This is a genomic window from Nonomuraea maheshkhaliensis, assembly GCF_039529435.1.
Lineage (GTDB): Bacteria > Actinomycetota > Actinomycetes > Streptosporangiales > Streptosporangiaceae > Nonomuraea > Nonomuraea maheshkhaliensis.
Genome location: NZ_BAAAMU010000063.1, coordinates 1 through 55,587, shown reverse-complemented (window position 1 = coordinate 55,587; position 55,587 = coordinate 1). Strand labels below are relative to the sequence as shown.

54 protein-coding genes and 2 pseudogenes (1 of these 56 only partly in view) are annotated in these 55,587 nt (G+C 72.0%); 21 read left to right on the top strand and 35 right to left on the bottom strand.

The window, feature by feature from the left end; genetic code table 11:
* A protein-coding gene (locus tag ABFX54_RS33920) for a nucleoside deaminase (RefSeq protein WP_346110680.1) crosses the window boundary here: on the bottom strand, window positions 1-401 show its 5' portion. The gene continues 73 nt to the left of window position 1, outside the view; the window shows 401 of its 474 coding nt (coding positions 1-401); its start codon is at window positions 399-401; the stop codon falls past the left edge of the window.
* A gap of 213 nt (window positions 402-614) precedes the next feature.
* Here ABFX54_RS33920 and ABFX54_RS33915 point away from each other — a divergent pair, with 213 nt between their 5' ends.
* The gene (locus tag ABFX54_RS33915) at window positions 615-2,339 is read left to right on the top strand and encodes an ABC transporter ATP-binding protein (RefSeq protein WP_346110679.1); all 1,725 of its coding nucleotides are present in this window, start codon (window positions 615-617) and stop codon (window positions 2,337-2,339) included.
* Window positions 2,336-4,177: an ABC transporter ATP-binding protein gene (locus ABFX54_RS33910; RefSeq protein ID WP_346110678.1), complete on the top strand. Its 1,842-nt coding sequence runs from the start codon at window positions 2,336-2,338 to the stop codon at window positions 4,175-4,177. Before ABFX54_RS33915 ends, ABFX54_RS33910 begins: the two co-directional genes overlap by 4 nt.
* Before the next feature lie 84 nt (window positions 4,178-4,261).
* On the opposite strand, the gene ABFX54_RS33905 is transcribed toward ABFX54_RS33910, so the two are convergent.
* The 5 genes from ABFX54_RS33905 to ABFX54_RS33885 all read right to left on the bottom strand — a co-directional run bounded on the left by ABFX54_RS33905 (window position 4,262) and on the right by ABFX54_RS33885 (window position 6,785).
* On the bottom strand, window positions 4,262-4,543 hold the full coding sequence (locus tag ABFX54_RS33905; RefSeq protein ID WP_346110677.1) for a hypothetical protein: 282 nt from the start codon (window positions 4,541-4,543) through the stop codon (window positions 4,262-4,264).
* Window positions 4,544-4,665: 122 nt separating this feature from the next.
* The gene (locus ABFX54_RS33900; protein WP_346110676.1) at window positions 4,666-5,001 is read right to left on the bottom strand and encodes a DUF202 domain-containing protein; all 336 of its coding nucleotides are present in this window, start codon (window positions 4,999-5,001) and stop codon (window positions 4,666-4,668) included.
* 3 nt (window positions 5,002-5,004) lie between these two features.
* Window positions 5,005-5,331 carry a YidH family protein gene (locus tag ABFX54_RS33895; RefSeq protein ID WP_346110675.1) on the bottom strand — a complete coding sequence of 109 codons (327 nt, stop codon included), beginning with the start codon at window positions 5,329-5,331 and terminating at the stop codon, window positions 5,005-5,007.
* A 66-nt stretch (window positions 5,332-5,397) separates the two neighbouring features.
* Window positions 5,398-5,784, bottom strand: a complete 387-nt coding sequence (locus ABFX54_RS33890) for a hypothetical protein (RefSeq protein WP_346110674.1) — start codon at window positions 5,782-5,784, stop codon at window positions 5,398-5,400.
* Window positions 5,785-5,831: 47 nt separating this feature from the next.
* Window positions 5,832-6,785, bottom strand: coding sequence for an alpha/beta fold hydrolase (locus ABFX54_RS33885; protein WP_346110673.1), 954 nt, complete (start codon window positions 6,783-6,785; stop codon window positions 5,832-5,834).
* 227 nt (window positions 6,786-7,012) lie between these two features.
* On the opposite strand from ABFX54_RS33885, the gene bla reads away from it, so the two are divergent.
* From bla to ABFX54_RS33860, 5 genes are all read left to right on the top strand, one after another.
* The gene (bla, locus tag ABFX54_RS33880; RefSeq protein ID WP_346110672.1) at window positions 7,013-7,987 is read left to right on the top strand and encodes a class A beta-lactamase; all 975 of its coding nucleotides are present in this window, start codon (window positions 7,013-7,015) and stop codon (window positions 7,985-7,987) included.
* Entirely contained in the window at window positions 7,987-10,197 is a 2,211-nt protein-coding gene (locus tag ABFX54_RS33875) for a transglycosylase domain-containing protein (RefSeq protein ID WP_346110671.1), read from the top strand. Before bla ends, ABFX54_RS33875 begins: the two co-directional genes overlap by 1 nt.
* Before the next feature lie 76 nt (window positions 10,198-10,273).
* Window positions 10,274-10,969, top strand: coding sequence for a two-component system response regulator CseB (gene cseB / locus ABFX54_RS33870; RefSeq protein WP_346110668.1), 696 nt, complete (start codon window positions 10,274-10,276; stop codon window positions 10,967-10,969).
* A 95-nt stretch (window positions 10,970-11,064) separates the two neighbouring features.
* Complete coding sequence (locus ABFX54_RS33865) at window positions 11,065-12,507, top strand: ATP-binding protein (RefSeq protein WP_346110666.1); 1,443 nt, start codon at window positions 11,065-11,067, stop codon at window positions 12,505-12,507.
* 81 nt (window positions 12,508-12,588) lie between these two features.
* Window positions 12,589-13,569: a D-alanyl-D-alanine carboxypeptidase family protein gene (locus ABFX54_RS33860; protein ID WP_346110665.1), complete on the top strand. Its 981-nt coding sequence runs from the start codon at window positions 12,589-12,591 to the stop codon at window positions 13,567-13,569.
* Window positions 13,570-13,631: 62 nt separating this feature from the next.
* Here the strand turns inward: ABFX54_RS33860 and ABFX54_RS33855 are convergent, their stop codons facing one another.
* Genes ABFX54_RS33855 through ABFX54_RS33830 form a run of 6 tightly spaced genes read right to left on the bottom strand, consistent with a single transcriptional unit; the run spans window position 13,632 to window position 20,345 of the window.
* Entirely contained in the window at window positions 13,632-14,921 is a 1,290-nt protein-coding gene (locus ABFX54_RS33855; RefSeq protein ID WP_346110664.1) for an ABC transporter substrate-binding protein, read from the bottom strand.
* A gap of 16 nt (window positions 14,922-14,937) precedes the next feature.
* Entirely contained in the window at window positions 14,938-16,104 is a 1,167-nt protein-coding gene (locus ABFX54_RS33850; protein WP_346110663.1) for a branched-chain amino acid ABC transporter permease, read from the bottom strand.
* Window positions 16,101-16,988 carry a branched-chain amino acid ABC transporter permease gene (locus tag ABFX54_RS33845; RefSeq protein ID WP_346110662.1) on the bottom strand — a complete coding sequence of 296 codons (888 nt, stop codon included), beginning with the start codon at window positions 16,986-16,988 and terminating at the stop codon, window positions 16,101-16,103. Before ABFX54_RS33845 ends, ABFX54_RS33850 begins: the two co-directional genes overlap by 4 nt.
* Window positions 16,985-18,835 (bottom strand): AMP-dependent synthetase/ligase, encoded by a 1,851-nt coding sequence (locus ABFX54_RS33840; protein ID WP_346110661.1) that lies wholly within the window; start codon window positions 18,833-18,835, stop codon window positions 16,985-16,987. Before ABFX54_RS33840 ends, ABFX54_RS33845 begins: the two co-directional genes overlap by 4 nt.
* A complete protein-coding gene (locus tag ABFX54_RS33835; protein WP_346110660.1) occupies window positions 18,832-19,596 on the bottom strand; it encodes an ABC transporter ATP-binding protein in 765 nt (254 codons plus the stop codon). The genes ABFX54_RS33840 and ABFX54_RS33835 overlap by 4 nt, the downstream gene beginning before the upstream one ends.
* Window positions 19,584-20,345 (bottom strand): ABC transporter ATP-binding protein, encoded by a 762-nt coding sequence (locus tag ABFX54_RS33830; RefSeq protein WP_346110659.1) that lies wholly within the window; start codon window positions 20,343-20,345, stop codon window positions 19,584-19,586. Before ABFX54_RS33830 ends, ABFX54_RS33835 begins: the two co-directional genes overlap by 13 nt.
* A gap of 127 nt (window positions 20,346-20,472) precedes the next feature.
* Between ABFX54_RS33830 and ABFX54_RS33825 the strand changes: the two genes are divergently transcribed.
* Window positions 20,473-20,730 (top strand): UBP-type zinc finger domain-containing protein, encoded by a 258-nt coding sequence (locus tag ABFX54_RS33825; protein ID WP_346110658.1) that lies wholly within the window; start codon window positions 20,473-20,475, stop codon window positions 20,728-20,730.
* 37 nt (window positions 20,731-20,767) lie between these two features.
* On the opposite strand, the gene ABFX54_RS33820 is transcribed toward ABFX54_RS33825, so the two are convergent.
* Both ABFX54_RS33820 and ABFX54_RS33815 read right to left on the bottom strand, forming a co-directional pair.
* Window positions 20,768-22,342, bottom strand: a complete 1,575-nt coding sequence (locus ABFX54_RS33820) for a Na+/H+ antiporter (RefSeq protein WP_346110657.1) — start codon at window positions 22,340-22,342, stop codon at window positions 20,768-20,770.
* 160 nt (window positions 22,343-22,502) lie between these two features.
* Entirely contained in the window at window positions 22,503-23,792 is a 1,290-nt protein-coding gene (locus ABFX54_RS33815) for a hypothetical protein (RefSeq protein ID WP_346110656.1), read from the bottom strand.
* A gap of 230 nt (window positions 23,793-24,022) precedes the next feature.
* Here ABFX54_RS33815 and ABFX54_RS33810 point away from each other — a divergent pair, with 230 nt between their 5' ends.
* The gene (locus ABFX54_RS33810; RefSeq protein ID WP_346110655.1) at window positions 24,023-26,020 is read left to right on the top strand and encodes an ATP-dependent DNA helicase; all 1,998 of its coding nucleotides are present in this window, start codon (window positions 24,023-24,025) and stop codon (window positions 26,018-26,020) included.
* A gap of 184 nt (window positions 26,021-26,204) precedes the next feature.
* Here the strand turns inward: ABFX54_RS33810 and ABFX54_RS33805 are convergent, their stop codons facing one another.
* The 8 genes from ABFX54_RS33805 to bar form a co-directional block, all read right to left on the bottom strand.
* Entirely contained in the window at window positions 26,205-26,960 is a 756-nt protein-coding gene (locus ABFX54_RS33805) for an SGNH/GDSL hydrolase family protein (protein WP_346110654.1), read from the bottom strand.
* Window positions 26,957-27,391 (bottom strand): type II 3-dehydroquinate dehydratase, encoded by a 435-nt coding sequence (aroQ, locus tag ABFX54_RS33800; protein ID WP_346110653.1) that lies wholly within the window; start codon window positions 27,389-27,391, stop codon window positions 26,957-26,959. The genes ABFX54_RS33805 and aroQ overlap by 4 nt, the downstream gene beginning before the upstream one ends.
* Window positions 27,388-28,458, bottom strand: coding sequence for a 3-dehydroquinate synthase (gene aroB, locus ABFX54_RS33795; protein ID WP_346110652.1), 1,071 nt, complete (start codon window positions 28,456-28,458; stop codon window positions 27,388-27,390). The genes aroQ and aroB overlap by 4 nt, the downstream gene beginning before the upstream one ends.
* A gap of 64 nt (window positions 28,459-28,522) precedes the next feature.
* The gene (locus ABFX54_RS33790; protein ID WP_346110651.1) at window positions 28,523-29,023 is read right to left on the bottom strand and encodes a shikimate kinase; all 501 of its coding nucleotides are present in this window, start codon (window positions 29,021-29,023) and stop codon (window positions 28,523-28,525) included.
* Window positions 29,024-29,102: 79 nt separating this feature from the next.
* Window positions 29,103-30,284, bottom strand: a complete 1,182-nt coding sequence (gene aroC, locus ABFX54_RS33785) for a chorismate synthase (RefSeq protein WP_346110650.1) — start codon at window positions 30,282-30,284, stop codon at window positions 29,103-29,105.
* A gap of 44 nt (window positions 30,285-30,328) precedes the next feature.
* Window positions 30,329-30,910 carry a prepilin peptidase gene (locus ABFX54_RS33780; RefSeq protein WP_346110649.1) on the bottom strand — a complete coding sequence of 194 codons (582 nt, stop codon included), beginning with the start codon at window positions 30,908-30,910 and terminating at the stop codon, window positions 30,329-30,331.
* A 78-nt stretch (window positions 30,911-30,988) separates the two neighbouring features.
* On the bottom strand, window positions 30,989-31,528 hold the full coding sequence (locus ABFX54_RS33775) for an SseB family protein (RefSeq protein WP_346110648.1): 540 nt from the start codon (window positions 31,526-31,528) through the stop codon (window positions 30,989-30,991).
* A gap of 11 nt (window positions 31,529-31,539) precedes the next feature.
* Entirely contained in the window at window positions 31,540-32,637 is a 1,098-nt protein-coding gene (gene bar / locus ABFX54_RS33770; protein WP_346110647.1) for a barbiturase, read from the bottom strand.
* Window positions 32,638-32,803: 166 nt separating this feature from the next.
* Here bar and ABFX54_RS33765 point away from each other — a divergent pair, with 166 nt between their 5' ends.
* Both ABFX54_RS33765 and ABFX54_RS33760 read left to right on the top strand, forming a co-directional pair.
* Window positions 32,804-33,466: an alpha/beta fold hydrolase gene (locus tag ABFX54_RS33765; RefSeq protein ID WP_346110646.1), complete on the top strand. Its 663-nt coding sequence runs from the start codon at window positions 32,804-32,806 to the stop codon at window positions 33,464-33,466.
* 71 nt (window positions 33,467-33,537) lie between these two features.
* Window positions 33,538-34,650 (top strand): FUSC family protein, encoded by a 1,113-nt coding sequence (locus ABFX54_RS33760; RefSeq protein WP_346110645.1) that lies wholly within the window; start codon window positions 33,538-33,540, stop codon window positions 34,648-34,650.
* Between the two features lie 256 nt (window positions 34,651-34,906).
* Here ABFX54_RS33760 and ABFX54_RS57140 read toward each other — a convergent pair.
* From ABFX54_RS57140 to ABFX54_RS33750, 3 genes and pseudogenes are all read right to left on the bottom strand, one after another.
* Window positions 34,907-35,059 (bottom strand): annotated as a pseudogene (locus tag ABFX54_RS57140) (type II toxin-antitoxin system death-on-curing family toxin); the annotation flags it as partial.
* A gap of 32 nt (window positions 35,060-35,091) precedes the next feature.
* Window positions 35,092-35,295 (bottom strand): CopG family transcriptional regulator, encoded by a 204-nt coding sequence (locus ABFX54_RS33755; protein ID WP_346110644.1) that lies wholly within the window; start codon window positions 35,293-35,295, stop codon window positions 35,092-35,094.
* Window positions 35,296-35,385: 90 nt separating this feature from the next.
* Window positions 35,386-36,552, bottom strand: coding sequence for a pyridoxal phosphate-dependent aminotransferase (locus tag ABFX54_RS33750; protein ID WP_346110643.1), 1,167 nt, complete (start codon window positions 36,550-36,552; stop codon window positions 35,386-35,388).
* Between the two features lie 25 nt (window positions 36,553-36,577).
* Here ABFX54_RS33750 and ABFX54_RS33745 point away from each other — a divergent pair, with 25 nt between their 5' ends.
* Genes ABFX54_RS33745 through ABFX54_RS33715 form a run of 7 tightly spaced genes read left to right on the top strand, consistent with a single transcriptional unit; the run spans window position 36,578 to window position 43,292 of the window.
* Complete coding sequence (locus tag ABFX54_RS33745) at window positions 36,578-38,284, top strand: alpha/beta fold hydrolase (protein ID WP_346110642.1); 1,707 nt, start codon at window positions 36,578-36,580, stop codon at window positions 38,282-38,284.
* Window positions 38,281-39,207 carry a DUF418 domain-containing protein gene (locus ABFX54_RS33740; RefSeq protein ID WP_346110641.1) on the top strand — a complete coding sequence of 309 codons (927 nt, stop codon included), beginning with the start codon at window positions 38,281-38,283 and terminating at the stop codon, window positions 39,205-39,207. Before ABFX54_RS33745 ends, ABFX54_RS33740 begins: the two co-directional genes overlap by 4 nt.
* Window positions 39,167-39,943, top strand: a complete 777-nt coding sequence (locus tag ABFX54_RS33735; RefSeq protein WP_346110640.1) for a carbon-nitrogen hydrolase family protein — start codon at window positions 39,167-39,169, stop codon at window positions 39,941-39,943. The genes ABFX54_RS33740 and ABFX54_RS33735 overlap by 41 nt, the downstream gene beginning before the upstream one ends.
* A 45-nt stretch (window positions 39,944-39,988) precedes the next feature.
* A complete protein-coding gene (locus ABFX54_RS33730) occupies window positions 39,989-40,435 on the top strand; it encodes a hypothetical protein (RefSeq protein ID WP_346110639.1) in 447 nt (148 codons plus the stop codon).
* A complete protein-coding gene (locus tag ABFX54_RS33725; protein ID WP_346110638.1) occupies window positions 40,432-40,824 on the top strand; it encodes a hypothetical protein in 393 nt (130 codons plus the stop codon). The genes ABFX54_RS33730 and ABFX54_RS33725 overlap by 4 nt, the downstream gene beginning before the upstream one ends.
* 51 nt (window positions 40,825-40,875) lie before the next feature.
* Window positions 40,876-41,355: a sigma-70 family RNA polymerase sigma factor gene (locus tag ABFX54_RS33720; protein ID WP_346110637.1), complete on the top strand. Its 480-nt coding sequence runs from the start codon at window positions 40,876-40,878 to the stop codon at window positions 41,353-41,355.
* Window positions 41,352-43,292 carry a hypothetical protein gene (locus ABFX54_RS33715; protein WP_346110636.1) on the top strand — a complete coding sequence of 647 codons (1,941 nt, stop codon included), beginning with the start codon at window positions 41,352-41,354 and terminating at the stop codon, window positions 43,290-43,292. Before ABFX54_RS33720 ends, ABFX54_RS33715 begins: the two co-directional genes overlap by 4 nt.
* A gap of 65 nt (window positions 43,293-43,357) precedes the next feature.
* Here ABFX54_RS33715 and ABFX54_RS33710 read toward each other — a convergent pair whose 3' ends face one another.
* Window positions 43,358-44,842 (bottom strand): carboxyl transferase domain-containing protein, encoded by a 1,485-nt coding sequence (locus ABFX54_RS33710; protein WP_346110635.1) that lies wholly within the window; start codon window positions 44,840-44,842, stop codon window positions 43,358-43,360.
* Window positions 44,843-44,916: 74 nt separating this feature from the next.
* Complete coding sequence (locus tag ABFX54_RS33705) at window positions 44,917-46,074, bottom strand: CaiB/BaiF CoA transferase family protein (protein WP_346110634.1); 1,158 nt, start codon at window positions 46,072-46,074, stop codon at window positions 44,917-44,919.
* A 77-nt stretch (window positions 46,075-46,151) separates the two neighbouring features.
* Here ABFX54_RS33705 and ABFX54_RS33700 point away from each other — a divergent pair, with 77 nt between their 5' ends.
* On the top strand, window positions 46,152-46,682 hold the full coding sequence (locus tag ABFX54_RS33700) for a uridine kinase family protein (protein WP_346110633.1): 531 nt from the start codon (window positions 46,152-46,154) through the stop codon (window positions 46,680-46,682).
* A gap of 7 nt (window positions 46,683-46,689) precedes the next feature.
* Here ABFX54_RS33700 and ABFX54_RS33695 read toward each other — a convergent pair whose 3' ends face one another.
* A complete protein-coding gene (locus ABFX54_RS33695; RefSeq protein ID WP_346110632.1) occupies window positions 46,690-47,373 on the bottom strand; it encodes a histidine phosphatase family protein in 684 nt (227 codons plus the stop codon).
* Between the two features lie 70 nt (window positions 47,374-47,443).
* Between ABFX54_RS33695 and ABFX54_RS33690 the strand changes: the two genes are divergently transcribed.
* Window positions 47,444-48,325 (top strand): NAD(P)-dependent oxidoreductase, encoded by an 882-nt coding sequence (locus tag ABFX54_RS33690; RefSeq protein ID WP_346110631.1) that lies wholly within the window; start codon window positions 47,444-47,446, stop codon window positions 48,323-48,325.
* On the opposite strand, the gene ABFX54_RS33685 is transcribed toward ABFX54_RS33690, so the two are convergent.
* The 3 genes from ABFX54_RS33685 to ABFX54_RS33675 are packed head-to-tail and all read right to left on the bottom strand — an operon-like array spanning window position 48,322 to window position 52,558.
* Window positions 48,322-50,130 (bottom strand): hydantoinase B/oxoprolinase family protein, encoded by a 1,809-nt coding sequence (locus tag ABFX54_RS33685; protein ID WP_346110630.1) that lies wholly within the window; start codon window positions 50,128-50,130, stop codon window positions 48,322-48,324. The two genes, ABFX54_RS33690 and ABFX54_RS33685, sit on opposite strands and share 4 nt — an antisense overlap.
* The gene (locus ABFX54_RS33680; RefSeq protein WP_346110629.1) at window positions 50,123-52,123 is read right to left on the bottom strand and encodes a hydantoinase/oxoprolinase family protein; all 2,001 of its coding nucleotides are present in this window, start codon (window positions 52,121-52,123) and stop codon (window positions 50,123-50,125) included. The genes ABFX54_RS33685 and ABFX54_RS33680 overlap by 8 nt, the downstream gene beginning before the upstream one ends.
* A gap of 6 nt (window positions 52,124-52,129) precedes the next feature.
* Window positions 52,130-52,558: a hypothetical protein gene (locus tag ABFX54_RS33675; RefSeq protein ID WP_346110628.1), complete on the bottom strand. Its 429-nt coding sequence runs from the start codon at window positions 52,556-52,558 to the stop codon at window positions 52,130-52,132.
* Window positions 52,559-52,589: 31 nt separating this feature from the next.
* On the opposite strand from ABFX54_RS33675, the gene ABFX54_RS33670 reads away from it, so the two are divergent.
* Window positions 52,590-53,264 (top strand): thymidine kinase, encoded by a 675-nt coding sequence (locus tag ABFX54_RS33670; RefSeq protein ID WP_346110627.1) that lies wholly within the window; start codon window positions 52,590-52,592, stop codon window positions 53,262-53,264.
* Here the strand turns inward: ABFX54_RS33670 and ABFX54_RS33665 are convergent.
* The 4 genes and pseudogenes from ABFX54_RS33665 to ABFX54_RS33650 form a co-directional block, all read right to left on the bottom strand.
* Window positions 53,221-53,640: a MarR family winged helix-turn-helix transcriptional regulator gene (locus ABFX54_RS33665; protein ID WP_346110626.1), complete on the bottom strand. Its 420-nt coding sequence runs from the start codon at window positions 53,638-53,640 to the stop codon at window positions 53,221-53,223. The genes ABFX54_RS33670 and ABFX54_RS33665 overlap by 44 nt on opposite strands.
* Before the next feature lie 49 nt (window positions 53,641-53,689).
* Complete coding sequence (locus ABFX54_RS33660; protein WP_346110625.1) at window positions 53,690-54,361, bottom strand: DsbA family oxidoreductase; 672 nt, start codon at window positions 54,359-54,361, stop codon at window positions 53,690-53,692.
* A gap of 48 nt (window positions 54,362-54,409) precedes the next feature.
* Window positions 54,410-55,306: a hypothetical protein gene (locus ABFX54_RS33655; protein ID WP_346110624.1), complete on the bottom strand. Its 897-nt coding sequence runs from the start codon at window positions 55,304-55,306 to the stop codon at window positions 54,410-54,412.
* 56 nt (window positions 55,307-55,362) lie between these two features.
* Window positions 55,363-55,587 (bottom strand): annotated as a pseudogene (locus tag ABFX54_RS33650) (carbon monoxide dehydrogenase); the annotation flags it as partial.

Here is a 55,587-nt window from a genome sequence, read left to right as displayed (position 1 = left end):
TCCGGGGCGATCTCGTTGACCGGCAGCGGGCGGACAGGCGCGGCGGGCACGCCCAGCTCGCGCAGCCAGCCGTCGAGCTGGGCGGAGGAGGCGACGTAGACGATGCGGCCGAGACCGACCCAGGCGTGCGCGGCGGCGCACATCGGGCAGTGCTCGCCCGAGGTGTAGACGGTGGCCGCGGCCCGCTGCTCGGGCGTCAGGTGCTCGGCCGCCCAGCGGGCGAGAGCGAACTCCGGATGCCGGGTGCGGTCTCCGGTCGCCACCCGGTTGTGATCCTCGGCCAGCGCGGCGCCGTCGCCGGCGACCAGCACCGAGCCGAACGGCTCGTCGCCCAGTTCCAGGGCCCTGGTGGCCAGCTCGACGCAGCGGCGCAGGTGCGGCAGCTCGGATTGCTCGATCATGGATTCACCATCTCAGACGTCGTGCGACCGCCGCGCGAGCGGGAAACGGTCCGCCGGAAGTGCACGATCTTTCACGTTTGTGCACGTCACATACGGAAACCCCACCGTGGGGCCACAGAAAATCGGTTGATCCCACGTATTAGCCTAGAAGGGATGCCTCCCGATACGCACAAACCTCGCCGTCCCCTGCTCTCCTCCAACTCACTGTGGCGGATGAAGTCCTACCTCCGCCCCTACGTCACCAGATTGATCGTCATCTGGCTGACGGCGATCGCCGGAATCGCCACCGTCATCGCGTTCCCTCTCATCATCGAGAGAGTCATCGACGGGCCCGTGCAACACGGTGACCCAGACGGGCTGTTCCCCCTCGGGCTGCTCGCGATCGGCGTCGGCGCCCTGGAGGCGCTGCTGATCCTGTTCCGGCGCTACATGCAGGTCCGTCCGGTGCTCGGCCTGGAGACCGCGCTCCGCGACGATCTGTACGAGCACCTGCAGCGCCTGCCCATGGGCTTCCACGGAGACTGGCAGTCAGGGCAGCTGTTATCACGGGCGACCACCGACCTGTCGACGATCCGCCGCTTCCTCGGCTTCGGCATGCTCTTCCTGGTCATGAACGTGCTGCAGGTCGGCGCGGTCACCGTGCTGCTGCTGAACAAGTACTGGCCGCTCGGGCTGCTGGTGCTGGCCTCGGTCGTGCCGATCGTGTGGACCTCGCTGCGCTTCGAGAAGCGCTACATCAGGATCTCCCGCCAGGTCCAGGACGAGCAGGGCGACCTCGCCACGCTCGTCGAGGAGTCCGCGATCGGCATCCGCACGATCAAGGCGTTCGGCCGCCGCCACCACGTCTACGACCAGTACGACGACGCCGCGCTCAAGGTGTACGGCACGTCGATGGACAAGGTGCGCCTGTCGGCCAAGTTCTTCTCCTTCCTGGAGATCATCCCCAACATCACGCTGGCCCTGGTGGTGCTGCTCGGCGCGCTGGCGGTCGGCCAGGGCGCGCTGACGCTGGGCGCGCTGGTCGCCTTCACCACGCTGATGCTGCAGCTCGTCTGGCCCGTGGCCAGCCTGGGCTACCTGCTGGCCATGGCCCAGGAGGCGATGACCTCCGCCGACCGGCTCATGGAGGTCATGGACACCGTCCCGGCCATCGAGGGCGGCACCGGCACCATCGAGGAGCCGCGCGGCCACCTGCGCTTCGAGGGCGTCGGCTTCCGCTTCGCCGACTCCGAGAAGCCGGTGCTGCGTGACGTCTGGCTGGAGGTGCGGCCGGGTGAGACCGTGGCCATCGTGGGCGCGACCGGGGCGGGCAAGACCACCCTGACCGCGCTGGTGCCGCGCCTGCTCGACCCCACCTCGGGCCGGGTCACGATCGACGGCCACGACGTGCGCGACCTCGACCTGAAGACGCTGCGCTCGGTGGTGGCGACGGCGTTCGAGGAGCCCACGCTGTTCTCGATGAGCGTGCGCGAGAACCTCATGCTCGGCCGGCTCGACGCGACCGAGGAGGAGCTGGCGCAGGCCATCCAGACCGCGCAGGCCATGTTCGTCTACGACCTGCCGTGGGGCCTCGACACCCGGATCGGCGAGCAGGGGCTGTCGCTGTCCGGCGGCCAGCGGCAGCGGCTCGCCCTGGCCAGGGCGGTGCTGAGCAAGCCGCGCGTCCTCGTGCTGGACGACACGCTGTCGGCGCTCGACGCCGAGACCGAGGCCCTGGTGGAGGAGGCGCTGCGGCACGTGCTGCGCGAGGCGACCGGCATCGTGGTCGCCCACCGCGCCTCCACCGTGCTGCTGGCCGACAAGGTCGCGCTGCTGCGTGACGGCACGATCACCCACGTCGGGCAGCACCGCGAGCTGCTGGCCCGGGTGCCCGAATACCGGGAGCTGCTGGCCCAGGACGCCGACTTCGACGACGCCTCGGAAGGAGCACTGCGATGACCACGACAGCTCCGGAGAAGGGCGGCGACTGGCGCGGCGTCGCCTCCGAGGATCAGGACGAGCTGCCGCAGAAGGTGTCCGTGCTGCTGCGGTCGCGGTCGCGGCGGCTGCTCGGCGACCTGCTGCGGCCGTACCGGAAGAAGATCGCGCTGCTCGTCCTGATCATCGTGACCTCCAACGCGGCCGGGCTGTCGATCCCGTTCCTGGTCTCGGTGGGGATCGACGAGGGCATCCCGCCGATCGTGTCCGGCTCGGGCACGACGGTCCTGGTGACGGTGGTCGGGGTGATCCTGGCCGCCGCGATCATCCAGGCGTTCACCCGGCAGGCGTTCCTCGGGCTGATGGGCTCGATCGGCCAGAACATCCTGCTGGAGCTGCGCCGCAGGGTGTTCGACCACTTCCAGCGGCTGTCGCTGAGCTTCCACGAGGGCTACACCTCCGGCCGGGTCATCTCCCGGCTGACCTCCGACATCGAGGCCATCGCCGAGCTGGTGCAGTCGGGGTTCGACGCGCTGGTCAAGGCGGTGCTGACGCTGGTCGGCACGGCGGTGCTGCTGCTCATCCTGGACGTGCACCTGGGCCTGGTGGCGCTGGTCCCGCTGCCGCTGCTGCTGCTGTTCACCAAGTGGTTCCAGCGGCAGTCGGCCATCGTCTACCGGCGCACCCGCGAGGCGGTCGCCCTGGTGATCGTGCACTTCGTGGAGTCGATGATCGGCATCCGCGCTGTGCAGGCGTTCCGCAGGGAGCCGCGCAACCAGGAGATCTTCAAGCAGCTCAACGACGACTACCGGGCCGCGAACGCGCGCAGCATGTACCTCGGCGCGACGTTCATGACCGGCGTCAGGCTGATCGGCAACATGACGATCGGCGCCGTGCTGCTCTACGGCGGCTACCTGGCCCTGCGCGGCGAGGTCAACATCGGCGTGCTGGCCGCGTTCCTGCTGTACCTGCGCCAGTTCTACGAGCCGATGCAGGAGATCAGCCAGTTCTACAACACGCTGCAGTCGGCCGGCGCGGCGCTGGAGAAGCTCTCCGGCGTGCTGGAGGAGGAGCCCTCGGTGCCCGAGCCGCGCGAGCCGGCGTCGCTGCCGCAGGGCAGGGCGCGCGGCAAGGTGCGCTTCGACGGCGTCGAGTTCGCCTATGTCAAGGAGATGCCGATCCTGCCCCGCCTCGACCTGACGATCCCGGCGGGTCAGAGCGTGGCGCTGGTCGGCGCGACGGGCGCGGGCAAGACCACGCTGGCCAAGCTGATCTCCCGCTTCTACGACCCGACCGAGGGCGCCGTGCTGCTCGACGGCGCCGATCTGCGCACGCTCGACGAGCCGACGCTGCGTCAGGCCGTGGTCATGGTGACGCAGGAGAACTTCCTGTTCAGCGGTACGGTCGCGGACAACATCAGGTTCGGCCGCCCTGACGCCACCGACCGCCAGATCTGCGAAGCGGCCAAGGCCATCGGCGCCCACGAGTTCATCTCGGGCCTGCCCGACGGCTACGACACCGAGGTGGGCAAGCGCGGCGGCCGCATGTCGGCCGGGCAGCGGCAGCTCGTCGCGTTCGCCAGGGCGTTCCTGGCCGATCCGGCCGTGCTGATCCTCGACGAGGCGACCTCCAGCCTCGACGTGCCGAGCGAGCGGCTGGTGCAGCGGGCGCTGCGGACGATCTTGGCCGACCGGACGGCGCTGATCATCGCGCACCGGCTGTCGACCGTGGAGATCGCCGACCGGGTGCTGGTGATGGAGCACGGGCGGATCGTCGAGGACGGCCCGCCCGACCAGCTCATCGCCGCCTCGGGGCGCTTCGCCGGGCTGCACCGGGCGTGGCTGGAGAGCCTGAGCTAGCGTCGCGGTGAGCGAGCGTGGCCCTATGATCGCGGTGGTCGGCCGGCAGGCGCGCCCGTCAGGATCGGGCACGCCTGCCGGCCGTCAGTACAGCGGTTTGCGCACCGGGGTGAGCAGCGGCGTCGCGTCGGGCGCGGGCGGCTCGGCCGGTGGGATCAGCTCCGGATGGCGCGACAGGTAGCCGTCCGGGAACATCGTGACGTCCTGGCACCCGCACTGCGGGCAGCTGACGCCCGCCGACGGCGGTGCGGCGGGAAGGCCGCGCCGCAGCCAGATCTCCCCCGTGTTTCCGTGGTCGTTCTCGAAGTGCCTGACGACGTAGTCCTCCTGCCAGACGTGCCAGCAGTGGCGGCACTCGAAAGGCACGCTTCTGTGTACTTCTTCCACGAGGTCACCCCCTGCTTCGAGTGTCCGTCCCCTTCCCGGCTTCCCGCAAGCGGCCTTACCGAACGCTGACGAGCGCGAGCGGCCGTACCGGACGCCGAGTCTCACCGGACGCCGACGACGAAGGCGACGGCGCCCGCCACCACGCTCAACGTGCCGAGCCAGGCGAAGACCGCGTCGAGTCCCGCGTCCAGCGGCCGTCCCGCGTGCAGCGCCGCCTGCACGCGGCGGAAACGCAGTCTCGTCCTGATCAGCAGTACGCCGCCGCAGAGCGCGGCCAGGGCGAAACCGGCGATCACGAACGCGGGCAGCGCGTTCCGCAGTGCCAGCCCGGTCGCCGCCAGGCCGCCGGTGGACAGGGCCGCGGCCGTGCGCACCCAGGCCAGCCGGGTGCGCTCGCTCTGCAGGCCCTCGTCCCAGATCTTCTCGGTGCCGGGCATCGGTCAGCCGGACACGACGATGAGGACCAGGGCGGCCACGGCCACGGCCGCGACGCCGTAGCCGAAGACGGCCGCGAGGGCGGGCGGAGGCAGCGGCGCCTGCTGCCGCAGGGCGCGCTGGATGTTACGCCAGCGGGGGTAGGCCATGCCGGCCGCCAACGCCGAGAGGGTGACCAGCACGACGGCCAGCGCCGTGCGGATCCACGGGACGAACACGTCGGAAGGCAGCGCCGCCATGGCCACCCCGCCCGCGCTGAGCGCCAGCGCCGTGCTCAGCCAGGTGAGGAAGGTGCGTTCGTTGGCCAAGGTGAAACGCGGGTCGGGTTCCATAGGAAAAACGGTAATTCGTCACCATTTCCCCTAGAGAAGGCGGGATTCTCCCGGACGGCTTCAGGCTCAGGTGCAGGCCTGGGTGATCTTCTCCACGTACGCGGCCCCGTCGGCGCTGACCTTCTGCACCGCGTCAACGGCGTCGTTGGCGTCCTTGACGGTGATGCCGGTCAGCGTGGCGGCCAGGTTGTCGGAGGCCTCCTTGATCGTGGTGTTGGCGGCCTTGTCGGCGACGTCGTTGAGCTTGGTAGCCGCGTCGTCGAGCGCCTTGTCCATGGCCTGCGGGTCGTTGGTCAGCTTGGCGATCTCGGCGCCCAGCTCGGCGACGATCTTGGGAGCCTCCAGGCAGGCCTGGGCCTTGTCGATGGTGCTGTTGACCTCGCTGCAACCGGCGGCGAGGACACACGAGGCGAAGAGGGCCAGGGGCACGAACCGGCTTCTGTAGTGAGGCATGATTCGACCCTACCCAAGGGTACGGCCACGTGCTGTGAACGATCGGCTCAGGATAGCGACCGTAGCCATCCGGTGAGCAGCCGGTTGACCTCGTCCGGGCGCTCCTGCTGCACCCAGTGGCCGCAGCCGTCGAGCAGGTGCGCGCCCGACAGGCCGGGCAGCGTCCTGGGCAGGGCCTCGATGGCGCCGCCCATCCACGACGTGGTGGGGTCGAGCTCTCCGCCGACGAACAGCGCCGGCTGCGCGATCGCCGCGCCGTCCCACGCGGCGAGGTCCTCCCAGTCGCGGTCCAGGTTGCGGTAGCGGTTGAGCGCCCCGGTCAGGCCCGTACGCTCGAACTCGCCCGCGTAGACGTCGAGGTCGGCCTCGGTGAGCCAGGCCGGCCTGACGCCCTCGGGGAAGCGGTCGCGCAGCCGCCCGCCGGGCCGGACGCGCCAGGCGCTGTCGCCCATCGTGTCGCCCGACAGGCTGGCGTAACAGCCGGCCAGCCAGCCGCGCACGTCGGGCTCGATCTCGGTCTCTGCTCGGCCGGGCGTCTGGAAGTAGCTGACGTAGAACTCCTCGTCGCCGCCCATCCTGGCGAACCCGTCGGTGGGGCGGCGGGGGCCGCGCGGCGCGTACGGGACGCTGAGCAGGCCGACCGCACGGAAGAGGTCGGGCCGCAGCAGGGCGGAGTTCGCGGCGATCGGCGAGCCCCAGTCGTGCCCGACGATCACGGCGGAGCGCTCGCCCAGCGCCCGGACGACGGCGGCGTTGTCGGCGACGCAGGCCAGCATGCGGTAGTCCGCGACGCGGGCCGGCTTCGACGAGCGGCCGTAGCCGCGCACGTCCACGGCCGCCGCCCGGAACCCGGCCGCGGCGAGCGCGGGGAGCTGGTGGCGCCAGGAGTACCACGACTCGGGGAAGCCGTGCACCAGCAGCACCAGCGGGCCGCTGCCCTGCTCGGCCACGTGGATCCGGCCTCCCGGCACCTCGACGAGCCGATGCGTGATCTCGGACATCTCCACCTCTCCCTGCCTCAGCGCGTTCACCAGCACTATGGCGGGCTCCCGGCGGCCCGCGCCAATCACGTTGCCGTTACGGCAAAGAAGTCCGCTGATCCGGGTTGACCTGCGGTCATTCCGGATCCGATATGAGTTCTTTCGCGATATCGCTATTAGACATCGGCCGAGGGCATCTGCTTTGCTCCTGCCCTCCGGATCCCGATCGACGAAAGCAAGGACTACGTATGCGCAACCTCCGCTGCCCCGCCCTGCGGGTGACCGCGCTGACGGTCTCCCTCCTGGCGGGCGCCGCCCTCGCCGCCGCCCCGGCCACGGCCGCGACGGCGCCCGCCGCGCAGGCGGCGCCGTCGGCTGAGGCCGCCCAGATCAAACAGGTCAGGCTGCCGGGTGAGGCTCAGGTCAAGAAGGAGCTGCGGGCGCTCGAAGCGTCGTTCGACGGCCGCATCGGCGCGTACGCCATCGACACCGCCAGCGGCAGGACCCTGGCCTACCGGTCGGGTGAGCGTTTCCCGCTGCTGTCCACGTTCAAGGCGATGGCCTGCGCGGCGGCGCTGCACCGGGCCCGCACCAGCGAGGCTGGCCTGATGGACAAGGTGGTCAAGTGGACCACCGCGGACCTCAAGCCCAACTCGCCGACCACGGAGAAGCACGTCAAGGACGGCCTGACGGTCGCCGAGCTGTGCCAGGCGGCGATCACCCTGAGCGACAACACCGCGGGCAACATGGTGCTCAAGCAGATCGGCGGGCCGGCCGGGCTGACGCGGTACTTCCGCACGCTCAAGGACCCGGTCTCCCGCCTCGACCGCTGGGAGACCGAGCTCAACGACTGGACGCCCAAGGACAGGCGCGACACCACCACGCCCGCCGCCATCGCCCGCGACCTGCGCGCGGTCACCGCCGGCGGCGCGCTGAACCCCAAGGACCGCGCGCGGCTCAACGGCTGGCTGATCGCGACCGAGACCGGCGGCGCCCGCATCCGCGCCGGCCTGCCGAAGACCTGGACGGTCGGCGACAAGACCGGCACGAACACCGAGATCGGCGCGGGCAACGACATCGCCGTCGTCTGGCCCGCCGGCCGGAAGGCCGCCCCGATCATCCTGGCCGTCTACACCAACCGCGAATCCGCCGGCGCCGTCACCAACGACGCGGCCATCGCGCGTGCCGCCACCATCCTGGCCCGCGGCCTCGGCAGGCTCTGATGGGACGACGGGGGACGAAGATCGCACGCCTGGCCGCGGCGGGGGCCGCGGCCGGCGTTCTGGTGGCGGCCATCGTGATCCCGGCCGTGGGGGGCGCCGGGGCCGGGTTCGTGGCGGCGGCCGAGGAGGTCAACCTCGCGCCGGCCGACCTGACCGAGCCGCCGCCGGCCGAGGTGACGATCGTGCGGGACGCGAAGGGCGGCGAGATCGCCCGGTTCTACGAGGAGTACCGGGAGGTCGTCGGCTTCGACGAGATCTCGCCGGTGATGAAGACGGCGATCGTGGCGATCGAGGACTTCCGCTTCTACCAGCACGGGGCGATCGACATCGAGGGCACGCTGCGCGCGCTCGCCACGAACCTGCGCTCCGGCGGGGTGAGCCAGGGTGGGTCCAGCATCACCCAGCAGTACGTCAAGCAGGTGCTGTTCAACGCGGCCACCACGGACGAGGATCGCCACGCGGCCCTGGAGGCGAGCTACGCGCGCAAGCTGAACGAGCTGCGGTACGCGATGGGCATCGAGGAGAAGTACACCAAGGACGAGATTCTTGCGAAATATCTGAACATCGCGTACTTCGGCGCGAGCGCGTACGGGGTGGAGGCGGCGGCCAAGCGCTTCTTCGGCACGCACGCGGCCGACCTGACCCTGCCGCAGGCGGCGACGCTGGCCGGCGCCGTCCAGGACCCGAACGCCACGGACCCCAATCTGGGCCGGGCGCAGCGCGACCGCCTGCTCAAGCGGCGCAACGTCGTCCTGGACCGGATGGCCGAGCTGGGCGAGATCACCGCGGATCAGGCGGCCGAGGCCAAGGCGGCCAAGCTCGGGTACAAGGGCACTCGCCTGCCCGGCGGCTGCGAGTCCAGCAAATATCCGTATTTTTGTCTTTATGTCCGCCAGGAGATTCTCAGCAATCCCGACTTCGGCCCCACCGCCGAAACCCGGCTGGCCAGGCTCAACCGCGGCGGCCTGACGATCACAACCACCCTCGACCCCGGCATGCAGGCGGCCGCGGAGCAGGCCGTCGCCCGGTATGTGCACCCCTCCGACGCGCCCGTCGCGGCCCAGGCCCTGGTCCAGCCCGGTACGGGGGCGATCAGGGCGATGGCGGCCAGCCGGCGGTACGGGACGAAGGCGGCCAGGAACGAGATCTCGTACAACGTGGTCGCCGACGCCGCGCACGGGGGCGGCATCGGGTTCCAGCCCGGCTCGACCATGAAGACGTTCACCCTGATCACCGCGCTGAAGCAGGGCATGAAGCTGGACGACGGGCTGGCCGCCGGAGCGGGTTACCGGGCGCCGTCGTACGCGACGTTCAAGAACTGCGCCGGCCAGAGCATCGGCGACCCCGGCCACACCGTCACCAACGACGAGGGCTCCCCCGGCTGGAAGACGCTGCGCAGCGGCACCTGGAACTCGGTGAACACGTTCTTCATGGAGCTGGAGGAGCGGGTCGGGCTCTGCGAGACGGTCAGGACGGCCAAGTCCCTGGGCGTGCGGCGGGCCGACGGGAAGAAGCTGCAGGAGTACGAGACGTTCACGCTCGGCATCAACGAGAGCGACCCGGTCACCATCGCGACCGCGTACGCGGCCATCGCGGCGCGCGGCGAGTACTGCGCGCCCATGGCCGTCACCCGGATCACCGGCCGCGACGGCGAGAGCACCCGCTACCGGCCCAGGTGCCGCCAGGCCCTCGACCCGGCCGTCGCGGACGCCACCGCCGAGGTCCTGTCGGGCGTGTTCACCAAGGGCACCATGCGCGGGGTCGGCGGTCTGGGCCGGGACGCGGCCGGCAAGACGGGCACCACGGACGACTACGCCTCGGCCTGGTTCGCCGGCTTCACCCCCGACCTGGCCGGCGCGGTGAGCCTCGGCGACCCCCGGGGCTCGCAGCGGTACAAGCTGACCGGGGTGACGATCGGCGGGCGGTACTACGGGTCGGTGCAGGGGGCGAGCATCCCCGGCCCGATCTGGCGGGACACGATGCTGTCGGCGCTGCGCGGGGTGCCTCCCACGGCGTTCACCCCGGTCGACCAGGCCCGCTTCGGGGGCTGCGCCGAGAGCTGCCGCCCGGAGAAGCAGGACCCGGAACCGACCCCTCTGGGAACCGCCGAGCCCGAGACGCCCACCACGGGGGCCCCCGTCACGGAGACGACCGCCCCGGCGGCGGAAACCCCGGACGTGACCCTCGACCCCGGCGACATCCTCAACTGATGACCCGCCGGCCTCGCGTCGGGGCGGGACGATCACGGGGTGAGCGGGGGTCGGCCGGGGGCGCGTATCGTACAGCGTGACCTGCATCCTGCTCGTCGAGGACGACGACGTCATCCGCAAGACCGTCTCCATGGCACTCGGACGCTACGGTTACCAGCTCGACACCGCCGCCGACGGGCTGAGCGGGCTGGAGGCGTTTCGCGGCGGCGGGCACGATCTGCTCGTGCTCGACGTGATGCTTCCCGAGCTGGACGGCATCAGCCTGTGCCGCCGGGTCAGGGAGTCCAGCCAGGTGCCGATCCTGATGATGTCGGCGCGGGGCGACTCGCTGGACGTGGTGTCCGGGCTGGAGGCGGGGGCCGACGACTATGTGGTCAAACCGGTCGACATCCCGGTGCTGGTGGCCCGGATCAGGTCGGTGCTGCGCCGCGCCGCCGCCCCGGCGGAACCATCCGGCGGGCCGTCGTCCAGCGAGGCATCGTCCGGTGTGCTGAGGTTCGGCGAGCTGAGCGTGGATCCGGCCGCGCTGGAGGTGCGGCTCAGCGGGCAGCTGGTCGAGCTGGCCCCGACCGAGATGCGGCTGCTGCTGGAGTTCGCCGCGCATCCGGGCATCGTGCTGGAGCGGGCCACGCTGCTGCGCGAGGTGTGGGACTACGGCTGGGACGGTGACAGCCGCGTCGTCGACCTGTGCGTGCAGCGGCTGAGGAAGAAGATCGGCGCGGACCTGATCGAGACCGTGCGCGGGTTCGGCTACAAGCTGCGCAGGTCATGAGACGGCGAGCTGAGCGGGTCATGAAGCTGCGAGCGGAGCGGGTCGTGAGACCGGAGTCGTTGCCGGGGCCGGCGCGATGAAAGGTGGCGGGGTAGGTGCCAGGGTCGTTGCGGTGGAAGGTGGCGGCGCTGATCACGGTGGCCTGTTGCGCCGTCGCTGCCGTGGTCGGGGTGCTGGTGCACCGGATGACGTTGGAGCGCACGATGCGGCTGGGCGAGGACCGGGCGCTGACGGACGTGGCCACGGTCGCGGCGCAGTACCGGACGGGCGCCGCCCCCGAGCAGCCCGTCCCGTGGACCGACTGGATCCGGGATCCGGCCGAGCTGCCCGCGGCCTTGCGCGCGCGGCTGCCCGCCGAGCAGCCCACCGAGGATCCCACCGTGTCTTCCCCTGGGTCCTCCCCTGGGTCCTCCCCTGACTCTTCCACTGCGGCGCCCGCCGAGTCCTCCACCGGGTCTCCCACCCCATCACCCACCGGCTCGCCGGCCTGGACGCCCGACGGGTCAGCCGTCACCTGGTACGACGACCAGAAGCCGGACCAGCCGTGGATGTGGGCGGCACTGCGAGTGCACGGCGGTTTCGTGGCCACGTCCAAGATCGACATGAGCTCGGACCTCGCGGGCCTGCGCGCACTCGACCGCGCCATGGTGCTGGCCGCCCTGACCGCGCTCGCCGTGGTGGTGCCGCTCTCGGCGCTCCTCGCCGAACCGGCCAACCGGCGCCTCCGCCGGGTCGCCGTCACCGCCCGCCGGATCGCGGCCGGCGACCTGGACGCCCGCGTCGCCACAACGAAGCCGCTCGGGTCCGGCCGGCGGGACGGGGTCAGCGCGACGAAGCGCCCCGGCCGGGGGGACGAGATCGCTGACATCGCCGTCGCCGTGGACTCCATGGCGGCGAGCCTGCAGCACCGCCTGCTGGCCGAACAGCGCTTCACCGCCGACGTCGCGCACGACCTGCGCACCCCCATCATGGGCCTGGTCGCCGCCGCCGAGCTGCTGGACGAGGGCGAGGCGACCGACCTGGTACGCGACCGCGTACAGGTGCTGCGCTCCCTGGTCGAGGACCTGCTCGAAGTGTCCAGGCTGGACGCGGGCGCCGAGGTGGCCGAGCGAGTACGGGTGCCGCTGGCCGAGCTGGCGGCGCAGTCCGCGGAGCGGGTGGGCGTCGAGGCACGGGTGGTGACCTCGGCCGGCGGCGAGCCGGTCGCCGTGACCGATCCGCGCCGGCTGGACCGGATCGTGGCCAACCTCGTGCTGAACGCCCGCCGCCACGGGGAGCCCCCGGTGCTGATCACCGTACGGGACCACCTGGTCGAGATCCGCGACCACGGCCCGGGCTACCCGCAGGAGCTGCTGGCCGAGGGCCCGCGCCGGTTCCGCACCGGCGCTGCGGAACGCGGCCGGGGACACGGTCTCGGGCTCACCATCGCGCTGGGCCAGGCGGGCGTCATCGGCGCGGAGCTGACCCTGGCCAACGCCGAGGACGGCGGCGCGCTGGCCACCCTCCGTCTCCCCCGCCGGGATCCGGACGCCTCCTGATACAGGGTTGATACACGATCAAGCCGGTCCGGTGACACGGTCACGACGGGACGAACACATGGGCGGCGCAGCATGGCCGCCATGTCACGTTCATCCGCGTTGAAGCTGCCGGGCCGGCTGCTGGGCCTGCTGCCGGTTCTGACCGTCGTCCTGCTCGCGGTGAGCGGCCCGGCCGGCTGCGGGGCCGTGCCGCACGTCGCCGGCGCGACCGTCTCCGGCGTGTCCCTGCCGTGGCCGGGCGAGGGGCAGGCGGCGGTCGAGGTGGAGGGGCTGGGCAGCCTGGGCGTCAGCGGCGAGGCGGAGCCGGTGCCGATCGCCAGCGTGACGAAGGTCATGACCGCGTACGTGATCCTGCGCCGGCACCCGCTGAAGCCCGGCGAGGACGGCCCGCTGATCGAGGTGGACCGGACGGCCGCGGACGAGTCGTACTCGGGGCAGGAATCCACCGTGCCGCTCCTGGAAGGCCGGCGGATCCGGCTGCGCCGCCTGCTGGAGCTGATGCTGGTGCCGTCGGGCAACAACGTGGCCCGCCTGCTGGCCCGCTGGGACGCCGGTTCGGAGGAACGCTTCGTCGCGCGGATGAACGCCGCCGCCCGCCGCCTGGGCATGGCCGCCACCACGTACACGGGAGCCAGCGGGAACGAGGACAGCACCGTCAGCACCGCCGCCGACCAGCTCGTGCTGGCCGGGGCGGCGATGCGCGACCCGGTGTTCCGCGCGGTGGTGGCGCGGGGCGACACCGCCGTGCCGGGCGACGTCAGGAGGCTGCCCAACACGAACGCGCTGCTGAACCGGCACGGCGTCGTCGGCATCAAGACCGGCTCGGGCACGGCCGCGGGGGGCAACCTGATGTGGGCGTCCCGGGTGCGCGGCCGCCTGGTGCTGGGGGTGATCCTGGGCCAGGCGGCCGGAAGCGACCCGGTCACCGGCAAGACGGCCGCGCTGGAGGCGGGGGCCAGGATGAGCGCGGCGGTCGAGCGGTGGCTGCTCGAAACGACGACGGCCCAGGCCGGCCCCGCCTCAAGCGCGGGCGCGGCGGCGGCCCACCCGCCTCGCGGGTGAGCGCCACCACTCCCCAGGCACCGCCCGCCGCCCGGCAAGCGCCGCCCAGCGCCGCCGAGCGACTACAGCTTGGTGTAGCAGGGCCCGTCGAACGTGTACGCCTGCGCCGTAGGCCCCACGAAGAAGTCCTTGGCGATCGTCACCCCCGTCGTCGCCTTGTCGTCCACCTTGTTGATCAACGTCTGCCGGAACACGGACGCCCCGCTGGCGTCGGCGTAGTTCCCCGCCTCGGGCGGCAGCATGCCCTCGTAGTCAACGCTGGTGAGCGTCTTCACCGCGGCGAGCAGCCCCTTCCTGCTGATGTCGCCACTGGCGACCATCTTGTCCAGGGCGGCCTTCATCGGGTACGCCCACGCCCACCCCGAGGTGTAGCCGTCGTTCGGGGTCACGCCGGGCAGGGCATCGCGCATCGCCTTGTGGCCGGGGGTGTCGGCGTCCCAGGGCTTGCCGGGGGCCGACTGCTCGTACAGGGCCTTCAGCGCGGGCGCGGCCGGCGACTGGAGGAGCGCGGGGTTCCAGGTGGGGCCGGTGCCGATGAAGCGGCCCTTGTAGCCGGCCGCCGCCGTCTGGCCGACGATCGTGGCGGCGTCCGCCGGGCCGGTGGTCAGGATGACCAGGTCGGGCTTGTTCCTGGTGATCTCGGTGATGGCCCGGCCCTGCTCGGTCGCGCCGGACGGCGTCTCGACGCTGGTGAACGTCAGCTTGTTGCGCTCGGCGGCCACCTTGGCGCCGGCCGCGGCGTCCGCGCCGTAGTCGCCGGCCAGGTGCACGGCCATGACCGACTTCGGCTTGTACGTCTCCACCGCGTAGTCCACCGAGTTCATCGCCTCCACGCAGTAGTTGGAGCCGGTCTCGATGATGACGTCCTCGAACTCCCAGGCCGAGGTCCATGAGGCGGGGGCCGCGACGATGGAGTTCGCCTTGAGGTCGCCGATGATGGCGGCCGTGGTGGGTGAGCCGAGCGTCTGGGCCAGGCCCAGCACCTGGTCCTTGATCTCGTTGTAGACCTGCCGGTGCACCTCCGGGTTGTACTTGTTGTCCTTGACGTACCGGGTGACGTCCACCTCGTACCGGCCGCCGATGCCGCCCGCCTTGTTGACCCGGGCCCAGAACGCCTTCTGGGCGTCGGTGATCGGCACGGCCAGCGCGGCGAAGGGGCCGGAGGTGAGGTCGGAGACCGTGCCGAGGTAGATGCAGCCCTTCTTGGTGTCGACTGCGGACGGGCACGGTTCGGTGGTGACGCCCGGAGCCTGGGCGCCGCCCTTGCTGCCCTCGTCGTCCCCCCGGATGACGCCGCACGCGGACAGAAGGGCCACTATGGCGATACTCACCAGCACATAGCGACTCTTCATCAGGAATCCCTTCTGATCAGTATGAGAAAGGCCAGGACTTCCAGTAGTTGCGGACCCGGATCCACAGGCCGAACAGGCCCCGGGGTTCGAAGATGAGGAACAGCACGATCAGCAGCCCGTACAGGACGGTCTCGACCTGGAACACGTTCGGCGTCTGCGTGGTGTCGCCGCTGATGAACGGCACCAGCGCCGGCAGCGACCTGGTCACCGGCTGCAGCAGCGAGATGAACAGCGCGCCCGCGATGGCCCCCGACACCGTCGCCACCCCGCCGATCAGCACCATCGCGATGAACTGCACCGACAGCAGCAGGTTGAACGAGCCCGGCTCGACGTAGCCGGAGATCGTGTAGAGCAGGCCGCCCGCGCAGCCCGCGTAGAAGGAGGAGATGCCGAAGGCGAGCACCTTGTACCTGGTCAGCGGCACCCCGATCACCGCGGCCGCGATGTCGCGGTCGCGGATGGCGGCGAAGGCGCGGCCGACGCGGGAGCGGGCCAGGTTGCGCGCGGCCACGGCGAAGACGATCAGCAGCGCCAGCATGAGCGTGTAGAGGACCTGCTCCTTGGTGCCGAACGGCCCGTCCTGGTCGAGGCGGACGCCGAACAGCTCGGGGACCGCCGCCTCCCGGCCGACGCCGGGACCACCGGTCAACTCGTGCCACTCCTTGAAGACGTGCTCGCCGAGGAAGACCAGCCCGAGCGTGACGACGGCCAGGTAGAGCCCGCGCAGCCGGCCGGCCAGCGGCGCCACCAGCACCCCGGCCGCGGCGGCGACCAGGCCGGCGGCGGGCAGCCAGATCCAGACCTCCGCGATCCCGAAGCCGAGGTTCTCGCCGTCCACGGGGCCGGAGAGCGCGGCTGCGGTGTAGGCGCCGATGGCCACGAAGAACGCGTGCCCGAGCGAGACCTGGCCGGCGTACCCGGTGACGATGTTGAGCCCGATCGCGCCGATGGCCAGCACGTACGCCCCGGCCAGCACCTCCAGCGACCGGTCCTGCAGCAGCACCGACAGCCCGAACGCCAGCGCCACCAGCAGCAGCGTCCACAGCCGCTTGGCGGGGGTGTCGAGCAGGGCCATGTCCTGGGCGTAGGAGGTGTAGAGCAGCGGCCGGCCGCGCACCCTCCGAGACCGGCCGGTCGGTATGTCTGGGGCGGCGGACGCCGCCTCTTCCCGCGTCTCGGTCATACCCGTTCGACCTCCCGGGTCCCGAACAGCCCGTACGGTTTCACCAGCAGGACGATCAGCATCACCACGTATGGCGACACGATCGCGAAGTTCTGCCCCAGCCACGGCGCGAACTCCCCCTGGTACGACTGGAACAGCGACTCCACCACCCCCACGACCAGCCCGCCGGCCACCGCGCCGCCGAGCGAGTCGAGCCCGCCCACGATGATCGCCGGCAGCGCCTTCAGCGCGATCACCCAGGTCATCTGCTCGATCCCCTGGCCGGTGCCGACGAACATGCCGGCGATGGCGGCCAGGAATCCGGCCAGGCCCCACGACAGCGCGAAGACCGCACCCACGGAGACCCCCTGCGCGAGCGCGGTCTCCTGGTCGAAGGCGGCCGCCCGCATGGCCAGCCCGTAGCGGGTGTGGCGGAAGAAGGCGAACAGCAGCGTCACCAGCACGGCGGTGACCACCATCATGGCCAGCCAGCGCGACTGCACGACCAGCGGGCCGAGCGACACCTGGGTGAACCCCCACGGGTCGCCGACCTGGCGCACGTCCCTGCCGATGAAGCCGTTGACCACCACCCGCACGACCACGTCGATCCCGAGGGTGATGATGGCCACGACGAAGACCGGCCGGCCCACCATCGGCCTGATCGCCACCCGTTCGATGGCCAGCGCGACACCGGCGATGAGCAGCGCCGACAGCAGCACGGCCAGGTAGAAGCCGGTCACCTCGGCCAGGTAGCTGACGGCGACCGCGCCGGCCAGCATGAGGGCGGGCTGGGCGAAGCTGATCACCCGCGTGGCCTTGTAGATGATCACGAAGCCGAGCGCGAGCAGCGCGTAGACCGAGCCGTTGCCCAGGCCCCTGATCACCGTCTCCAGCAGGCCCTTCACCGGGCGTACATCCCTTCGACCAGGTCCTCGAAGAGCTTGGCCACGGCCGAGCGCTTGACCTTCTGGGTGGCGGTCAGCTCACCGTCCTCGTGGTCGAGCTCTTTCGGCAGGAACGCGAACCGCTTGATCTGCTCGACGTAGGCGAAACGGGCGTTGACCTCGGTCACGACGCCCTGGACGAGCTCGCGCACCTCCGGTTTCTCCGACAGGTCCCGATACGTCGTGTACGGCAGCCCGCGCCGCCGCGCCCACTCCCCCACCGTGTCCGCCTCGATCCCGATCAGCGCCACCAGGTACGGCCGCTGGTCCCCGACGACCACGGCCTCCTTCAGGTACGGCGACGCCTTCAGCGCGTTCTCGATCTCGCTCGGCGCGATGTTCTTGCCGCCGGCCGTGATGATGATGTCCTTCATCCGGTCGGTGATCCTGACGTGCGTGCCCTCGACCCATTCGCCCACGTCGCCGGTGTGCAGCCAGCCGTCCTCGTCCAGCACGTCGGCCGTGGCGCGCGGGTTGCGCCAGTAGCCGGCGAAGTTGCCCGGATGCCGGGTCATGATCTCGCCGGTGGCCTCGTCGATCTTCACCTCGGCGCCGGGGTGCGGCTCGCCGACCGTGCCCAGGCGGACCCGTCCTGGACGGTTGGCGGTGGCGATGGCGGTGTTCTCGCTCATGCCGTACACCTCGTGCATGGGCAGGCCGATCCCCATGTAGAACTTGAGCACGTCGGGCGCGATCGGCGCGGCGCCCGAGGCGGCGTAACGCACCCGCCGCATGCCGAGCCGCTCGCGCAGCGCGCGGTAGCAGAGCAGCCAGCCCGCCCCGTACGCGGCCCGCGTCCAGAACGTGTGCCTGCCGCCGGTGCGCACCAGCGCGTCGCCGATGCGGTCGGCCACCCGCAGCCAGAACCTGCTCAGCGCCCGCTTGACCGGCGAGGCCGACTCCAGCCTGATGTCCACCTGGGCCAGCACCTTCTCCCAGATGCGCGGCACCCCGAACAGGATCGTGGGCTGCACCTCGCGCAGGTTGGCCTGGACGGTGTCGATGGACTCGGCGAAGTTCACCTGCACGCCGGCCGCCGCGTTGAACCAGACCGTGAACGCCCGCTCGGCCACGTGGCACAGCGGCAGGTACGACAGGATGAGATCGCGCTCCGACGGCGGTGGCGAGGCGAAACCGCCGCCCTCGACCAGGACGCGCACGGCGAACTCGACGTTCGCGACGGTCAGCATCACGCCCTTGGGCGGCCCGGTGGTGCCGGAGGTGTAGATGAGCGTCATCACGTCCGACGGCCGCGCCTCGGTCATCCGGCGTTCGACGGCGCCGGGATGCGCGGCGCGGTGCCCGGCCCCGAGGGCGAGCAGCTCGGGCCAGGACATCAGGACGTCGTCGTCGTAGCGCCCGCGGATGCCGCGCGGCTCCAGGTAGACGATCCGCCGCAGCTCGGGGCACTCGTCGAGGACGGACAGCGCCTTGTCCACCTGCTCCTGGTCCTCGGCGATGAGGATCTTCGCGCCCGAGTCGGCCAGCAGGTAGGCGACCTCGGCGGACGGGTTGGTCGGGTAGAGGCCGACCGTGATGGCCCGCACGGCGACCGCGCCGAGATCGGCGTACAGCCATTCCGGGCGGTTCTCCGCGTGCACGGCCACCCGGTCGCCCGGCTCGACGCCGAGCGCGAGCAGCGCGTGCGCGACCAGCTCCACCTGCGTCCAGTACGCGCCCCAGGTGACCTCCTGCCAGATGCCGAGGTCCTTGTGCCGCATGGCGACGGCCCCGGGATCGCGCTCGGCACGCTCGCGTACCCTCGTGATGATGGTCGCCGTGGCCTGGGCCTCGGTCCGCACGCTCATGCCGTTCCTCCCAGGTACGCCTCGATGACCGCCGGGTCCCGCTGCACCTCCGCCGGGGCGCCGAGTGCGACCTGACGGCCGAAGTCGAGCACGAGCACCCGGTCGGCCAGGTCCATGACCAGCCCCATGTCGTGGTCCACGAGCACGACGGGGATGCCCAGCTCGTCGCGGATGTCCATGACGAACCTGGCCATGTCCTCGGTCTCCTCCAGGTTCATGCCGGCCACCGGCTCGTCCAGCAGGAGCAGCTTCGGCTCCATCGCCAGCGCGCGGCCCAGCTCCACCCGCTTCTGCACCCCGTACGGGAGCAGCCGGACGGGGTGGCGGCGCCACGGCTCCAGTTCGAGGAAGTCGATGATGTCCTCGACCCTGGCTCGGGCGGCCAGCTCGGCCCGGTGGGCGCGTCCGTACCAGAGCAGGGCCGACAGCGCGCCGTAGCGGAAGTGGTGGTGGCGGCCGAGCATCAGGTTGTCCAGGACCGTCAGGTTGTGGAACAGCTCCACGTTCTGGAACGTCCTGGCCATCCCCATGGCGGCGATCTCGTCCGGGCGGCGGGCCAGCAGGTCCTCGCCCAGGAACGTGACCCGGCCGCTCTGGGGCCGGTAGACGCCGGACAGCACGTTGAAGATCGAGGTCTTGCCGGCGCCGTTCGGCCCGATGACGGCCAGCAGCTCCGCCTGGCGCACCTCGAAGGAGACCCCGTCCACGGCCTTGACCCCGGCGAAGCTCAGGTGCACGTCCTCGAACGTCAGGAGAGCCATCGCTTCCTCCGCTTGTAGTGCTTGACCTCGCGGAAGGACCGGACGGCCCCCAGGTAGAACTCCTTGATGTCCTCGTCGGCGAGCAGTTCGCCGGCCGGCTTGTCCATGACGATCTTGCCGGTCTCCATGACGTAGCCGTGGGAGGCGATGGACAGGGCCATCGTGGCGTTCTGCTCGACCAGCAGGACCGTGGTGCCCTGGCGGTTGATCTCGACGATGAGGTCGCGGACCTGGCCGACCAGCGACGGCGCCAGGCCGAGACTGGGCTCGTCCAGCAGCAGGTACTTCGGGCCCGCCATGAGTGCGCGGCCGACGGCCAGCATCTGCTGCTCGCCGCCCGACAGGTAGCCCGAGACGCTTCTGCGCCGTTCGCGCAGCAGCGGGAAGAGGCCGTAGACGCGGTCCAGGTGGGACTCGCCCGCGGTGTGGCCGCCGACTTTGAGGTTCTCCTCGACGGTCAGCTCGGCCAGGATGCGGCGGCCCTCCATCACCTGGCTCACCCCGCGGCGGACGATCTGCGCCGGCCGCAGGTGGTGGATGGGCTCGCCCTCCAGCGTGACACCGCCCTTGGTGATCTCGCCGTCGTGCACGCCGAGCAGCCCTGACAGGGCTCGCAGCAAGGTGGTCTTGCCGGCGCCGTTCGCGCCGAGCAGGGCCACGATCGAGCCAGGGGGGACGCGGATGCTCACACCGCGCAGCACGAGCATCACGTCGTCGTAGACGACCTCGAGGTTGCGTACCTCAAGCACACGCGGCTCCTCGGGCTTGTGTGGCCTGTGTCACTCCCCCCGATGACCTCAATGTCCACGTTCGCCCGCCCAGCGACAAGGGCCCCGGCCGAAATTCGAACGCGACTCTCGGCCTAGGATTTCGAGTATGGCAATTTGTGAGCATCTTTCTCAGGCCGCCGACCCCGCCGCCAGGACGCCCGACGGGTGCGAGGAGTGCCTGGCCCACGGCGGCCGGTGGGTCCACCTGCGCCGGTGCCTGGAGTGCGGGCACATCGGGTGCTGCGACTCCTCGCCGGCCAAGCACGCCACGGCCCACTTCCACGAGAGCGGCCATCCGGTCGTGCAGTCCTACGAGCCCGGCGAGAACTGGCGGTGGTGCTTCGTCGACAGCCAGATGGGCTGACGCCCCCGGCCGGGGGTGGATTCTCCGGCCGCGCGTGTCAGCGTTCGAGGATGGCCTCCTCGAAGTCGAGCTGGGCCATCACTTCCCGCAGCACCTCGTCGTCGAGGCGGCGCTCGTCGCGCAGCCGGACGAAGACCTGGCGCTCGGCCTGCAGCATGTCGCGGCGCAGGCGGCGGTAGAGCGCGCTCGGCGTCTCCGCGCCGCCGGGCACGGTGCCGCCGCCGAGGCGCTCCCACGCCGACAGGGAGCGCCGCCACGACTTCTCCCTGAGCTGGTCGATGACCTGCTTCTGGATCTGGTCGGGCTCGCCCTCCTGCTCGCCGACCAGCCGGTCGAGCTCCGCGAGGCCCGCTTCGAGCGCCGCCTGCTGGGCCGCCGCCTCCGCCAGGCGGTCGTCGTACTGCTCCTTCTCACTCGACACGCGCAGCCGCCTGATCAGCGCGGGGAACGTGGTGCCCTGGATGAGCAGCGTGCCGATGACCGTGGTGAACGTGAGGAACAGCAGCAGCGCCCGGTCCCGGGCCGGCACCGTGGGCGGGATGGCGAAGGCCGCCGCCAGCGACACCACGCCGCGCATGCCCGCCCAGCCGAGTATCACCGTCTCCGCCGCCGTCGGCGACGTGCGGCCGAGGAGCTTGAGCAGGTAGGTGTGGCCGAACATCCAGGCGAACCTGGCCACGATCGCGACCGCCAGCACCGCCGCGGCGTAGCCCGCCACCTCCCAGGCCCGGTAACCGGTGATGCCCTTGACCACGGTCACGAGCTGCAGCCCGATCAGCGCGAACACGACCGCTTCGAGGAAGAAGTCGGTGACCTTCCACACGGCGTCGGACACCAGCCGGGTGCCGAACCCGCGCAGATGCATGCGATTGCCCAGGTAGAGGCCGACGATCACCACCGCGATCACGCCCGAGGCGTGCACGGACTCCGCCGCCAGGTAGGCGGCGAACGGGATCAGCAGCATGAGCGTGTTCTCCACCAGCGAGTCGCGCGTGCGCTGGAACAGCCACGCCAGCGCGAACGCCAGCACCAGCCCGATCACCACCCCGCCTGCGGCGGCGAACACGAACTCGCCCAGCCCCTCCCACACGCTGACCGCGCCGCCTAGCGCCGCCCCGATGGCCACCCGGTAGAGAGTGAGCGCGGTGGCGTCGTTGAACAGGCTCTCGCCGATGAGGATCGTCAGCGCCCGGCGCGGCAGCCCCAGCCGCCGGCCGACCGCGACGGCGGCCACCGCGTCGGGCGGGGCGATGATGGCGCCGAGCGCGAACGCCAGCGCCAGCGGCAGGTCCGGCAGCATCAGGTGGACCAGCAGCCCGACCACGGCCGTGGTGAACAGCACCAGCCCGACCGACAGCAGCCCCACCGACCGCCTGACGTCACGCAGGCGCAGGTAGGAGCTGTCGAGCGCGGCGGAGTAGAGCAGCGGCGGCAGGAACACGTAGAGCACCAGCTCGGGCTCCAGCGGCACCGCCGGCACCATGGGCGAGACCAGCAGCCCCGCGGCCACCAGCAGCAGCGGGGCCGGCCAGCCCCTGCGCCTGGCGACGGCCGCCACGGCGATGGCGCCGGCGGCCACCAGCAGCAGTTGCAGACCCATGGTCGATGTCAACGCCGCGCCCCTCCCACGCCCAGCCCGATGGGGTCGGGACCGCCCGCCGGAGCTGCGGCTCCTTGGGCCCGCTCCCGAACGACTCGCGATCGGCCGCCCGGACTGGCCCTGGCGGCCGACCTTCTCGCGGTGAGCGTACCCGGTGGGACGGGGCGAGCCGTCACCACTCCCTGCGGTCGCTTCTCTCGTGGTAGTCGGGCTGGTCGGGGCGCAGGCGCTCGCCCGTGGAGAACATGGGGTCCCCGACGTAGGGGCGGGACATGTCCTGGTCGGGATGCTGCCCGGGCGCGGGCGGGTACTGCTGGTCCGGCCGGCCGAGGGTCATCAGCGGGTCCACCGGGTTCGGCTGCTGGGGGCTCTGGTAGGAGCCGTAGTCGTCGTGGACCGGCGCCGGCTGCGGGGCGATGCGGCGGCGGCCCGCGCCGGGGATGCCGTGCATGGGCGTGCCCAGGCCCGCCGTGCTCTGCTGGGGCTGTGCTTGAGACTGGGCCTGGGGGTGGGCCTGGGGGTGGGGCTGCTGGTAGGCGTCGGGGCGGCGGCCTCCGTACGGGTCGGAGGGGTAGTCGGCGGCCGCGGGCGCCTGGTAGCGGTCGGCCGCCTGCGAGGGGAAGCCGAGCGGGTCGGTGCTCAGCGGGGCCTGGCGGCGCTGGTCGGAGCCCGGCATCTGGTAGACGGGCTCGTTGTCCACGTACTGGGGGCCGGTGAAGGGCTCGGGCTGGACCTGCTGGGCGTAGGAGTGAGGGCCGCTGAGCGGGTCCTGGCCGTACTGGTGGGGGCCGCTGAGCGGGTCGGAGGTGTACTGCGGGCCGCTGAAGGGGTCGCCGGTGTACTTCTGCTGCGGGCCGGTGGAGTCGACGTACTGGGGGCCGGTGAAGAGGTTGCGCGGCTCGCCGTACGCGGGGGTGCTGTCCCTGGAGGGGTCGGCGTAGTCGCCGCGGCCGGCGGCGGGGTCGGCGTAGCCGGTGTCGCGGGGGGCCGTCGTCTCGCCGTAGGAGGCCACCAGCTTGTCCTGGTGGGCCGCAGGGGTGCCCCTGGCCACGAGGACGTCGCTGGGCGACAGCGCCGCCGTGGGCCGCTCGTCGAGCTGCGGCTGCCGGGCCTGCTGCTGCCCGAGCTGCCCGCCCGGTTGCTGTGCGTGTTGCTGGCCCGGTAGCTGTCCGTGCTGGCCGGGGCGGTGGTAGGTGCCGGTGCCCGGCATGACCTCGGTGCCGGGTTCGGGTGCGGGCACGGCGGGCTGCTCGCCCGTGGCCTCCGCGAAGCCCTCGTCGAGGGTGTCGAGCAGCCGCCCGACGTCCTCCATCGGCATGCGGAAGCTCGCGGTGCACATCTCGCCGCGCCACAGGCTGAGGACCAGCGTGCCCTCATGCCACGTGACCCGGAGGCACCGCTCCTGACCTCGTGCATCGAAGAAGACTTCGCCGAACGACGGCAACGGGACAACTTCCGACATGGCAGACATACTGCTTTAACCAGCCTTTATTCGTCCACTCAACCCCGGAAAACCCTGTGTAACCGGCCTTCCCATCTACTCCCGGAACCCCTGTGGTCACAACCGGTGAAGACTCTACGTCACCGGCTGGAGTTCCGATCGCCCAGTGTGCCACGCAACCCGGCGGGAGTTTTCGCGAACGCCAGGATGCGTCTGGCCGATCACACGGCGTTCGGCGCGGCGGCCCGTGAATGCGGGTAGCGTTTACTGCCGTGCCGGACTCCCATCTCCCGTCAGTGGACGAACTGCTCAGCATCGCGGTCAAAGCTCTCGGAGGGAGCGAACGTCAGGGCCAGATCACCATGGTCCAGGCTGTGCAGAAGGCCATCGACACCGAGGAGCATCTGGCCGTCCAGGCCGGCACGGGCACCGGCAAGTCGCTGGCCTACCTGGTGCCCTCCATCCGCCACGCGATGGACAGCGACACCCCCGTGGTGATCTCCACGGCCACCATCGCGCTGCAGCGCCAGCTCGTCGACCGCGACCTGCCCCGGCTGTCGGAGGCGCTGGCCAAGGAGCTGCCGCACGAGCCGACGTTCGCCATTCTCAAGGGCCGCCGCAACTACCTGTGCCGCTACAAGGCCACGGCCGGCTGGCCCGAGGAGGACGAGCAGGACCAGCTGTTCGACCCGCGCGAGGTGAGCGCGACCGGCCGCATGGTGCAGCGCATCCAGGAGTGGGCCGAGGAGACCGAGACCGGCGACCGCGACGAGCTGGTGCCCGGCGTGAGCGAGCAGGCGTGGCGGCAGTTCTCCGTGAGCGCCCAGGAGTGCCTCGGCGCCAGCCGCTGCCCCTCGGGGGCCGAGTGCTTCGCCGAGCTGGCCAGGGCGCGGGCCGGCGAGGTCGACGTGGTGGTGACCAACCACGCGCTGATGGCCATCGATGCCATGGGCGAGCTGCCGGTGCTGCCCGAGCACGAGGTCGTGGTGGTCGACGAGGCCCACGAGCTGGTCGACCGGGTGACCTCCGTGGTGACCGGCGAGCTGTCGGAGTCGTCGGTGATGCTGGCGGTGCGCCGGGTCGGCCGGCTGATCGACCAGCCCATCGCCGACCAGCTCATGGAGGCCGGCGAAGACCTCAAGGCGCTGCTGGCCGCCGCGCCGCCCGGCCGCATCGACGAGCTGCCCCAGGTGCTCGGGCTGACGCTGCAGCTCATCCGCGACACCTCCTGGCGCTGCGTCACCGCCATGGGGCCGCGTAACGCCGACAAGGACGATCCCGACAAGGCGGGGCAGCGCAAGGCCGCGTTCAACGCCCTCGACGAGGTGCACGACACGGCGGTGCGCATGCTGGAGGCGTACGGCCACGACTCCGAGTCCGACCGCGCCGAGGTGGTCTGGCTCGACGCCGGCACCGACCGGCGCCCGCCGGCACTGCGCGTCGCGCCGCTGAGCGTGAGCGGCATGCTGCGCGACAAGCTCTTCGGCGAGCGCACGGTCGTGCTCACTTCGGCCACCCTGGCGCTCGGCGGCACGTTCGACGCGCTGGCGGCGCAGTGGGGGCTCGGCGACGGCAAGGGCTGGCAGGGCATCGACGTCGGCTCGCCGTTCGACCACCCGCGCGCGGGCATCCTGTACGTCGCCAAGCACCTGCCCCAGCCGGGCCGCGACGGGCTGCCGCAGCAGTACCTCGACGAGATCACCGAGCTGATCGAGGCCGCCGGGGGGCGCACGCTGGGCCTGTTCTCCTCGATGCGCGCGGCCAAGGCGGCCACCGAGGCGCTGCGCGACCGGCTGGACGTGCCGCTGCTGTGCCAGGGCGACGACTCGACGATGCTGCTGGTCAAGCAGTTCGCCGAGGACGAGCCGACCTGCCTGTTCGGCACGCTGTCGCTGTGGCAGGGGGTGGACGTGCCCGGGCCCTCGCTGCGGCTGGTCATCATCGACCGGGTGCCGTTCCCGCGCCCCGACGACCCGCTCACCTCGGCCAGGCAGCGGCACGTGGCGGCCAGGGGCGGCAACGGGTTCATGGCGGTGGCGGCCAACCACGCGGCGCTGCTGCTGGCCCAGGGCGTCGGGCGGCTGCTGCGCTCGCAGGACGACAAGGGCGTGATCGCGGTCCTGGACCCCCGGCTGGCGACCGCCCGCTACAGCGGCTTCCTGCTGGGCTCGCTGCCGCCGTTCTGGCGCACGACCGACCCGGCGATCCCCCGGGCCGCGCTCAAGCGCCTGGCCACCGAACCCGCCTGACCCGTCCCTCAGGCCCGGCGACGCCGGGCCTGGGTCGAGGTCGGGGAAGCGGAGGCCAGGGTCCCCTACGTCGGGGACCGCGACTACTGCTGCGACCAGGACGGGGAGATCACCGACGGGGTCCCCGGCGTGGGGGACCGCGACGTCCGGGAGGCCGGGGACCCGGGGCCGGGGAAGGTGCCGGTCAGGACCAGGGGGCGAGGTCGGGGCGTTTGGGCAGGATGCCGTCGCCCGACGACACGCCGCGCAGGCGGCGCGACATCCACGGCACCAGGTGCTCGCGGATCCACTGGGCGTCCTCGCGCCGCCGGGCCCGGGGATCGACGGAACGCTCGGGCCAGTCCTTGCGCCAGTCCTCGAACGGCACGCCCAGCACGTCGAGCACCCGGGCCGCGACGAGCCGGTGACCGTCCTCGTTCATGTGCAGCCGGTCGGCGCTCCAGGCCCGCCAGTCGCGCAGCCCCTGCATGGACCACTGGTCGACGAGGCGGCACCCGTACAGGTCGGCGATGGAGCGCAGGTGCAGGTAGTAGACGGCGAAGCGGCCGCGCAGGCGCCGCATCAGCGGCGTGTCGCGCGGATCGACGCCGGTGAACAGCAGCACGTCGGCTCCGCCCGCGCGCAGCTCGCGCACGGCCCGCGCGAGGGTCTTGGCCATCACGTCGGGGTCGCTGCCCGGCCGCAGCAGGTCGTTGCCCCCGGCGCAGAAGCTGACCAGGTCGGCCCCCATCTCCACCGCCACCGGCACCTGCTCGGCCGCGACCTGGTCGAGGAGCTTGCCCCTGACGGCCAGGTTGGCGTAGCGGAAGGAGGGGTCGTCGGCGGCGAGCCGCTCGGCCACCCGGTCGGCCCAGCCCCGGTAGTGGCCGTCGGGACCGGGATCGTTCAGCCCTTCCGTGAAGCTGTCGCCGAGGGCGACGAAGGACTTGTAGTGCCTCATGAGGTGGTGTTCATCTCCGCGATAGCGTGCAGCGCAAGGACGTACGACTGTAGTCCGAAGCCCGCGATCGTGCCCGTCGCCACCCCGGCCACGACGGAGGTATGACGAAACTCTTCCCTGGCCGCGGGATTGGAGATGTGCACCTCGACGAGCGGGGCGGTGCGCTGGGCCACGGCGTCGCGCACGGCGTAGGAGTAGTGGGTGAAGGCGGCCGGGTTGAGCACCACCGGGATGCGCCCGTCGCACGCCTCGTGGATCCAGCCGATCAGCTCGGCCTCGGAGTCGGTCTGGCGCACGTCGACGTCGTGGCCGAGCTTGCCCGCGGTCTCGCGGCAGAGCTGGACGAGGTCCTCGTAGGTGGAGGCGCCGTAGACGCCGGGCTCGCGCTTGCCGAGCCGGCCGAGATTGGGCCCGTTGAGTACGAGGATCATTCGGCGATCTCCTTGTAGGCGGCTTCGAGCAGCTCTTCCGCGGGGCCTTCGAGGCGGCCGGGCTCGGCCAGGCCGTCGAGCACGACGAAGCGCTGCTTGGCGCCGCGGCTCTTCTTGTCCAGGCGCATGTGGTCGCGCAGGCGCGGCCAGGCGTCGGCGCGGTAGGAGACGGGCAGGCCGACGCCGGTCAGGACGGCACGCGTGCGTTCGACGACGTCGGCACGGCCCGCCAGCCTGGACAGCTCGGCGGCGTAGACCATGCCGATGGCCACGGCCTCGCCGTGGCGGATGCCGTAGTGCTCGTCGCGCTCGATGGCGTGGCCGAGCGTGTGGCCGTAGTTGAGGATCTCGCGCAGCCCGGCCTCGCGCAGGTCGGCGCCCACGACGTCGGCCTTCACCCGGATCTTGCGCTCGATCAGCTCGCGCGTGTGGGGCCCGCCGGGACGGGTGGCCGCCTCGGGGTCGGACTCGACCAGCCGCAGGATCTCGGGGTCGGCGATGAAGCCGCCCTTGATCACCTCGGCCAGGCCCGCCACGTAGTCGCGCCTCGGCATGCTGTCGAGCGTGGACAGCTCGCACAGCACGCCGGCGGGCGGCAGGAACGTGCCCACGAGGTTTTTGCCCTCGGCCGTGTCGATGCCGTTCTTGCCGCCGACCGCCGCGTCGACCATGGCCAGCAGCGTCGTCGGCACCAGCACGACCTGCACGCCGCGCAGCCACGTGGCCGCCACGAACCCGGCCAGATCGGTCGTCGCTCCCCCGCCCACGCCCACCACGGCGTCGGACCTGGTCACGCCGTGCCGGCCCAGCTCGGACCAGAGCCGCGCGGTCACCTCGACGCTCTTGGCCCGCTCGCCGTCGGGCACGGTCAGCTCGACCACCTGGTAACCGGCCTCGGACAGCGCCGCGCGGACCGGCCGGGAGATCTCCGGCAGCGTCTCGGGGCTGATCACCGCCACGGTGCGCACGCCCGGCTTGAAGAGCGTGGCCAGCTCGGCCAGCACGCCGGTGCCGACGACGACGTCGTACGGGCTGTCGCCGCGCACGTGGATCCGCGTCGCGGTCACGGGGCCACCACCTTCACGCTCGCGATCACCCTGGCCTTCGCGGCGGGGCCCGCGCACGGACTCGTCATGCGCCCAGGCCCTTCACGATCTCGTCGGCCAGGTCGGCCGGCTCGCGCTTGTCGGTGACCACCGTCATGACGGCCAGCCGCTCGTAGATCGGCCGCCGCTCCTCCATCAGCTTCTTCAGCTGGCTGCGCGGGTTGAGCACCAGCAGCGGCCTGGCGGAGGCGAGCCCGACCCGCTGGATCGCGTCGGAGAGCCCGACCTGGAGGTAGACCACGTGCTGCCCCTGGAGCAGGGTCTGCGTCTCCGCGTGCAGCACGGCGCCGCCGCCGAGCGACAGGACGCCGTCGTGCTCGGCCAGCGCCCGGCGCACGGCGTCGTGCTCCAGCTCGCGGAAGCGCTCCTCGCCGTCCTCGACGAAGATGTCGGAGACGGGCTTGCCCGCCACGGCCTCGATGTCGGCGTCGGTGTCGCGGAACCCGACGCCGAGCCGCTCGGCCAGCAGCCGGCCGAGCGTGGTCTTGCCGGATCCGGGCGGCCCGATCAGCACAACCCTGCTCATATGTCGCTCACCATTCTCATCCGCACCGTGCTCAGTCGTCTCACCCGCACTGTGCTCACTTGGCGCATCCGCGCCGGGCTTACTTGATCACCATGGAGGAGAGGTAGCCGGACAGGTTGCGGGCGACCTCCTCCACGGAGTCGCCGCCGAACTTCTCGATCGCCGCGTCGGCCAGCACCAGCGCCACCATCGCCTCGGCCACGATGCCGGCCGCGGGGACGGCGCACACGTCGGAGCGCTCGTGGTGGGCCTTGGCCGCCTCGCCGGTCTTGACGTCGATCGTGGCCAGCGCCCTCGGCACCGTCGAGATGGGCTTCATGGCGGCGCTCACCCGCAGGATCTCGCCGTTGCTCATCCCGCCCTCGACGCCGCCCGCGCGGTTGGTGATGCGGCGCACGCCGTCGTCGGTGGTGTATTCGATCTCGTCGTGGGCCTGGGAGCCGGGACGCCGTGCCGTCTCGAAGCCGTCGCCGACCGCCACGCCCTTGATCGCCTGGATGCCCATGAGCGCGCCGGCCAGCCTGGAGTCGAGCCTGCGGTCCCAGTGGGTGTAGCTGCCCAGGCCCGGCGGCAGGCCGTAGGCGAGCACCTCGACGACGCCGCCGAGCGTGTCGCCGTCCTTGTGCGCCTTGTCGATCACGGCGACCATCGCGGCGCTGCCCTCGGCGTCGGAGCAGCGCACCGGGTCGGCGTCGATCCTGGCCAGGTCGCCGGGGCCGGGCAGCACCGGGGACGGTGTGCGCGCGCCGCCGATCTCGGTCACGTGGCTGACGATGTCGACGCCGAGCGCCTGCTTGAGGAAGCGCCTGGCGACCTCGCCGAGCGCCACCCTGGCGGCGGTCTCGCGGGCGCTGGCCCGGTCGAGCACGTTGCGGGCGTCGTCGAAGCCGTATTTCTGCATGCCGGCCAGGTCGGCGTGGCCGGGGCGGGGGCGCGACCTGGGCGCGTTGCGGGCCAGGCCCTCCAGCTCGGCCGGGTCGACCGGGTCGGCCGCCATGACCTTCTCCCACTTGGGCCACTCGGTGTTGCCGACGCGGACGGCGACCGGGCTGCCCATGGTGCGGCCATGGCGGACGCCGCCGGCGATCGTCACCTGGTCCTGCTCGAACTTCATCCGCGCCCCGCGACCGTAGCCGAGCCTGCGGCGGCGCAGGGCCTCGTCGATGGCGGACGTGGTCACCTCAACCCCGGCCGGCAGGCCTTCGAGGATGGCGACGAGTTCGGGGCCGTGGGACTCTCCGGCGGTCAACCAGCGCAACATGCGTACAAGTCTTCCACGTACCGCCTAGTGAGATGTCCCTGCGGTCACCATGCGAGACAGAGTGTCGTGAGCGCCCCCAGCAGCATGAAGGGGCCGAAGGGGAACTGCGTGTCCCGCGTGCCGCGGCCGGTCACCAGCAGGGCCAGGCCGTAGAGGGCGCCGAGCAACTGCCCGCAGAAGGCGGCCAGCACCACGGCCTGCCAGCCGAGCGCGCCGGCGGCCATGCCGATGAGGCCGGCCAGCTTGACGTCGCCGAACCCCATGGCCTGCGGCCTGACGAGCCAGAGCAGCCCGTACGCGGCCGCCAGCGCCGCCCCGCCGGCCAGCGCCCTGGGCAGTTCGCCGGTCGGCAGCAGCGCGAGCGCGGTGATCGGGTACGCCGGCAGCGTGATCGCGTCGGGCAGCGTGCTGGTACGCCAGTCGATCACCGCCAGGGCGACGCCGATGACGGCGAAGCACACGTAAGGGAGCCCCGCCCGCCACGCGACCAGCGCGGCCACCCCGGCGCACACCGGCTCCAGGGCCGGCCAGGACGGGGCGGGCGCGGGGAGGTCGTCGTAGGAGCGGGCGAGTGCCCTGATGCGGTCTCCGCAGAACAGGCCGATCAGCGCCATGAGTGCGACCACGCCGCCGACCTTAACCCGCGCGCCCCATCAGCCGCGGGTCACCGCACAGACTGGGCATGAACGCGAAGGCGCCTGGCCTCAGCCGTTCTTTCTGGAGAACCAGCGGCGCCGGCGTGGGGCGGCCGGTGTCACCTTGGCCACCGTCACCCCGTTCAGCTCGCTCACCGTGCCGGACTCGACCGCGGCCAGCGCCGCCAGCACCTCGCCCTCGATCACGAACTGCACAGGCCCGGCCACGTCCACCACGACCGCCGCCGCCCGCTCCTGCACGGCGGCCTGGCAGACCTGCAGCGCGGTGGCCTGGATGGGCCGGGCGTCGGGCCGCCACCTGGTCAGCGCGTCGGTGCCGGTGAAGGCGAGCACCGCCTGCCTGCCGTCCTGCCCGACGAGCTTGGGCAGGGCCATCTCACTCTCCTTCTCCTGCTTCAGGCCGTGCGCGCCGACCTCGGTCTCGGTCAGGAGTGCGACCACGGGCACGAGCAGCCGCGCGCCGGAGAGGGCGTTGAGCACCTCGGCGGGACCGGCCGTGCCCGCTTCGTACGCGGACAGGGCGGCGGCCACGGCGGGTGCGGCGGCGCCGTCGTCGTGGGGATCGAGGGGCTGCGGGATGCTCGGCACAACCTCCGAGACTACCGCTGGCTCAAGTCGGCGATGGCCGCGACCGGCCCGCCGCCGGATGGCCCCTGATGCACGGCGGCCACCGAGACGAACACCGCCGGGTCGCCCGTGACCGAGGCCGCCACCCCGCCCACCGCCGCCTTGATCTGCCGGTGCCAGTGCACGTCGGAGTCGTCGAGCATGATGTTGCGCCGCCCGCGCACCCGCCCCGACGGGTCGGCCTCGCATTTCATGAACACGTTGACCAGCCGCCCGTCGAGGTCAGACGGGTGCGGGCGATCGGGCAGCGCGAGCCCCGCGTCCCTGATGGCCTCCCAGATGCCGTCGGCGTCGAGTGCGTCCTTCATGACGCTGTGCCCGATGCGGTAGCGACCGCCGATCCCGCGGACGTTCCCCACCAGCACGATCTGCGCCCGGTCCAGCTCGACGCCCGACGAGCACGAGGCGACGGAGGAGTAGAGCGACAGGTCCTTGTGGATCTGGCCGGCGCTCGGCATCTCGATCTCGCCGAGCGCGACGGCGATGCCGAGCGCGGTGGTGGAGTTGGACAGGTCCATGGAGGGGCCGGTCTCCTCGATGGCGGTGTCCTGGCCGCGGTTCTTGGCGTCGGTGATGGTGGCGAGGGTGAGCAGGGGCGTCTTGGTCTGTACGTAGTGCACGTCGCGCGGGTCGTCGATGCCGGCGATCTTCATGGCTTCGCGGACGCCCGCGGCGACCTTCTCCACCATGGGGGGCCTGCCGATGTCCTCGGGCAGGATGACCTCGCTCATCGCCACCCCGACCGACAGCCGCGGCTCGTCGGTGGCGGGGGCGTCGGCGGTGGTGGCGAAGATGGTGGCGTGGGGGCTCAGGATGCCGTCGGTGCCGCCCGACCACACCAGCGGCACGCTCTCCGGCGCCGGGTGCCCGTGCTCGGCCAGCACCTCGCGGAAGGCGCGGTCGGCCAGGACGCGGGTGTAGTCGTTGACGCCGCCGTTGCCCTCGGTCTTGCCGACCACGGCCAGCACCCGCTCGGCCTCGATCACCCCGTCGGCGATGAGCCGCGACAGCCCCGAGGCGTCGGTGACGCTCTCGATCGGCACTTTGCGCACTTCGATGGGGTCCGGCATGCGTAGCCCTTTCTCCTGGCGGCGGTCCCCCACGCTACCGAGCCCGGTCGGCGGGGTTCATGGTCAATGTGTGCCCACGTACCCCGCCGGTGATGTCAAGGTGCGCTCAGTGTCCGGCTCCGGGGGCGCGATGCCGGCCAGGGGGCCCGGGGGTAGGGTCGCGGGCGTGATTCGCGACGCGCACGTCAACGGGATCAAGCTCGTCTACCGGGAGGAAGGCGACCCCGCCACTCCCCCGCTCCTGCTGCTCCACGGCCGGACCGCCGACCACAACGACTGGAACGGCATCACGCAGCGGTTCGCGGCCCGGCGCCATGTCTTCGTGCCCGATCTGAGGGGCCACGGGGCCAGCGACCGGCCGGGCGCGTACCCGCTGCCCGAGATGGCCGAGGACATCGCGGCGCTGCTCGACCACCTCGGCGCCGCACGGGCGGCGGTGGTCGGGCACTCGCTCGGCGGCGTGGTCGCCTACCACCTCGCCATGCGGCATCCGGACCGGGTCGCGCGGCTCGTCCTGGAGGACCCGCCACCGGCCCACCCGCTCACCGGGCGCGAGCCGATCGTGGAGGACGGGTCCACCGCGTTCGACTGGCGGATGATGCACGACACGGAACGGCAGCTGCTGAACCCCGATCCGGCGTGGGCCGAGGGCCTGACCAGGATCACGGCGCCGACGCTGGTGCTGTCGGGGACGCTGAGCCCGTTCGAGCCCGACGTGGCGGCCCGCATCCCGGGCGCGCGGCTGGTCAGGATCGAGGCCGGGCACCTGATCCACATGGACGCCCGCAAGGAGTTCCTGGGCGTGGTGGAGGCGTTCCTCGACGAGTGAACGCGATCGGACGAAAAGGGACCAAAAGGCGCTGATGTGACCTTACCGTCATAATGATCAGGCATCGTGGAATGGTGCGAACCCGGCTCAGCGATCTCGTCAAGGACCGGCTGGGCACGTTCGGCCTGATGGCTCCCTCCATCGCGCAATGCGCGGTCGGCGCCGCCCTGGCCTGGATCATCGCCACCCAGCTGCTCGGCCACCCCCATCCGTTCTTCGCCCCCATCTCCGTGCTGATCTGCGTGGGCGTCGGCCTCGGCCGGCGGCTGCGCCGGCTCGTCGAGCTGGTGGTCGGCGTCAGCCTGGGCGTCGGCGTGGGCGACCTGCTGGTGTCGTGGATCGGCTCGGGCGCCTGGCAGCTCGGGCTCGTGGTGGCGCTGGCCATGGCGGTGGCGGTGGTGCTGAACAGCGGCGCGCTGTTCGTCGCCCAGGCGGGCTCGTCGGCCGTGCTGGTGGCCGCCCTGGTGCCCGGCGAGGACGCGGGCGGCCTGGACCGGATGGCCGACGCGCTCACCGGCGGCGTCATCGGCGTCGTCGCGGTGGCGCTGCTGCCCGCGAGCCCGTTCGCGATCGCGGCCAAGCACCTGTCGGGGGTGCTCGACGCGCTGTCCACGGTGATGGAACGGGCGGCGGAGGCGATCGAGAAGCGGGACGCGGACCTGGCGGCCGAGGCGCTGGACGAGGCGCGGGCGACGCAGGCGGCGGTGGAGGAGTTCGAGGAGGCGCTGGCGACCAGCAAGGAGATCGCGATGATCTCCCCGCTGCACTGGCACCGGCGCGCCCGCCTGGCCCGTTACGAGACCGCCGCGCTGCCGGTGGACCTGGCGTTGCGGAACGCGCGGGTGCTGAGCCGGCGCACCCTGGCCTCGCTCGGCGAGGCGAGCCCGCCTCCGGCCGCGCTGGCGGAGGCGATGCGCGAGGTCTCGGAGGCGGCGCTGCTGCTGCAGCTCGAGCTCGGAGCCGGCCGGGAACCGACGCTGGCCCAGCAGGCGCTGCTGGCGGTGGCGGCGCTGCTGCGGCCGGACGGGCTGGGCTTCTCGGCGCACGTCATCATCGCGCAGTTGCGGTCGGTGGTCGTGGACCTGTTGCAGGCGACGGGGATGGGGCACGCGGAGGCGACGGCGGCGCTGACCCCTCTCGACGAGCCGAACGGCGCGAGCGGCGAGGCGGCCCAGCGGCGCTGAGCGTCACCCGGAAGGGCCCCACCCGGCTGAGCGAGGACCCTCCCATGGCTGAGCGTCGTCCGCGGGCTGCCTCAGACGAAGGTGCGCAGCACGTCTGCGATCTCGTCCAGGTCGGTCGTCTTGCCCGATGCGACCGTGATGACCAGGTCATAAGCGGGTCGTCGTCGACAGGATCGAGCTCCACCCCGTTCCTGGCCAGGAAGACGTAGGTCAGCAGCCAGCCCGCTCGCTCGTCGCCGTCGACGAACGGATGGCTGGCGACCACCGAGCGGAGCAGCGCGGCGGCCTTGACCATGAGGTCGGGATAGGCGTCCCGGCCGAACAAGGAGGTCTGGGGCCGCAGCAGAGCCGCGTCGAAGAGCCCGAGGTCCCGGACTTCGATGGGCCCTCCGACGGCTCTGCGAGCCACGCTCAGCCCTTGCTCCAGGCCGATGTAGTCGGTCACTCGCCGAGCCTCCGCAACAGGCCGGCGAATCTCTGGGCGCCCTTCTCCGCAAGGGCATCAGTGAGCTCGTCCTGCGAGACCCGCTGAAGGTAGTCGTCAATGGCCCGCAGGGCTGTCTGCCGCATGCCCCGCCCTTCAGCCTCCGCGCGCTTGCGGAGGGCCTCGCTCTGCTCGTCGCTCAAGCGGAGGGTCATAGCCATGCCCCCATCGTGGACGCGAGATGGTATCACCGCGATACCACGGCAGAGAGCTACCTTCCGTCACGATGGGTCAAGACCGTCGCGGGCGGTTCAGGAGGACAGACGCTTCAGCCGGGTGACCGCCTCCTCGATGACCTCGTCCTTCTTGCAGAAGGCGAACCGCACGAAATGCCGCCCCCGTTCCGGGCGGTCGTAGAAGACCTGCGTCGGGATGGCCACCACCCCGGCCAGCTCGGGCAGCCGCCGGCAGAGCTCCAGCCCGTCGGAGAAGCCCAGCGGCCGGATGTCGGTCTGCACGAAGTACGTCCCCGCCGGCCGCAGCACCGAGAAGCCCGCCGCCGACAGCCCCTCCATCAGCCGGTCGCGTTTGTCCTGCAGCCCGGCCCTGAGCGCGGCCACCCACTCCAGCTCGTGCCGCAGCCCGTAGGCGACGGCGAGCTGCCACGGCGCGTTCGCGGTGAACGTGAGGAACTGCTTGACCGTCTGCACCGCGGTGACCAGCTCGGGAGGTGCGCACACCCAGCCCGTCTTCCAGCCGGTGACGGAGAACGTCTTGCCGGCCGAGGAGATCATCACCGTGCGCTCCCGCATGCCGGGCAGCGTGGCCATCGGGATGTGCTCGACCCCGTCGAAGGTCAGGTGCTCGTACACCTCGTCGGTGATGGCGATCAGCCCGTGCTCCTGGCAGAGCTCCGCGATGGCGGTCAGCTCGTCGCGGGTGAAGACGGTGCCGGTCGGGTTGTGCGGCGAGTTGACGAGCACGGCCCTGGTGCGCGGGGTGACGGCGGCGCGCAGCTCGCCGGGGTCGAAGGTGAAGCGGCCCTCGGAGGGGCGCAGCGTCACGGGCACCAGGCGGGCCTGGGCCAGCGCGATCGAGGCGGCGTAGGAGTCGTAGTAAGGCTCGAACGCGATCACCTCGTCGCCCGGCTCGCACAGCGCCAGGACGGTGGCCGCCACGGCCTCGGTGGCGCCCACCGTGACCAGGATCTCGCTCACGGGATCGTAGGAGAGCCCGTAGTGGGTGACCCGGTGCTCCGAGACCGCCTGCCGCAGCTCCAGCACCCCGGGGCCGGGCGGATACTGGTTCGCGCCCGCGCCGATGGCCTGGACGGCGCGGTCGAGCATCGCCGCGGGACCGTCGGTGTCAGGGAAGCCCTGGCCGAGGTTGATCGATCCGGTCTGGACGGCGAGCGCGCTCATCTCCGCGAAAATCGTCGTGCCGAAGGCGCGCATCCTGGTAACAAGTGGTCCGGTCACGGCTCCACACTATTAGTCTCGTCGCGTGATCATTCGGGTCGTGCTCGCCCTCGCCCTGTCCGCGCCTCCCGTCATGACCCCTTCGGGGCCCGCTCCGAGTGCCTGCCCGGTGCCCGTGCCCGCGCGTACGAGCTGCGCCTTCCTGGAGGTTCCCGAGCGCAGGGACGCCCCGGAACGCGAGATCCAGGTCGGGTACGCCGTGCACATGTCGGACGCGCCGGGCCGCAGACCCGACCCGATCGTCTACATGAGCGGCGGCCCGGGTTCGGCGTCCACGCAGCTCATCGGCTTCCTCGCGCAGATGTTCCCCGACCGCGACGTGGTGACGATCGAGCAGCGCGGGAGCCGGTACTCACGGCCCGTGCTGGCCTGCCCCGAGACCGCGCAGGCGCTGCTCGGGAGGCTGCGGCAGCCGCCGGCGGACGTCGGCGCCGCCGCGGCGCGCTGCCGCGAGCGGCTCGCCGAGCAGGGCGTCGACCTGCGCGGCTACAACACGAAGGAGATCGCCGCCGACGTGGCCGCGCTGCGGCGGGAGCTGGGGTACGACACGTGGAACCTGTTCGGCGTCAGCTACTCCACCCGGGTCATGCTGGACGCGGCCGCGGCCGACCCCGGGGGCGTGCGCTCGCTGGTGCTCGACTCCTTCCTGCCCGAGAGCGTCGCCTGGTACGACGACCGTGACAGGAACCTGACCGACACCATGCGCCGCCTGGGCGTCGAGGACCGCTTCGCCGCCGTGCGCGAGCGGCTGAACCGCTCGCCCGCCCAGGTCCCGACGACGGATCCGCTGCTCGGCAGGGAGTTCACGGCGCGGATGAGCGGTGACGACGTGGCCGCGATCCTGGCCGAGGCGGCGCAGGAGAGCGACGTGGCGGCGGTGGCTCCCGCGCTGGTGAACGCGCTGGCGCGGGGCCGCGACGAGCTGCTGGCTCCGCTGGCCGACGCGGCGGGCGAGGGGCTGGTGTCGCACGAGTTCGGGCTGTATCACGCGGTGCAGTGCCAGGACGAGGTCCCGTTCAACACCTTCACCCCCGCGTCCCGGTTTTTCACGTTGAACGCCGACAAAGCGGTATGTGACGCCTGGCAGCTCCCCAAAGCCGCGCCCGTGAACGCCACCACCAAGGCCCCCGTCTACGTGCTCGGCGGCGCCGACGACCCGACCACCCCGCCCAGGACCGCGCGGCCCGCCGCCGAGGACCTGCCCGCGGCCCGGTTCCAGGAGTTCGGCGGCGTCTCCCACGCCGTCTTCCTGACCAGCGCGTGCGCCCGCGCCAGGATCGTGGCGTTCGTCGCCGACCCCGCGTCGTACGCCGTCACCGCCTGCCCTGACGACCCGCCGGCCGCGCGGACGGGCGACCTGCACGTGACGGCGGCGCCGTACCTGATCTCGCGCTCGCCGTGGCTGGCCGCGCCCTTCGTCCTGTTCGCGCTCGTCTCCCTGGCGCAGCTCGTCTCGGGCGCGCTCAGGGGCAGGGCGCTGCGAGCCTTCGGGGGCCTGGCGGGCGTGGCGTTCACCGGGCTGATCACCGACTCGGTGCTCACCCTGGTGGCACGGAACGAGACCGCGCTCGCCGTCGGGCTCCCCGGCCTGGCCTGGCCGTACACGTGGATCGCCGTCGCCTCGGTGGTCCTGGGCGCCGCCGCGTTCCTCCACGAGCGCAAACTGCGGCTCCTCGCGGCGGCGGTCACCGGTGCCGGATTCCTCGTATGGTGGTTCACCTGGGTCCTGTGACGCGCATCCGTGAGCTCGACGCCCTCCGCGGTTTCGCGGTGGGCGGCATCATGCTGGTCAACACCTGGCAGCACACCGAGAAGAAGCCGCCCGTCCCGCTCGACTGGACGATCGAGGCGCTGTTCCAGAGCCGCTTCTACCCGATCTTCTCGATGCTGTTCGGCATCAGCTTCCTGCTGTTCCTGCGCGGCCACAGTCGCTGGACGCTGCTGAGCAGGCTGTTCTGGCTGTTCTGCATCGGCAAGTTTCAGCACCTGTTCTACGCGGGCGAGGTGCTGACCGACTACGCCTTCTACGGCGCCCTGGTGCTGCTGCCGGCCTCGTTCCTGCCGGGAGCGCTGCCGGTGCTGCTGCTGGGCGGGGTGGTGACGGCGTGGGCGCTGCTGCCCCCCGTGGGCGGCGGGGTGCTGCTGATCCCCGGGCTGTTCCTGCTCGGCATGGGGCTGTGGCGGCTGCGGCCGGGAAGGACGCTGCTGCTGCCGGGGTTCGCGACGGCCGCGGTGACCTCGGCGCTGCTGAGCGTGGTGTGGGTGCTGACGGACGAGTGGACCGTCTACAGCCTCGCGGCGCTGGCGGGCGCGGCGGCGTACTCGCTGGGGCTGCTGCTCGCGCTGGGCCCGCGCCTGTCGGCGGCGCTGGAGCCGCTGGGCAAGATGGCGCTGACCAACTACGTCTCGGGCACAGCGGTGATCGTGCTGGCGAAACCGCTGCTGAACGCCGATCCGACCCGATGGGCGGTGGTCGCGCTGGCGGCGGTCACGATCGCCGCGCAGATCCTGTTCAGCCGATGGTGGCTCGGACGCTACAGGTACGGCCCCCTGGAGTGGGTGTGGCGGTGCCTGACCTTGTTCCGGCTCATGCCCAACCGGCTAGAGTCGGCCTGTGACCAGAATCGCCCTCTGCCAGATCCCGGTGTCTCCTGACCCGTCGGCCAACCTCAAGAGGGCCAGAGAGGCGATCGCCGCGGCCGGCGACGCCGAGCTGGCGATCTTCCCCGAAGCCACGCTGACCCGCTACGGCAGGCGGATCACCGACCTGGCCGAGCCGCTGGACGGGCCGTTCGTGACAGGGCTGGCCGAGGCCGCCCGCGAGCACGGCATCGCGGTGATCGCGGGCGTGTTCGAGCCGGGCGACGGGCGGGTGCACAACACGGCCGTGGCCATCGACGCCCAGGGTGAGGTGCGGGCCGCATACCGGAAGATCCACCTGTTCGACTCGTTCGGCGCGAAGGAGTCCGACCTGGTCGCGCCCGGTGCCGAGCCGGTCGTGGTGGAGCTGGCCGGCGTCAGGGTCGGGCTGGTCACCTGCTACGACATCCGCTTCCCCGAGCTGACCAGGGCGCTGGTGGACCAGGGGGCCGAGCTGTTCGCGGTGATCGCGGCGTGGGGCTCGGGCCCGCTCAAGGAGGACCACTGGGTGACCCTGGTCAGGGCCAGGGCGCTGGAGAACACCATGTGGACCGCGGCCGTCGGCCAGGCGCCCAATCCGGCCGAGTCGTCCGACGGTTACGGCGTCGGCCGCAGCATGCTGGTCGACCCGATGGGGGTGGTCCGCGCCGACCTCGGCACCGGCCCCGGCGTGCGGGTCGTGGAGGTCGACCACGAGTGGACGGCGACCGCCCGCGCGACGCTTCCGTGCCTGGAGCACCGCGTGCTGTAGGCCCTGGCGGTCCACCGGGGGGTAAAGCGATCGTAAAGTAGTAGCGTGAGCGGAACGCAGATGCAGAAGGTGGTCCCGCCGCGTCTGCTCGTGCCATATCTGTCGGGCAAGCGCACGGTCATCTCAGGCTACGTCTACCGGGTGCAGGACTGCGTCCGGCTGACCACCCCCGAGGCCCTCTACCACGGGCTCGACCTGTCCTTCGATGGATCGGAGCTGTTCCCCGAGGTGCCGGAGATCTATCTCATGCGCTGGCAGGCCCGTGACGTCGACACCTACGCGGTGCCGTACGGACCCCACATGGGGGGTGACTGGAGCGACGCGCCGCCCTTCGCCGGCAACGGGTTCACCACCTCGTCCGAGCACGTGGTGCCGCAGTTCCACACCGTCCCGATGCCGATCCCGGCGGGGGCCGAGATCATCCATGTCACCGAAGCCGGCGAGCGGCCGTTCGCCGGCTACGACGGGCTGACCTGGCGGCCGTCCGCATGAGCGACGAGATCACGCCGGTCGCCTCCGGCTTCGTGGCCCGCTTCGGCGAGCGCACCCTGCCCGCCGCCCTCGGCCCCGGCAACGACGTGGTGCTGTTCAGCGAGGAAGAGCTCGACGGCTTCGAGCCCGCCTCCGGCTACTGGCGCCGGGTCGTGCCCAGGGCGCAGGTCGAGTGGCTGGTGCTGATCCGCACCGTGGGCGCGTTCGGCGGCGAGCCGTGCATCGTGCTCGACGAGGACGACGACGGGCTGCACATCGCCTACACCGGCCACAGCGGCATGAAGGCCGAGGCGCTCGGCTACTGGATGGTCGACCACGGCGCCTACGAGGTCGTGGTGCCCCGCGAGGAGGTCTTCTCGATCCGCGTCGAACGGATCCCGGTCCCCTAGTCAACCGGATGCCGCCCCGGGTGTCTCTGAGGTGTGATCGAGACTGCGACCATGACGCAGCCGTCGTTCGCCGAGCTGTTCGCGGCCCACTACCACTCGCTGGTACGCCTGGCCGGACTGCTCGGCGCGGACGACCCCGAGGACATCGCCCAGGAGGCGTTCTCCCGGCTGCACACCAGACGCCTGCGCGACGACGGGGCCACCCTGGCCTACCTGCGCTCGACCGTCTGCAACCTGACCCGTAACCGCCTGCGCCACCTGCGCCTCGTCCGGCTGCGCCGCCCCGACCCGCCGGAGCCCGTACGCAGCAGCGAGCACGCCGTCCTGGTCTCCGAGGAGCACAGGGAACTGCTCGCGGCCGTGGACCGCCTGCCGCGCCGCCAACGCGAGGCGCTCGTCCTGCGTTACTGGCTGGACCTGTCGGAACGGGAGATCGCCGACGCCATGGGCGTCTCGCCTGGATCGGTGAAGACCCACGCCAGCCGGGCGCTGGCGGCCCTGGGCCGGGCGTTGAAGGAGGATGACCGGTGAACGAGCTGGAAGAGCGGCTGCGGGCCGCGTTCGACGCCCGGGCGCAGACCTTCGAGGCCCGGCCGGATGCCTGGGCCCGCATGCGCGAGCGCCGTCCGTGGTGGCGGCTGTGGCGGCTGCTGGCCGTCCGCACACTGGTCGCCGCGCTGCCGGTGGCGCTGCTCGCGGTGCTGGTGCCCGTCGTGCTCGGCGGGGGCCGGGGCGGGGACGTGGCGGCCGGTGCCGACGCCGTGCACGAGCGGCTCATGCGGGACAGGACCGCGGCCGGCGAGGAGGTCACCGTGGACAACCCGACGGAGGACCGGCCGCTGCGGCTCTGGTTCGCCACGGCGAAGGCGGGCTACCGCGAGCTGTGCTTCGTCGTGGAGCGGGCCGGCCTGGACCCGTACGGCGGCTGCTCGCCCATCACCGACGAGGTGATCACCGAGGGCTGGTTCGCCGGCAGCACCCTGCGGGACGGGGCGGAGACCGCCATGGACTGGGGGGTGGCGCTGCCGGGCGTCGGGGGCGTCACCGGGGTCGCCGCCGACGGCGAGAAGTTCTCCGGGACGGTGCTCCGGCCCGAGGGCGCGCCGTACCGGCTCTGGACCGTGACCTACCCGGCCCGGCACGCGATGGCGAAGATCGAGCTCGTGGACGACCAGGGCCGGGCGCTGGGCGAGGAGTCGCGCGAGCGGCTCACGGAACAGCAGCTCGGCGCGGCCGCCGGCGCGCCCCTGGACCTGCCCGCCGGGGTCACGGCGCGGCCGTACCGGCCGGGCGAGGGCACGGAGGTGGCCTGGACACGGCGCGGCGCGCACCTGATGTCGGCGCCGGTGAAAGCGCTGGAGCGGAACATGGTCATCCCGGCCATGGCGGAGAACGTGATCATGGGCATCGCCCGTGCGGACGTCGCCAAGGTCACGTACACCTTCCCGGACGGCGCCTCGAACGACTTCGTGACCCAGCCCGATCCGTGGGGGCTCGGCGTGGCGCTGTTCGCCGGCGAGAACCCCGCGGGCTCCTGGCGCGAAGGCTCCGAGGTGGTCGCCTTCGACGCCGGCGGAGCGGTGCTCTGGCGTCAGGCCGACAGGGAGGACGCCGTGTCGGACGCCATCCCCGCCACCGGTGCGGTGATGACGCTTCCCGGCGGCCTGCGAACCTGGTTCAGCGGCACCTCCACGATCTGCCTGTCAGGAGACGCCTCACCCGAGGGCGGTGTGAAGTGCCAGGGCGGCGCCAGGTATGCCGGGCCGCATCCGCTGAAGGCGATCACGTACCTGCCGGCGCCGGGCTCCAGCACGCACGTCGGCGTGGCCGACGAGAGCTGGGAGTCGGTGCGGGCGGTGCTGTCCGACGGACGCCGGCTCGACGCGGCCTTCCAGCGCGGCAAGGGCACGCCGGCCCGGATCTGGCACGTCACGATCCCGAACGGCGACGCGGTGCTCGTCGGCTTCACGGTGCGGACGGAGAACGGGCGCGTCGACCGGTATCCGGAGACGAACCCGTCCTGCGGGCGCAAGGCCGTGGGAACGGAGACCGGCCGCCAGAGCCTGCCCGCCGGGATGACCGCGGTGGTCGCCGAGCCGAGCTGCCTGGCCTTCTTCGAGCAGGGCAAGCCGTCGCCGTCGCTGCCCGGTCCGCTGCCCGGCGAGAAGCTGAGCGACCTGCTCACCGCCGAACGGCCGGTGCGCTGGTCCTACGGCGCCACCGCCTGGTACGGCTACGGCCCCGCCGGCACGGCCAGGGTCGAGCTGCGCACCTCGAACGGCCTCACCGTGACCATGGACGCCGTGCCCGACCAGTCGGACCAGGGCGTCACGCTGTTCGCGGCGCCGATCCCGAAGGGCGCCGAGTTCTCGGCCGGCATGTCCATCACGGGCTACGACGCCGCCGGCGGCAAGCTGTGGCAGGACGGCCCTAGAACGCCGGCCACGCCCCGGAGCACGCCCTCCTGACCGAGGGCACGAAGGCGGGCCGCGGTCCGGCTCAGGTCGCGCAGACGCGCCCGGCCGGCCGAGGCTCAGCCGAGGTTGCGGAAGCGGGCCTGGCGGGCCGCGAAACGGTCCGCCGGGCTCGCCCGCAGCAGCTGCGCGATCTCGTACTCCAGCGCCCGCCCCACCCGCTCGCAGAACTGCCTGGGCTCGTACGCGGCGTCGGGCACCTCGGGGATGACGCGGTCCACGATGCCGTCGCGGCGCAGGTCGGTGGCGCGGATGCGCTGCGCCTGGGCGATCTCGGGGGCGAAGTCGACCGAGCGGTAGAGGATGGCCGAGGCTCCCTCGGGCGGCAGCGGCGACAGCCAGGCGTGCTGCGCGCACAGCACGCGGTCAGCGGGCAGCAGCGCCAGCGCGGCGCCGCCCGCGCCCTCGCCGAGCAGCAGGCAGACGGTCGGCGCGTCGAGCATGACCAGCTCGGCCAGGCAGCGGGCGATCTCGGCGGCCAGCCCGCCCTCCTCGGCCGCCTTCGACAGGTCGGCGCCCGCCGTGTCGACCACGGTGACCAGGGGCAGCCCGAGCTCGGCGGCCAGCCGCATGCCGCGCCTGGCCAGGCGCAGCCCGGCGGGGCCGAGCGGTGAGTTGGCGCGCTGGAGCCGCCGGTCCTGACCCAGCACCACGGCCGGCGCGGTGCCGAACCTGGCCAGCGCCAGCAGCAGCCCCGGCTCGTTCTCGCCCTCCCCCGTGCCGCTGAGCGGGGTCACGTCGGAGGCGGCGAGCTTGAGCAGCGTACGGACGCCCGGCCGGTCGTCGCGGCGGGAACGGGTGATCGCCTCCCATGCCTCCACCGGCCGCAGGTCCTCCTCGGGCGGCTCGCCCGCGACGATGCCGGACTTGTCGGCGGCGAGCACGGCCAGCGCCCTGATGGCGACCTCCCGCGCGTCGCCGGCCGAGACGACCGCGTCGAGCAGGCCCCTGCGATGCAGGTTCTCCGAGACCTGGACGCCCTCGGGGAACGGGTAGCCGTGCAGCGACTCGAACACCCTCGGCCCCATGAACCCGATCAGCGCATCCGGCTCGGCCGCCGTGACGTGCCCGAGCGAGCCCCAGGACGCGAACACCCCGCCCGTCGTCGGATGGCGCAGGTAGACCAGGTAGGGCAGGCCGACCGCCCGGTGCGCCTGGATCGCCGCGGTGATCTTCACCATCTGGACGAACGCGAGCGCGCCCTCCTGCATGCGGGTCCCGCCCGAGGCCGGCGCGGCCAGCATGGGCAGCCCCTCGCGGGTGGCCCGCTCGACCGCCGCGGTGAACCGCTCGGCCGCGGCCACCCCGATCGAACCCGCCATGAACGAGAACTCGCACGCGGCGACGGCCACCCTGCGGCCGTCGAGCAGCCCCTCACCGGTGATCACGGCCTCGTCGTAGCCGGACTTGACGCGGGCCGCGGCCAGCTCGTCGGCGTAGGAGGAGCCGGGCTCGGCCGGATCGGCGGGCGGCACGTCCCACGACTTCCACGACCCCCGGTCGAGGACCGTTTCGATCAGTGTGCGCGCGTCCGGACGGCTCACTATCGCTCCCTAGTTGTCGGTCAACGCTGAAATGTTGACGCACGAGCGCCCTCGACGGTGCCGCCGATTCACGATCATCGTTCACGTTCTTCCAGCCAGGCGAGCACCGCGTCGCCGTCCTGGCCGAGCATGGGCGGCGCGGTGTGCTCGATCCCGGTCAGCCCGTCGAACCGCAGCGGCGGCCCCGGCAGCTCGATCTTGCCCAGTACGGGGTGCTCCACCTCGACGACCAGGCCCTGCGAGCGGGTCTGGTCCCAGGTGTAGACCTCGTCCAGCGACCTGATCGCGCCCGCCGGCACGCCCGCCTCGCCGAGCCTGTCCAGCCAGTGGGCGCGGTCGTGGGCGCCGAGGGCCTTCTCCATGTCGGCGACGAGCTCGTCGCGGTGTTCGAACCGGTCCCTGTTGGTGGCGTAGCGCGCCTGGGCCGGGTCGATGCCGAGCAGCGCGGCCACCTTGCGCCACTGGCCCTCGTTCGCGGCGGCGATCTGCAGCATGCCGTCGGCGCAGCGGAAGGCGCCGTAGGGGGTGATCGAGGCGTGGTGGTTGCCGCTCGCCGCGGGCACCTTGCCGCCGACCGTCCAGGCGGTGCCGTGGTAGGAGTGCACGCCGGTGATCGCGGCGAGCAGCGAGGTGCGCACCACCCTGCCCCTGCCGGTGCGCTCGCGCTCGTAGAGGGCGCCGGCCACGCCGTACGCGCCGTGGATGCCGGCCAGCAGGTCGGCGACGGAGGCGCCGACGCGGTAGGGCTCGTCGGCCGAGGGGCCGGTCAGCGACATCAGGCCGCCCTCCCCCTGGGCGATCTGGTCGTAGCCCGGGCGGCCGCCTTCCGGGCCGTCGTGGCCGAAGCCGGTGATCGACAGGATGACCAGGCGCGGGTTGAGCTCGTGCAGGCGCTCGGCGGAGAAGCCGAGGCGGTCGAGCACGCCGGTACGGAAGTTCTCGACCAGGACGTCGCTCTGGCGGACGAGGCGTTCGATGAGCTCTTTACCCTCGGCGGACTTCAGATCGACGGCGATGGACTGCTTGTTGCGGTTGGCTGCCAGGAAATAAGTGGAAATTTCGCTATCAGGCCCGACGAAGGGCGGCCCCCAGCCGCGTGACTCGTCGCCCCCGTCCGGATGCTCTACCTTGATCACCCGAGCGCCCAGGTCACCGAGCATCTGCGCGGCGTGCGGGCCGGCCAGGGCCCTGGACAGATCGAGCACGACGATGTCACCGAGGGGTCCGAGCAAGATCCAGCCTCCTCCTTGCGTTCGGGGTGAAAGAACATTCTCTCAGGAGGCCGCCCCGCGTCACCTACCCTGGGTCGATGATTGAGCCGGCCGAGCGCATCAGGCGCCTGCGGCCCTCGTGCGGTCCCGTGCGCCTCGTCGCCGTGGACGGGCCTGCGGGGGCGGGCAAGACGACGTTCGCGAACCGGCTCGCCGCCGACCTGGGCTGCCAGGTCGTGCACAGCGACGACTTCCCCGTGCCGTGGGAGGAGGGGCCCGGCGCCTGGTTCCACGCCCTGGAGGCCCAGGTGCTGGAGCCGCTGCGGAACGGCCTGCCCGGCGGTTTCCGCAGGTACGACTGGGTGCGCGGGACGTACGCCGAGGAGGTGGCCGTGCCCGTGGCGCCCGTTCTGGTCGTCGAGGGCGTCGGCACGGCGCGGGTGTCGGCGGCGGAGCTGCTGGCCTATGTCGTGTGGGTGGAGGCCGGTGAGACGGTACGGTTGCGGCGCGTGCTGGAGCGGGACGGGCCGGAGCTGGAGCGACGGTGGCGGGATTGGTTCAAGGCCGAACAGGCATGGTTCGCCGCCGATCGCACCCGCGAACGCGCCGATCTCGTCGTCGAAACGTGACGTCTCCTCAAGGCCAGGGGGCGAGGTGGGTGATGTCGTTGAAGCTGACGAGTTCGAACCCGGCGCCGCCGGTGTGCCAGATCGAGACGGACGCATTCAGCACGGGCGCGAACTCCAGCACCGCCGCGAGCTCCGCGTCGGGTCCCCCGGCGATGACGTGCCGCAGCCCGAGCACCACCGAGTCGTGCGCGACGATCAGCACCCGCCGCCCGTCCGCGCGCCCGTCGAGGTCGTGCACGAAGGCGCGGAGCCTCCGCACGACGTCGGCCAGCGACTCACCTCCTGGCGGCCGGTAGGAGTATTCGCCCTCGGACCGCCTGCGGGCCAGCTCCTCGGGGAAACGTTCGCCGATCGCGGCCAGGTTGTAGGGCGCGAGCAGCCCCGCCTCCTGATCCCTGAGCCGTTCGTCCACAGTGACGGGCGGCGGCGGGTCTCCCCAGGAGGCCAGGGCCAGCTCCCAGGTGTCGAGCGCGCGCCGGTAGGGCGAGCACCAGACCAGCTCGGGCGCCTCTCCGGGAGGCAGGGCGGCGAGCAGCCGGCCGAGCGCCGCCGCCTGGGCCCGGCCCAGCCCGGTCAGGCCCACCTCCTCGTCGCCGCGTTCGTAGACGAGCGGGGTGTCGCCGGCCCGCTGGTAGGCCAGGTTGGCCTCGCTCTCCCCGTGTCGTACCGCCATGATCCGCGCGACGCCCATGCTCTCATCCTCACACGCCGCCGCTCACCCCCGGCGGAGCGAGCCGGGCCGCCCGGCATATCGTGATCTCATGAGTGTTGTCGCGGTTCTCGGAACCGGGCTCATGGGGCTGCCCATGGCCCGCAATCTGGCCGGGGCGGGCCTGCGCGTGAGCGCGTGGAACCGTACCAGGGACAAGGCCCTGCCGCTGGAGGCCGACGGCGTGGTGGTCGCGGACTCGCCGGCCGGGGCGGTCGAGGGCGCCGACGTGATCGTCACGATGCTGAGCGACGGTGACGCCGTCCACGACGCGATCTCCGCCGCCGCGCCGGGGCTGCGGCCCGGGCAGGTGTGGGCGCAGATGAGCACGGCCGGCGTCGACGCGGTCGGGCGGCTGGCCGCGCTGGCCGGGGCGCACGGGCTGACGTTCGTGGACGCGCCGGTGCAGGGCACCAGGCAACCGGCGGAGCAGGGCAAGCTGGTCATCCTGGCGGCGGGCCCGCAGGCCGCCAGGCAGGCGCTGGAGCCGGTGTTCGCGGCGGTCGGGCAGCGCACGCTCTGGCTCGGCGAGGACGGCGCCGGCGGCGCGGGCACCAAGCTGAAGATGGCCACGGTCAGCGTCGGCATCTCGATGACCGCCGTCATCGCCGAGGCGCTCTCCCTGGCCGAGGGGCTCGGGCTCGATCCCGACCTGGTACGGCAGGTGATCACCGGCGGGCCGATGGACAGCCCGTACTTCCAGGCCAAGTCGAAGGCCATCCTGGAGGGCGACTTCGCGCCGTCCTTCTCGGTGCGCAACGCCGAGAAGGACACCCGCCTCATCACCAGGGCGGGCGAGACGGCCGGGGTCCGGCTCGACCTGGTGGCCGCCGCGGCCGAGCGCTTCCGCCGGGCCGAGGCGGCCGGGCACGGCGACGAGGACATGGCGGCGACGTACTTCGCCGCCTTCGACCCCGAGCGGGAAGGCTCCTAGAGCTCGTCCACGTCCGCGTGCGGCCGGCCGCCGGAGAGCTTGGCGTAGCCGGGGCCCCGGTCGAAGAAGCGGTCGGCGGGCGGGCGCAGGCGGGCGCGGAGCTCGGCCGTGCCCTGCTCGTCGATGCGGTCGCCGTCCAGCACCACGCCGTAGTCGCCGAGGGCTCCGGCGATCGACACCTTCCCGTCGCGCACGTCGGCCGCCACCGCACGGGGGTCGCGGTCGTACGGGGAGCCCCAGCCGCCGCCGCCGGTGGTGCGGATCCTGATCAGCTCGCCCGCCTGCACCTGGTGGTCGTCGACCAGCCCCTCCATCTCCTTGCCCGCGATCTCGACGCGGAACGGCCGCCCGGCCAGGCCGCCGTTGACGCCCCAGCAGGACAGGATCGAGCGGTCGGCGATCGACATGTACGACGCGTCGCGCAACATCCGGATGTGCTTGTCGTAGCCGAGCCCGCCCCTGAACATCCCCGGCCCGCCGGAGTCGCAGGCCAGCGCCAGCCGCTCGACCCGGAACGGCCACCTGGCCTCGGCGAACTCGACCGGGATGTTGCGCGAGTCCGGCACCACGTGGATGGTGTCCTCGCCGTCGGCGTACCAGCGCCCGCCCGAGCCGCCGCCCAGGACCTCCCGCATCAGGTACGGGGCCCCTTCCGCGTCGACGCCGTGGACGCCGGTGTAGCGGATGGTCTCCTGGTCGGCCGGCATGCGCCCGCCGGTCGCCTTGGCCAGCACGCCCGCCAGCACGCCGAGCAGGCGCAGGATGACGAACGTGCGGGCGTTGGTGGGGGCGGGGAAGACCGGGGTGAGCAGGGTGCCCTTCTCCGGGAAGATCATCTTGATCAGCGGCACGACGCCCTCGTTGACGTCCAGCTCCGCCATGCGCTCCGGCGTGTCGGCGAGGTTGCGCAGCACCGGGGCCAGCCACTTCTTCAGGAACACCCCGTCGGCGTAGTCGCCCGCGTGGTTGATCGGGCCCTTGGCCTGCGGCGAGGTGCCGGTGAAGTCGATGGTCAGCGGCGAGTCGGCGGCGTGGTCGACGGTGAGCGTGATGCGCTGGGCGTGCAGGCGGGGCTCGTCCACGCCGTCGTGCTCGGCGTAGTCCTCCCACGCGTACGTGCCCTCGGGGATCTTGGCCAGCAGCTCCCTGCGGAACGTCTCCGTGGTCTTGCCGATGATGGCGTCGAAGCACTCCTGCACGGCCTGCTTGCCGTAGCGGTCGAACAGCTCCCCGAGCCGCCGCGCGCCCATCAGGCAGGCCGAGCACTCCGCGTCCAGGTCGCCCGCCAGCGAGTCGGGCATGCGCGAGTTGCGGGTCATGATGCGCAGCGCGGCCTCGTTGGGCTCGCCGGCGTCCCACAGCTTGATCGGCGGGACCATCAGGCCCTCTTCGTAGACCGAACGGGCATGGGAGGGCATGGAGCCGGGGACCGCGCCGCCGATGTCGTCGTGGTGGCCGAACGCCTGCACGAACGCGACCACCTCGTCCTCGTGGAAGACGGGCACGGTGACGCACAGGTCGGGCAGATGGCCGATGCCGCCTTCCGACAGGTAGACGTCGTTGTGGAAGTAGACGTCGCCCGGCTTCATCGTCTCGATCGGGAAGTCGCGCACGATGGGCTGGACGAGCGCGCTGTAGGAGCGGCCGGTGAGCTTGCGCAGGCGGGCGTCGTGGATGCCCGCGCGGAAGTCGTGGGCGTCGCGGATCATCGGCGAGCGGGCCGTGCGCGCGATGGCGGTCTCGACCTCCTTCTCGACGGAGGCCAGCGTGCCTTCCACGATCTCCACCAGGATGGGATCAGTCACGACTTATCTCCACATTTCCGTAATCGTCCACCTTTGCCGTGAAGCCCGGATGGATCGGAATCGTCGAGCCGTACTCCTCGATCACCGCGGGCCCCTGCACCGTGGCGCCGGGCCCGAGCGCGGAGCGCTGGTGGATCGGGGTGTCGCGGGTCTCGTCGAAGTGCACGGGACGGACCGAGGTGGCCCCGTCGCCGGCCTTCTCCAGCCGCCTGATGACCGGGCGGGTGATGGGGCCGATGCCGGAGACGCGCAGGTTGACCCATTCGACGCCGTGGCGCGGGTCGTCGCGGTAGGCGTAGCCGTAGAGCTTCTCGTGGGCCTCGTGGAAGCGGGAGACCACCTCGGCCTGCCACTCGTCGTCGATCTCGCCGGCGGGGGCGGGCACGCGGACCTCGTACGCCTGGCCGTAGTACCGCAGATCGGCGCTGCGCTGGTAGACCGGGTCGGCGAAGCCCTCGCGGTCGAGCGCCTCGCCCGCCTGATGCTCCAGGTCGTGGAAGATCTCGACGGCCTTGCCGAGCGAGAGGTCGCGGGTGACGTACGTACGGACGTAGTCGTTCTTGACGTCCACCGTGAGCAGCCCGAACGCCGAGACGTTGCCCGGGTCGCGCGGGACGATCACGGACGGCAGGCCCAGGATGTCGATCAGCCGGCACGCCAGCAGCGGCCCGGACCCGCCGAACGTCACCAGCGGGAAGTCCCGCACGTCCAGCCCGCGCTTGACGGTGAGCTGCCTGATGGCGTTGCTCTGGTTGAACGCGCTGATCTCCAGGATCCCGGTCGCCGTGCGCTCGGGGGTGAGGCCGAGCTTGTCGGCCAGCGCCTTGACGCCGGTGCGCGCGGCCTCGACGTCCAGCGGGATCTCCCCGCCGAGCAGGTGGGGCGGGACCCGGCCGAGGAACACGTGCGCGTCCGTCACCGTCACCTCGGTCCCGCCCTTGCCGTAGCAGAGCGGGCCAGGGTCGGCGCCCGCGGACCTGGGCCCGACCTTGAGCGTGCCCTCGGGCGAGATCCAGGCGATCGAGCCGCCGCCGGCGCCGACCGTGATGATGTCGATCATCGGGATCTTGCACGGGTAGCGGCCGACGGAGCCCTCGGTGGTGATGGACGGCTCGCCGTCGATCACCACGGCCACGTCGGTCGAGGTGCCGCCGCCGTCGAGGGTGATCACCGACACGTGCCCGGCCGTCGAGGCGATGAGCGCCGCGCCAAGCGCGCCGGCCGCCGGGCCCGACAGGACCGTGGTGATGGGCTGGTTGACGACCTCGCGGGCGGACAGGATGCCGCCGTTGGACTTCATCACCGAGAACGGCTTGCCGAGCCGGGTGGACAGGTTGGCGATGTAACCGCGCATGGCCGGCTTGACCGCGGCGTCGACCAGGGTGGTGACCGAGCGCTCGTACTCGCGGTATTCGCGCAGCACGTCGCTCGACAGCGAGATCACCGCCTCCGGGTGCTCGCGCCACAGCACCTCGCGCATGCGGCGCTCGTGCTCGGGGTTGGCGTAGGAGTGCAGGAAGCAGACCCCGATCGCGGTGATGCCCTTGGCGCGGAACCAGCGGGCCACCTCCACGGCCTGCTCCTCCGAGAACGGCCACACCTCCTCGCCCCGGTGGTCGAGCCGCCCGCCGACGGTCCTGACCAGGTGCACGGGAACGATCCTGGGCGGCTTGACCCAGAAGTAGGAGTTGCCGTAACCGTCGGGCACGCTCTGCCTGGCGATCTCCAGGATGAACTCGAACCCCTCGGTCGTGATGAACCCGAGGCTTTCGATCCGGTCTTCCAGCAGCCGGTTCGTGGCCACGGTGGTGCCGTGCACGATGGCGCCGGCGTCGAGCCGGCCCAGCTTCTCGATGCCCGCGAGAAACCCGTCGGCCGGGTTCGCGGGGGTCGAGGGGGTCTTCGTGGTGAGGATCTCACCGGTCTCCTCGTCCACCGCCACGATGTCGGTGAACGTTCCTCCGGTGTCGACACCGATACGGACGCTACGCATGACTCCTCAGCTTCGGCGCCGGCCGAGCACTTCGTCGATGACTCGGGGCGCGTTCTGTGTGCCGACGTAGGCCGCCAGCCTGACCACCATCTCCTGGGAACGGGCCAGCTCGGCCTCCACCCTCGCCTTTCCTGACTGCCCCGCCTGAACGCCGAAGTATGCCCCGATAATGGTACCGATCACCCCCGCGACTCCCGCGAAGAGCGCGGCGAACTCCCCGGTGGCGAACACGGCGGCGCCGAAGGCGACCAGGACCGCGAGGATACCCGCCACGACCACGAGGAAGCCGTACCGCCATCGGGTGGCGTCCGCCTGGGCGGCCGTGAGGTCGTCCGGGGTCATCATCGCGTCGAGCGAGTCCGGCCGGGACGGGGAATTGTCGGTGACCACTGATTCCTCCAGATACTCAGGGGACAAAATGTCCCACGAGGTCATGGGACAAGCCAAGCCACTAAGCTGGCGGCCCGTGACTGAACTGTCTGCCTTGTCCGCCGTTCCCTCTGGAGCCAGGGATGCCGTACTGAAGTTCTACTTCGGCCCCATGGACTGCGGGAAGTCCACGCTTGCGCTCCAGTTGAACTACAACCACGGACGGCAGGGCCGGCGCGGCCTCGTGCTGACCAAGCACGACCGCTCCGGCGGCCCGAAGGTGACCAGCAGGATAGGGCTCGGCCTTGAGGCCATCGAGGTGGTGGACTCCCTCGACCTGGTCCGGCTGGTGACCGCGCACGACCGCATCGACTACCTCATCTGCGACGAGGCCTGCTTCTACACCGTCGAGCAGATCGAGCAGCTGGCCGACCTGGTGGACGGGCACGGCGTGGACGTCTACGCCTTCGGGCTGGCCTCGGACTTCAGGTCGGTGATGTTCCCGGCGGCGCAGCGGCTGTTCGAGCTGGCCGACGAGGTGTGCCGGCTGCAGGTCGAGGTGCTGTGCTGGTGCGGGCGGCCCGGCCAGCTCAACGCCAGGATCGTGGGCGGGGCGATGGCGCGTACCGGCGAGCAGGTGGTGATCGGCGACACCGACGCCGCGCACGTGCGCTATCAGGTGTTGTGCCGCCGCCACCACCGGGCGGGCCAGCTCGGGGAGGGCGCGCTCAGCCCGCTGGAGGCGGGACCAGGCGCTCCAGGACGTCTCTGAGGAGCCCGGCGTCGCCGCCGGACAGCGAGGACAGGAACTCCTCCTCCGCCGCGTCCACGGCGATCCTGGCCACGCCCAGCGTCTCGTGCCCGCGCTCCGTCGGCTCGACCACGTTCTTGCGCCGGTCGTCGGGGTGCGGGCGGCGGCGCACGAGGTCCTTGCGCTCCAGCGCGTCGACCATGGCCACCATCGTGGTGCGGTCGATCCCGAGCCGCCTGGCCGCGTCCAGCTGCGACATCGGCGCGGGCGAGTCGAGCAGCGCGAGCACCGCGAACTCACGCCCGTCGATCCCGTACGGCTCCAGCGCCGCTCCCGTCAGCTCGGTCAGGCGCAGGTTGGCGTGCTTGAGCAGATAACCAAGGCGACGTCTCGACACCCTACGATTCTCCCACCCATCTCCCACCCACCGAGAACTCCGGCGCCGCTCAGACCGCGCAGACGCCGTCGTCGTCGCAGCCTTCGGCCGGCGCGGCAAGCTGGATGATCGGCGTCTGGCCCGTGCGCTCGGCCACCTCGTCGATCGCGGCGGCGAAGGCGTCGACCGGCTGCGCGCCCGACACGGCGTACTTGCCCTCGAACAGGAACAGCGGCACCCCGCTGATGCCGAGCGAGCGGGCCCTGGCCAGCTGCTCGCGCACCTCCTCGGCCCCATCGCCCGTGTCGGTCACGCCCACCTCGGCGGCCAGCTCGGCCAGCACGACGGGGTCGGCCACGTCGCGGCCCTCGGTGAAGTAGGCGCGGAAGAGCCGCTCGGCCATCTCCTCGCCGAGCCCCTGCCGGCCGGCCACCTCGATGAGGCGGTGGGCCCGCACGGTGGTCGAGCTGAGCGCCCGGTCGTAGTCGAGCTCCAGGCCCTCCTCGGTGGCGGCGCCGACGACCCGGTCGATCATCTGGCGGGCGTTGGGCCCGAACTTGCGCTCCATCGACGGGATCAGCGGCTCGCCCTTGGCCGGGGCGTCCGGGTCGAGCTGGAACGGCCGCATCGTCACCTCGATCGAGCCGCCCTTGGCACGGAACCGCTCGGCGGCCTTGGTGAACCTGGCGTGGCCGATGTAGCACCACGGGCACACGACGTCAGAGAAAATCTCCACCTTCATGTCGGCCTCAACCGCCGCCGCCCGCCGTTGATTCCTATCCCGTGATTCCTATCCGGCGGCCAGTTCCTCCAGCCGGTACGGCAGGTACGCCGAATCGTCGACCAGCGCCGAAGCCCCGCGCCACCAGCCGAACCACTCCCCGCTGCGCCACATCCAGTCCACCCGCTCGATGGCGGCCACCACGTCGCCCACGGTCCGCCAGCTCTCGCCGAGCTGCTCGCGGGTGGCCCCGTGGCGCATCGCCCACGCGCGCAGCACGTCGGCGGCGGCGGAGGACACCTCGCGCGCGTAGGGGTCGGGGCTCTCCCCCGGCAGCCGGTGCGGCCCGAGCCCGGCCGCCACGCCCCAGCTCCACTGGGCCTCGGCCGGGCGGGAGTAGCGCAGCGACTGGAAGTCGAGGTTGGAGCCGAGCTCCTCGTCGGCCCTGCGGGCGACGACCGCGTCGAGCCTGCCGCCCGCGTCGAAGTGCACGACGAGCCGCTGACCCGGCCGGACGTCAGGCGGCAGGTCGAAGCGGTCCTCGGCCTGCCAGGAGTTGAGGTCGACCTGCGCGACGGGCGCGCCCCAGAGCTGGTCCGCGGCGTCGTCGGCGATCCAGGCGGCGAGCATCTCCAGCGCGGTCAGATCGGTCCACGGCTCGATCGCGACGGCCGTGCGCACCACCTCGTCGGGCGCCGGCAGTTTGCCGCCCCTGGACCTGCCCCACCACTCCTCGCCCAGCTCACGGGTGCCGACCAGCAGCGCGGCGATGGCGGCCAACTCCGCCGAGCGCCTGGTGAGCTGGGCGCCGAGGGCCAGGTCGAGCGTGCGCCTGGTGCGGTCGTCGCCGAGCACGGGGCCGCCGTCGCCGATCAGCGTCTCGGCCGTCGGGCGGTCCTCGCCCAGCAGGTTGCGTACGACTCGCCTGGCCTCGGTCCGTGCGTCTTCAGCGTGTGCCTGCCGCATACAGCCACGCTACGCCGGGAGATCCTTTTCCGCGAGAGTCCGCGACGCCCCCACCCTCAGGCGTCGCGCCGCCAGCCACGCCCGAGCAGCCAGCCCACCGCCGCCCCCGCGAGCGCGACGCCAGCGCCCATGCCGAAGGAGGCCAGCATCACCCACGGGCGGGTCTCGGTGTGCCGCGCGGCGGGCCGCTCGTAGACCGTCCCCGCCGCTGGCCGCGCCTGCGCGGGCGCGACGACACCGGCGGGCCGGGCGGGGTCGCCGGGCCGGTCCTGCTGGGCGAG

Coding starts and splice junctions, on each gene's coding strand:
- ABFX54_RS33915 (WP_346110679.1), top strand. CDS start 615: ATGAAGTCCTACCTCCGCCCCTACGTCACCAGATTGATCGTCATCTGG.
- ABFX54_RS33910 (WP_346110678.1), top strand. CDS start 2,336: ATGACCACGACAGCTCCGGAGAAGGGCGGCGACTGGCGCGGCGTCGCC.
- ABFX54_RS33900 (WP_346110676.1), bottom strand. CDS start 5,001: ATGCCCGGCACCGAGAAGATCTGGGACGAGGGCCTGCAGAGCGAGCGC.
- ABFX54_RS33895 (WP_346110675.1), bottom strand. CDS start 5,331: ATGGAACCCGACCCGCGTTTCACCTTGGCCAACGAACGCACCTTCCTC.
- ABFX54_RS33890 (WP_346110674.1), bottom strand. CDS start 5,784: ATGCCTCACTACAGAAGCCGGTTCGTGCCCCTGGCCCTCTTCGCCTCG.
- ABFX54_RS33885 (WP_346110673.1), bottom strand. CDS start 6,785: ATGTCCGAGATCACGCATCGGCTCGTCGAGGTGCCGGGAGGCCGGATC.
- bla (WP_346110672.1), top strand. CDS start 7,013: ATGCGCAACCTCCGCTGCCCCGCCCTGCGGGTGACCGCGCTGACGGTC.
- ABFX54_RS33875 (WP_346110671.1), top strand. CDS start 7,987: ATGGGACGACGGGGGACGAAGATCGCACGCCTGGCCGCGGCGGGGGCC.
- ABFX54_RS33860 (WP_346110665.1), top strand. CDS start 12,589: ATGTCACGTTCATCCGCGTTGAAGCTGCCGGGCCGGCTGCTGGGCCTG.
- ABFX54_RS33855 (WP_346110664.1), bottom strand. CDS start 14,921: ATGAAGAGTCGCTATGTGCTGGTGAGTATCGCCATAGTGGCCCTTCTG.
- ABFX54_RS33850 (WP_346110663.1), bottom strand. CDS start 16,104: ATGACCGAGACGCGGGAAGAGGCGGCGTCCGCCGCCCCAGACATACCG.
- ABFX54_RS33840 (WP_346110661.1), bottom strand. CDS start 18,835: ATGAGCGTGCGGACCGAGGCCCAGGCCACGGCGACCATCATCACGAGG.
- ABFX54_RS33835 (WP_346110660.1), bottom strand. CDS start 19,596: ATGGCTCTCCTGACGTTCGAGGACGTGCACCTGAGCTTCGCCGGGGTC.
- ABFX54_RS33825 (WP_346110658.1), top strand. CDS start 20,473: ATGGCAATTTGTGAGCATCTTTCTCAGGCCGCCGACCCCGCCGCCAGG.
- ABFX54_RS33815 (WP_346110656.1), bottom strand. CDS start 23,792: ATGTCGGAAGTTGTCCCGTTGCCGTCGTTCGGCGAAGTCTTCTTCGAT.
- ABFX54_RS33810 (WP_346110655.1), top strand. CDS start 24,023: ATGCGGGTAGCGTTTACTGCCGTGCCGGACTCCCATCTCCCGTCAGTG.
- ABFX54_RS33805 (WP_346110654.1), bottom strand. CDS start 26,960: ATGAGGCACTACAAGTCCTTCGTCGCCCTCGGCGACAGCTTCACGGAA.
- aroQ (WP_346110653.1), bottom strand. CDS start 27,391: ATGATCCTCGTACTCAACGGGCCCAATCTCGGCCGGCTCGGCAAGCGC.
- ABFX54_RS33790 (WP_346110651.1), bottom strand. CDS start 29,023: ATGAGCAGGGTTGTGCTGATCGGGCCGCCCGGATCCGGCAAGACCACG.
- aroC (WP_346110650.1), bottom strand. CDS start 30,284: ATGTTGCGCTGGTTGACCGCCGGAGAGTCCCACGGCCCCGAACTCGTC.
- bar (WP_346110647.1), bottom strand. CDS start 32,637: ATGCCGGACCCCATCGAAGTGCGCAAAGTGCCGATCGAGAGCGTCACC.
- ABFX54_RS33760 (WP_346110645.1), top strand. CDS start 33,538: ATGGTGCGAACCCGGCTCAGCGATCTCGTCAAGGACCGGCTGGGCACG.
- ABFX54_RS33755 (WP_346110644.1), bottom strand. CDS start 35,295: ATGGCTATGACCCTCCGCTTGAGCGACGAGCAGAGCGAGGCCCTCCGC.
- ABFX54_RS33725 (WP_346110638.1), top strand. CDS start 40,432: ATGAGCGACGAGATCACGCCGGTCGCCTCCGGCTTCGTGGCCCGCTTC.
- ABFX54_RS33720 (WP_346110637.1), top strand. CDS start 40,876: ATGACGCAGCCGTCGTTCGCCGAGCTGTTCGCGGCCCACTACCACTCG.
- ABFX54_RS33700 (WP_346110633.1), top strand. CDS start 46,152: ATGATTGAGCCGGCCGAGCGCATCAGGCGCCTGCGGCCCTCGTGCGGT.
- ABFX54_RS33695 (WP_346110632.1), bottom strand. CDS start 47,373: ATGGGCGTCGCGCGGATCATGGCGGTACGACACGGGGAGAGCGAGGCC.
- ABFX54_RS33690 (WP_346110631.1), top strand. CDS start 47,444: ATGAGTGTTGTCGCGGTTCTCGGAACCGGGCTCATGGGGCTGCCCATG.
- ABFX54_RS33680 (WP_346110629.1), bottom strand. CDS start 52,123: ATGCGTAGCGTCCGTATCGGTGTCGACACCGGAGGAACGTTCACCGAC.
- ABFX54_RS33675 (WP_346110628.1), bottom strand. CDS start 52,558: ATGACCTCGTGGGACATTTTGTCCCCTGAGTATCTGGAGGAATCAGTG.
- ABFX54_RS33660 (WP_346110625.1), bottom strand. CDS start 54,361: ATGAAGGTGGAGATTTTCTCTGACGTCGTGTGCCCGTGGTGCTACATC.
- ABFX54_RS33655 (WP_346110624.1), bottom strand. CDS start 55,306: ATGCGGCAGGCACACGCTGAAGACGCACGGACCGAGGCCAGGCGAGTC.